Genomic DNA, 42,221 nt, shown 5'->3' on the forward strand with positions numbered 1-42,221 from the left:
AACCCGGGGCATAGTCCAGGGTGCTGGTCTGGCGCGTGATGGCGTCGATGATTTCCTGGCGGCCGTGTCCCGCATTGACACACCATAGCCCCGAAGTGCTGTCCAGTATTCGCCGGCCGTTGATGTCGGTGTAATACATGCCTTTGGCGCTGGCCAGCAGGCGCGGGCGCTGCTTGAACTGCCGGTTGGCCGTAAACGGCATCCAAAGGTTGGAAAGGTCGGGAATGCTGGCGTTGTCGTTCATGCTGGCCCTTTTGATGCAAAAGACATGATCATGGTTTTTTACGGCGATACACCACGAAGTCGAACCTGTAGCCGTTTTCGTCGGGCTGCGCCAGCCTTTCGGCCTCTTCCCATTCGGATTGCGGCAAGGGCGGGAAAAACACGTCGCCTTCGACTTGAGCATGGACTTCAGTGGCGACGATCTCATCGGCCAGGGGAAGCGCCTGTTCGAAAATTTGCGCGCCGCCGATAATGCAGGCCGTGCCGCCGGGAGGGCAGCTTGCCAGCGCAGCGTTTAGCGAGCTGAACACCGTTGCGCCTTGCGCACTAAATTCCGGGTCGCGGCTGATCACCAGGTTGGGCCGGCCGGGCAGGGGGCGGCCCAGGGATTCCCAGGTTTTACGTCCCATGATAATGGGCTGGCCCATGGTGTTGCGCTTGAAGTGGGCCAGGTCGCTGGGCAGGCGCCAGGGCAGCGCGTTGTCGCGGCCTATGACGCGGTTGTCGGAATAGGCTACGACGAACTTGATGCGAACTTGGGTCATGAGCAGCCCTTAAACCGCCACGGGCGCTTTGATGTGCGGATGCGGATCGTAGTCGGTGATTTCGAAGTCTTCGTATTCGTAATCGAAGAGGCTGGCCGGCTTGCGCTTGATATGCAGTTTGGGATAGGGGCGCGGTTCGCGCGACAGCTGCAATTGGACCTGGTCGAAGTGGTTGCTGTAAAGATGGCAGTCGCCGCCCGTCCAGATGAAGTCGCCGACGTCAAGATTGCACTGTTGCGCAACCATGTGCGTCAGTAGGGCGTAGCTGGCAATATTGAACGGCACGCCCAGGAAAATATCGGCGCTGCGCTGGTACAACTGGCAGGACAACTTGCCGTCGGCAACATAGAACTGGAAAAAGGCGTGGCAGGGCGGTAGCGCCATATTGGGAATGTCGCTGACATTCCAGGCCGAAACAATAAGCCGGCGCGAGTCGGGATTGCTGCGAATCTGTTCCAGAACCTGCGAGATCTGGTCGATGTTGTTGCCGCTGGGCGTGGGCCACGAGCGCCATTGCACCCCATATACGGGCCCCAGGTTGCCTTGTTCGTCGGCCCATTCATTCCAGATGCTGACGCCGCGTTCTTGTAGCCACTGTACATTGGAGTCGCCGCGCAAAAACCACAGCAGTTCTATGAAGATGCTTTTGGTGTGCAGCTTTTTGGTGGTGACAAGCGGGAAGCCTTCTGCAAGATTGAAACGCATTTGATGGCCGAATATCGACCTCGTGCCCGTGCCGGTGCGGTCGGTCTTGGTTTGGCCGTGCTCAAAGACGTGGCGCATGAAGTCTTCGTATTGGTGCATAAGTATTACCGGGCGTCGTAGGTTAGGGGGCGGGTGCTTGTGTGTCGACAATCGAAACCGCATGGGTGATTTCGGCTGTCTTGCCAAGCATGGCGGTGGCCGAGCAGTATTTTTCGTGGGAAAGCTGTACTGCGCGTTCGACCGCGGCGGTGGGCAGGCTGGCTCCGGTCACGAGAAATGCAAAATGGATCTTGGTGAATACCTTGGGGTCGGTCTCGGCGCGTTCGGCGGTCAGTTTAACCCGGCAACCGCTTACTTTGTGGCGGCCGCGCTTCAGGATAAGGACGACGTCGTAGGCTGCGCACCCGCCCGCACCGGTCAGCATCATTTCCATGGGGCGGGGGGCCTGGTTGTGGCCGCCGCCGTCGGGTGCCCCGTCCATGGCGGTAATGTGCCCGCTGCCCGTGCGTGCGACGAACAGCATGCCGTCGGGGCCGCCCCAGTCAATAGTGCATTCCATTTGATCAACCTCGTTGCGTAATCGTAAAAGTATTGAAAGGGTAATGATTACCGATCCACATTCAAACTGCAATCTACCGGCGTGCCGGATTTTTTATATTATTGAGCCGGGGGTCGCTGAAGGAATTGCCCGCAGCCGGCTTTGCGAACCGCTGTTTGCCGCCTGGCGCGTTCAGATCCCCGGGGCAAGACGGGACTGTGTCCGTTGTTGCCGGTATTTGAATTTTAACTTGCGGTTTTGCCGGGGGACTCATGCGCGAACACCTTCATACTTCACAGCAACCTGGCTTTGCCAGGCGCCAAGGCCGGTTGGACGCGCTGCTTGGCGAAGTGGGTACGGCGCTTACCGTGCTTAGCGGAGCTGCCCACGCCGGCCGCCCCAACCCCGGCGGCAAGGCCGGCCCAGGGCCGCAGGCCATGCCTGCCGCCGAACAAAAGCACTCCGCCGGTTTGATGCGTGTCAACCATGTCGGCGAAATTTGCGCTCAGGCTTTGTATCGCGGGCAGGCCGTGCTGTGCCGCGACGAAAAGGCCAGGCAGGTCTTCAGGGATGCCGCCGCCGAAGAAGTCGATCATCTGGTTTGGTGCAACCAGCGCCTGCGCGAACTGCAAAGCCGGCCCAGCTATCTGAATCCGCTTTGGTATGGCGGCTCGTTCGCCCTGGGCTTGCTGGCCGGGCTTGGCGGCACTTCCCGAAACCTGGGCTTCATGGCCGAAACCGAGGCCCAGGTCGAACGCCACCTGGAGTCTCATTTGAAGGACTTGCCCGCAGGGGACGAGCGCTCCAGGCGTATTGTCGAGCAAATGCGCGACGACGAGGCGCGCCACAGGGATACCGCCCAGGCCAGCGGGGGACAGGTTTTGCCGCGTCCGGTCAAGTTCGCCATGCGCTGCATGTCCAAAGTCATGACCACGACCGCTTACCGGATCTAATAGGGCCGAAGCGCGAACGAAATCGTGGCGTGGATGAAAAGTCGACTCAGGGTTTATACGGCAGGGTTAACGCCAAAGCGGCATTAAGTATCAAAACGAAACAATCGTGAAGATATTTTTCAAATCGCGGGTTTTTACTAGTGTTTAGCTCTTGCCTTCTTAGGGGAATGCTGCATAAATGCAACAATTTGCCGGTTTGAGCATAAATCCAAAATAATTCTTGCAATGCAGCAAGTGCTTCTATACAATTTAGTTATCGGATGTCGAAACGTGATTGCAGAGGGAAAACCCCCGGTCACGCGGTCTCAAGCTTAACGCTTTAGCAGCCCGGCATGCCAAGGTTGTCTCCTCCACCCTCCTCCTTTGGTGGATTTAACCCGAGATCTTTTGATCTCGGGTTTTTTTTTGCCTTTTTCGCCGACTATGGGCTGCTTTTCCAGGGAGATCCGTATTATCTGGAGTAATATTTTTAGTTGCATCTTTTTCCGAGCATGAAGGTGTGCTGTTACATATACGGCCGATAATGATGTCTGATCAATTGTGGATGGGGGTTATGTGGCTTCGCCAGTGACCTGGGACTCTTTAACCTGGATTTATATTTGCGTCGTGGCGTTTACCGTCGGCGGCCTTATTGTTGCGTCCGAACGTTGGCATGGATCTTTTACGGGCGACTCCGACCTGCACAAGCCCCAGGCTTCGCATTCGCGCGCAACGCCGCGTGTCGGCGGCCTGGCGGTTGTGGCGGGCAGCCTGGCCGGCCTGCTGGTGCTGGGGCCGCGCAACATGACGCTGACCTGGCTGTGGCCGGTGCTGTTCATTGCGGCCATGCCGGTTTTTGTTGCCGGCCTGCTGGAAGACATTACCAAGGACGTGGGCTCGGGCAAGCGCTTGCTGGCGGCTTTCGTTTCCGCGGCCATTGCATGGTGGCTGCTGGGCGGCGTTTCGCGGGTGGGGTTCAGCGGTTTCGATTGGCTGCTTTCATTCTGGCCGGTATCGCTGCTTTTCACTGTGGTTGCGGTGGGCGGGTGCACGCATGCGCTCAATATTGTGGACGGCATGAACGGCCTGGCCGGTATGGTCGCCACGCTTATGGCGGCCTCGATAGCCTTGGTTGCGCTGCAGGTGCAGGACTACCCCATTTTCTTGATTGCTACGGCGCTGGCCGCGGCCACGCTGGGTTTTCTGGTGTGGAATTTTCCGTTCGGCCGTGTGTTCCTGGGTGACGGCGGGGCCTATTTCCTGGGCTTCATGCTGGCCGAACTGGCCGTCTTGCTGGTTATTCGCAATCCCGGCGTTTCGCCTTTCTATGCGTTGGCCGTGCTTTTCTATCCGGTTTTCGAGACGCTGTTTTCCATTTGGCGCCGCCGCTTCAAGCGGGGCACGCCCATCGACCAGCCCGATGCCCTGCATTTGCATCAATTGGTGTTCCGGCGGCTTGTGCGTGTCACGTTCAGCCGCGACAGCCGCCATGCCGTGCCGGCGCTGTGCAATGCCATGGCGTCTCCGTATTTGTGGCTGCTGACATTGGTGGGCTTGGTGCCCGCCACGATCTGGTGGGACAACGCGTGGGCGCTATGCGCCAGCCTGGTGGCGTTTGCCTCGGTTTATATCTGGCTATATTCTAGGCTGGTGTCCTGGCGCCGCCCGTCCTGGCTGTTGTTGCCTTCGCTGGGGCGCCGGCGCGACAAATAGCCCGGCGCGATTCCAGCGGTTTATGCAAGTTTTTTTTTCGTGTTCTGATTCTTATACTAGCGCGCAGCGTAGGAGATTCAAGTTGCAAATTCAAGACGTTAAATTAGCGGTTGTCGGTTTGGGCTATGTTGGCCTGCCTTTGGCTGTCGAGTTCGGAAAAAAGCGCCCGGTACTGGGTTTTGACATCAACGCACGCCGTATCGCCGAACTGAAAGAAGGCAAGGATCACACGCTTGAAGTCGACGCACCGGAAATGGCGCAAGCCAAGCACCTGCGTTTTGCACACGAGGCGGTGCAACTGGCCGAAGCCAACGTATTTATCGTCACCGTACCCACGCCCATCGACGAATACAAGCAACCTGACCTGACGCCATTGGTGCGCGCCAGCGAAACCCTGGGCAAAGTGCTGAAACGCGGCGATATCGTTATTTACGAATCCACGGTTTATCCCGGTGCCACCGAAGAAGTCTGTGTGCCGGTGCTCGAGCGCGTTTCGGGATTGCGCTTCAACGAAGACTTCTATGCCGGCTACAGCCCCGAGCGCATCAACCCGGGCGACAAGTCGCACCGCGTCTCGACCATCAAAAAAGTCACATCGGGGTCCACCCCCGAAGTCGCCGATCTGGTCGATGAGCTGTACCGCGAGATTATCGTTGCGGGCACGCACAAGGCCCAGTCCATCCGCGTCGCAGAAGCCGCCAAGGTCATTGAAAACACCCAGCGCGACGTGAACATTGCGCTGATCAACGAACTGGCGCTTATCTTCAATAGATTGGGCATCGATACGCAGGCTGTGCTTGAAGCGGCCGGCACCAAATGGAACTTCCTGCCGTTTCGTCCGGGCCTGGTGGGCGGGCATTGCATCGGCGTCGACCCCTACTACCTGACGCATAAAGCGCAGTCCATCGGCTACCACCCCGAAATCATTCTGGCCGGACGCAGGCTGAACGACTCCATGGGCGGCTATGTCGTCTCGCAACTGGTCAAGGCCATGACCAAGCAGCGCATCCAGGTACAGGGTTCCAAAGTGCTGGTCATGGGCCTTACATTCAAAGAAAACTGCCCCGACCTGCGCAACACCCGGGTGGTGGACATCGTGCGCGAATTGGCCGAATACAACATCGATGTCGATGTGTACGACCCGTGGGTGCTTGCTGCCGATGCCGAGCACGAATACGGCATTACGCCGGTTCAGACCCTTAAACAGGGCGCATACGACGGCATTATCCTTGCCGTGTCGCATCATCAGTTCGTCGAACTTGGCCCCAAGGGTATCCGCGCGCTGGGCAAACCGGAACATGTGCTCTACGATCTTAAATACGTCCTGACGGCCGACGAGTCGGATTTGCGCCTGTAATACTGCAACGAAAAAGGTTTGATGACATGAGTACTCGCTATCAAAAAGTTCTGGCCGACCTCAATACCTCGCCCAAGCGGTGGCTGGTCACGGGTTGCGCCGGCTTTATCGGCTCGAACCTGCTTGAAACGCTGCTGCAGATGGGGCAGACGGTCGTGGGGCTCGATAATTTCGCAACCGGCCACCAATACAATCTGGACGAGGTCCAGAAAATCGTCGGTCCTGAAAAATGGGCGAAGTTCACCTTGATCGAAGGCGACATCCGCGACCAGGCGGCCTGCGCAAAGGCGGTGAAGGACGTCGACTTCGTCTTGCATCAGGCTGCGCTGGGTTCGGTGCCGCGTTCGCTTAAAGATCCGGTCACGACCAACGACGTCAATATTTCGGGCTTTCTGAATATGCTGGTGGCAGCTCGCGATGCCGGCGTGAAGTCGTTTGTATACGCCGCGTCCAGCTCCACCTACGGCGACCACGAGGCCCTGCCCAAGGTCGAAGACCGTATCGGGCATCCGCTTTCGCCTTATGCCGTAACCAAGTTCGTCAACGAACTGTATGCCGATGTGTTCGCCCGCTCGTACGGCTTCGGCAGCATAGGCTTGCGCTACTTCAATGTGTTCGGCAAGCGCCAGGATCCCAACGGCGCCTATGCGGCGGTCATTCCGAAGTGGGTGTCGGCCATGATCCGCAATGAAGATGTCGTCGTCAATGGCGACGGCGAAACCAGCCGTGACTTCTGCTATGTCGAGAACGCAGTGCAGGCCAACATCCTGGCCGCGCTGGCGCAGCCCGAGGGCGTCAACCAGGTTTACAACGTGGCGTTCAATGCCCGCACTTCGCTGAACGAACTGTTCCAGTACTTGGCCAAGTCGTTGGGCAATAACGGCGTTGTCTACGACAAGCAGCCGGTTTATGCCGATTTCCGTGCCGGCGATGTGCGCCATTCGCAGGCCGACATCAGCAAGGCCAAGAACTTGCTGGGCTACGAGCCCATGCATAACATCGTCCAGGGCCTGGAGGTTGCAATGCCCTGGTATACACAGTTCCTGCGTTGATGCTTTCGACTTGAAAACGTTTTCTCAAAGACTTTCCAGCTTGCACGCCGACCACCGGCGTATCGCTATGGGGGCGGCGCGAGTCGCCTTTTTTTTGTTGCTGGGCAAGGCGGCGGGTGCGCTCAAGGAAATGGCCGTGGCATATCGCTACGGCGTCAGCGACGCGGTCGACGCCTACCAGTTCACCATCACCATGGCAAGCTGGCTGCCGCTTACGATAGTCGGCGCCTTGTCGGTCGTCCTGATTCCCGTGCTGGTGCGCACGCGTTACGACGACCGTGCGGCGCGCGCGCGCTTCCTGGGCGAACTGCAGGGCTGGACTATTGCGGGCGGCACCGTGCTGGCCGTACTGACGTATCTGCTGTGGCCGTTGATATTGGACTGGGTCGGCCTGGGGCTTAGCGCCCAGGCGCGCCAGATGAGCCTGGAATTGAACATAGCCTTTGCTCCGGCGGCACTGCTGACGCTGGTAACAGGCATCAGTGCCGCGCGCTTGCGCGCGCACGAGCGGCATATCAATACCTTGCTGGACAGCGTTCCGGCAGTCGTCATCCTGGTTTGGGTGCTGCTTGCCGGGGTAGTGACCGATGTGGGGCCATTGATGTGGGGAACGCTGGTCGGGTACCTTATCCAGTCGGCCTGGCTTTTGTGGCTGGCGGCAAGGGCCGACGGCATGTGGGGACGGCCGCGCCTGGCCTGGTCGGCGCACCAATGGCCCGATCTGGTCAAGGCGGCCGGTGTGATGCTGCTGGGACAGGTTGCCATGAGCTTTGTCGGGCCTATCGACCAATATACGGCGGCCAACCTGGGCGGCAATGCCAATGCAACCCTGGGCTATGCCAGCCGCCTGCTGTCCCTGGTGCTGGGAATAGGGGCGGCCTCGGTGGGGCGTGCGGCCTTGCCGGTACTGGCCGACATACAAAGCCGGGGCGATCGGGCGCGGGCGCGTTCGATGGCGCTCAAGTGGTCGGTGCTGATGCTGGCCGCGGGAGCGGCCGCTACGCTGGTAGGCTGGATTCTGGCGCCGTGGGGCGTGGCGCTTTTGTTCGAGCGCGGCGCTTTTACCGCCCAGGATACGGTCTCGGTCGCCCACGTCCTGCGCTGGGGTCTGCTGCAATTGCCTTTCTATTTCGGTGTGCTGGTTCTGGTGCAATTGCTGGCCAGCCAGAACCGCTATCGCATCATGGCGATTATCGCCATTGCCAACTTCGGCCTGAAGGCCGTCATGAATTTCGTTCTGGCGCCCAGTATGGGCGCCGCCGGCATTATGCTGGCTACCAGCCTCATGTATGCCTTGTCTTACATTTGTTACGTGGCTGTTGCTGTGAGGTCGGCGCACGCCGGGCATACTTCAAGCTAGTTTTTTGAAACGGGTATTGTTTTGTCTTCTACGCAGTCCGCATCCGCGCCTCATTTATTGATTGTCATCCATTCGTTAAGCGGGGGCGGCGCCGAACGCGTGGCTGTCGACTTGAGCGCCTACTGGGTCGAACGCGGCTATCGCGTCTCGATAGCCACGCAAACCGGCGCCGACGACGATGCCTATGCCTTGCATCCGTCGGTGCAACGCATTGTGCTCGGTACAGCCGCGCCCAGCCAGGGAAGGGCGTCGGCGCTGCTCGCCAACTTGCGCCGGGTCTGGAAGCTGCGGCGCCTTATACGCAGGCAGCGCCCCGCCGTGGTGCTGGGCATGATGACGACCGCCTCGGTGCTGGCTATTGTGGCCGCGCGCGGCCTGGGTTGCCGGGTAATTGCCACAGAACATACGCATCCGCCATCGCAGGAACTGCCGGACATGTGGTTGCGCCTGCGTCGCTGGGCTTACCCCCAGGCCAGCAGGGTGGTGGCGCTTACGTCCGGTACCGCGGCCTGGCTTGAAGAGCACGTGCCGGGCTCGGCGCTGTCTGTAATTCCCAATGCCGTGTGCTGGCCCTTGAAACAAGGCGAACCGGTGCTGCCTCCGCCAGAAAAGAACGGTCGCTTTCGCCTGTTGGCGGTGGGGCGTTTGCACCAGCACAAGGGTTTCGATCTACTTATTGAAGCCTTCCGCGGGATTGCCGAGTACTTTCCGGCCTGGGATCTTGTCATAATGGGCGAAGGCGAGGACCGCGAAAGCCTGCAGGCCCAGATCGACGACGCCGGCTTGTCGGAACGCATAACGCTGGCTGGGCGCGTCGGCAATATTGGCGACTGGTACGAACAGTCCGACCTATACGTGCTTAGCTCGCGTGTCGAGGGGCTGTCCAATTCATTGCTGGAAGCCATGGCCAGCGGCCTGGCTTCGGTTGCCTACGATTGCGAAACCGGACCTCGTGAAATTATCCGCAACGGCATCGACGGCGTGCTGGTCAATCCGCCGGAAGACGTCGAGGCATTGGCGGCGCATCTGTCCGACCTGATGGCGCACGAAGCCAAGCGCGAGGCCTATGCCAAGCGCGCGGTGGACGTGCTGGATCGCTTTTCGACAGCCCGGGTCATGGCCTTGTGGCAGCAGGTGTTCGAAAGACGGTAAGCGGCTGTGCGGCATGTGCCGTGCAAGCATGCGTAATGGGAAAACAAGAAAGGGCGTGAAGCTATGTGTGGAATCGTAGGGGCGTGGGGCCCTTTGCCTGAACGTCAGTCCATCATTCGGCAATCATGCCGCAGCTTGCGGCATCGCGGTCCGGACAGCGATGGCTACTGGGAAGATGAATCGGCCGGGCTTGGGCTGGGGCATGTGCGCCTGGCCATACTTGATTTAAGCCCGGCCGGATATCAGCCCATGGTGTCGGCTTGCGGGCGTTATGTCCTGGTCCTGAATGGCGAAATCTACAACCACCTGGATCTGCGCGAACAATTGTTGGCCCAAGGCAAGGCGCCGGCCTGGCGCGGACACTCGGACACCGAGACCTTGCTGGCGGCGTTTGCCGCGTGGGGACCGCAGGCCGCACTGCAGGCCAGCGTCGGCATGTTCGCCGTTGCTTTGTGGGACCGCCAGGAACGAACCTTGTCATTGGCGCGCGACCGGCTTGGCGAGAAGCCGTTGTACGCGGGCTTTGCCGGCAAGGCGCTGGTGTTTGCGTCCGAACTTAAAGCGCTGACCAGGGTGCCCGGCTTCGACCACGAACTGGATCGGGGGGCGTTGGCTTTGCTGATGCGCCATAACTATATTCCGGCGCCCTATAGCGTTTACCAGTCGATGCGCAAGCTCTTGCCCGGAACTTGGCTGCAGGTGTCGGAAGCCGATCGCGACCAGCTGCGCTTGCCGCAGGCGCAGGTTTATTGGTCTGCATACGAAGAGGCAGCCAGGGGCCATGCCGATCGCCTGTCTTTTGCAACCGATGCGCAAGCCGTCGACGCCCTGGAAGCTGTGCTGTCCACGGCCGTCAAAGGGCAAATGATGTCCGATGTGCCGCTGGGCGCGTTCTTGTCGGGAGGCATTGATTCATCTATCGTGGTGGCGCTGATGCAGGCGCACAACGAGCAGGCCGTCAATACCTTTTCGATAGGCTTTCACGAAAAGGCCTTCAACGAGGCCGAGCACGCCAAGGCGGTTGCCCAGCACTTGGGTACCCGGCATACCGAGCTGTATGTCACGCCGGACGACGCCTTGGCCGTGGTTCCCGGCCTGGCGGACCTGTACGACGAACCCTTTGCCGACGCGTCGCAGATTCCCACCGCGCTGGTCATGCGCATGGCGCGCCAACACGTCACTGTGGCGTTGTCGGGCGACGGTGGCGATGAATTGCTGGGCGGTTATTCGCGTTACTTCAGGGCGCAGGACTGGTGGAGCAAGCGCGAGGCGCTGCCTGCAGGCTTGCGCTTGCCGGTTGCGATGCTGGGCCGGGCCGCCGCGGGCTTGTTGCCGCAAGGCCACCGCAAGGACCAGTTCTCCCGGTTGGCACAAGCCGCGACAGCCGCGAATGCAAGCGAGTTTTATCGCCAGTTCGTTTCGTACTGGAAGGATCCGGCACAGCTAGTCGTGGGTGCGCAGGTTCCGCCCACCGTATTCGACCGCGAATCCAGGCTGCCTTTCTTTGAGAACATGATGCTGCTGGATGCGGTCAGCTATCTGCCCGACGACATCCTGGTCAAGGTTGACCGCGCGGCCATGGCGGTCAGTCTTGAAACTCGCGTCCCGCTCATCGACCACCGGGTATTTGAGTTTGCGCAACGCCTGCCTTTCAATTACAAGGTGCGTAATGGCCAGGGCAAGTGGCTGCTGCGCCAATTGCTGTACAGGCATGTGCCGCAGGAATTGGTGGATCGCCCCAAAAAGGGTTTTGGCGTGCCGTTGGCCGCCTGGCTGCGCGGCCCGCTTAAAGACTGGGCCGCTGCATTGCTGGACGAAAGCCGCTTGCGCAGCGAAGGGGTGTTTCATGCGGGGCCGGTGCTGCAGAAGTGGCGCGAGCATCAGTCCGGCCGGCGCGATTGGAGTCCGCATCTGTGGGGGGTATTGATGACTCAGGCTTGGCTTGACCAAACGCGGTCGGCCCGTTCAGGGCTGGTGCCGGAGGATGCATGAAAATAGTTTTCCTGGTCAGTTCGATGAATGCCGGCGGGGCCGAGCGCGTGGCGGCTACCTTGGCCAACGCCTGGGTGCAGCGCGGCGATTCGGTCACGCTGGTGGCAACGTTTCCGCATAAAGGCGTCTGTTTTTATCCTTTGTCCGAGCATGTGGACTTCGTCTGGCTGGCCGACAGGATGCAGGCCGCGCCCAATCGCGTCCTGGCGGGCGTGAATAAATTGCGCGCCTTGCGCCGCTTGGTCGACGAGGTCCAGCCGGACCTGGTGGTTTCGTTCCTGACCAATGTCAATGTGATGGCCTTGCTTGCCTTATGGGGAACGAAAGTGCCGGTGATTGTGTGCGAACGCACCAATCCGGCCGTCAGCGCCAGTTGCGGGCCTGTCCTGAAGCTGATGCGGCGCCTGACATACCCCAGGGCCAGCGTGGTCACTGTACAGGCCCCGGCCAGTGTCGCGGCATTCAAGAAAATGGTGCCGGGCATAAGGCGCCTGGAAGTCATTCCGAATCCTTTACCGCCGGCGCTGCTTGAAGCGCCCTTGGCGGTGCGCGTGCCGGACAAAAACGGCAGGCGCACCATCATGGCCATGGGACGCCTGGTTCCGGACAAGCAGTTCGATCTTCTGATCCGGGCTTTTACCGCGCTGGCGTCGCAGCATCCCGAATGGGACCTGACGATCTGGGGCGAAGGGCCTTTGCGTTCGATGCTGGAGCAGCAGGTCCACGCGGCCGGCCTGGAAGCACGAATAGCGTTGCCGGGCCGTACCGAGACCCCGTGGTCGGAGTTGGCCGGCGCAAACGCGTTTGCATTGACTTCGGCGGTCGAGGGGTTTCCGAATGTGCTGCTCGAGGCCATGGCCCTGGGCCTGCCTTGCATTGCTTTCGACTGCCCCAGCGGCCCGCGCGATATGACGCGCGACGGGGCGGACGCCTTGCTGATTCCCGCCGGCGACGAAACAGCGCTGTCGGCCGGCCTTGGCCGCTTGCTTGGCGATGCGGATCTGCGCAGCGACCTGGCGCAGCGGGCGGCGAAATCCACGCGCGAACGATATGCCCTGCCGGTGGTGCTGGCAGGCTGGGATGCGCTGATGGTCAAGGCCGGTGCGCATCCCGATGCGTTGGTTCAAACCCGAAGCCCGTTATAGCCCTATGACCTTATGACCGACACACATACCCTGCATATCGTGCACGTGATTTCCGGGCTGGGCCAGGGCGGAGCCGAAACCGTGCTGCATCGATTGATTGCCGCCGATGGGCAACGGCATCGCCATACGGTAATTTCCATGACCGGGGAAGGCGTGTTCGGCGCGCGCCTGCGTGCGGCCGGCGCAGTCGTGAACACGCTGGACATGCCGGCCGGCCGTTTGTCGCTGGGCGGCCTGTGGCGCTTGCACCGGTTGCTGCGCACGCTTGCGCCCGACGTTGTGCAAACCTGGATGTACCACGCCGACCTGATAGGCGGAATCATGGCGCGCCTGGCCGGGATCCGGGCGGTATCGTGGGGCATACGCAATTCAGGCGCCAGCCTGGAAAAAAGCAGCCGGGTGGCGCGCGCGGTGGCCTGGACCTGCGCAAGGCTGTCGGGCGTGGTGCCGGCGGTGGTGGTGGCGTGCGCCGCCGATGCGGCCAAACGCCATCGCGACTGGGGCTACCGCGCCGACCGTATGCAAGTTATTCCCAATGGCTACGATTTATCGCGCTGGAAGCCCGATGCCGGCGCGCGTGCGCGCTTGCGCGAACAGTGGGGCATAGGAGCTGCCGCGCCAGTCATAGGCAGCATAGCGCGCTGGAATCCGCTCAAAGACCACGCCAATCTTATTGAAGCCTTCGCGCGTTGCGCTGCCGTGCGCCCGGACATGCGCTGTGTGCTGGTCGGCCTGGACATGGATGCGGGCAACGCCGAACTTGGCGCACTGCTGGACCGCTGGAACGTGCGGGGCAAGGTTGTCTTGCTGGGCATGCGCGAAGACGTGCCCGATGTAATGAACGCCCTGGATATACACGTGCTTTCCAGCTGCGCAGAAGGATTTCCGAATGTGGTGGCCGAGGCCGTGGCGACCGAGGTTGCCTGCGTGGTGACCGATGTGGGCGACGCGGCGCTGATAGTGGGCGATGACGGCTGGGTCGCCCCGCCGCGGAACGCGCTTGCCCTGGCCGGCGCCATCGAGCAGGCGCTGGAAGAGTTGGGCACGCCCCAGATGCAGCTGCGCCGCCGGCAAGGCCGCGAGCGCGTAGGCCGCTTGTACGGCTTGCAAGCCATGGTGGATGCCTACGATGCGGTGTGGCAGGGCCTGGCGCGCAAGTTCCCGCGGCGCACGGGCGCTGCAAGGCCGGCAGCCGCGCAAGCTGCCCAAACAGCAATACCGCCCGAAGCCGCAGACGCGGCACCGAAGATCCTGTTGTTCACGGTGAACAACCCGGCGTTTTTTTTATCGCATCGCCTGCCCATTGCCTTGGGCGCGGCCAGGTCGGGCTATGAAGTGCATGTGGCAACCATGGACGGTGCCGCTGTTCGTACCATACAGCAGCATGGGTTTGTGCATCATGTCATTCCCATGTCGCGCAGCGGCAAGAATCCTTTGCGCGAGCTGCTCAGCATCTATGCCTTGTGGCGCCTGTATCGCCGCTTGCGCCCCGATATTGTTCATGCGGTAACGATCAAGCCTGTGCTGTACGGCGGCATTGCCGCCCGGCTTGCAGGGGTGCCGGCTTATGTGGCGGCCATTTCAGGCCTGGGCTTTATATTTACACGGCAGCAGTCGCGGTTCGACTTTCTGTTGTGGGCGACGATGACGCTTTATCGCTTTGCGCTGGGGCATTCGAATAGCCGTGTGATCTTTCAAAACGAGAACGACCGGGACTTGTTGGCCCGGGCCGGTGCGCTGAAATCCGGCCAGGCGGTAATGATACGGGGCTCGGGGGTAGACCTTGAACGTTTCAATGTGCAGGCGGAACCGGATGGTGCGCCGGTTGCCGTCATGGCCGCGAGGCTATTGAAGGACAAGGGCGTACGCGAATTTGTGGCGGCGGCCAGAATATCGGTGGGGCATAGCAGCGGCTTGCGCTGGATGCTGGCGGGCAGCCCGGATCCGGGCAATCCGGCCAGCGTCAGCCAAGAGGATGTTGAAATTTGGAAACGGGAAGGCTTTGTCGAATGCCTGGGCGAACAGGCCGACATTGCCGCTTTGTATCGGCGCTCGCATATTGTTGTGTTGCCTTCGTATCGCGAAGGCCTGCCCAAGTCCCTGGTCGAGGCGGCGGCCTGCGGGCGCGCGGTGGTTACCACCGACGTGCCGGGATGCCGCGATGCGATCGAGCCTGGCGTTACCGGTTTGCTGGTGCCGGTGCATGACGCCGCGGCCTTGGCCGCGGCGGTTCAGCGGCTGGCGGACGATGCCGTGCTGCGCCGGGCCATGGGTTCGGCCGGCCGGAACCTGGCCGAGCGCGAGTTCGACATTCGCCTTATTGTGGGCCGGCACCTGGAAATTTACGGGGCTTTGTCTGCTGGCGGCCGCAAAACTTAACGCGGCATCGTTGTCAGGAGCTTTGGCTTGTCGCCTGTAGCTTTTGGAGGGACTTTTTACCGCAGGGCCGCCCATTTAAAACGGCAGGAAGGCCTGCGGCGCCAGCGCTTGCAGGGCCAGGCGAAACTCCGCCTGTATGCGTTCCAGGGCTTGCTGGCTGTCGCCTTCAAAGCGCAGCACAACCACAGGCGTTGTGTTGGATGCGCGCGCCAGGCCAAAGCCGTCGCTATATTCGGCCCGTACGCCGTCGATGGTGATCAGCTGCTGGGCCTGGGGAAACTTGCCTTCGCTTTGCAGGCGCGCAATAAGCGCATGCGGTTCGCCTTCCTGCATTTCAAGCTTGAGCTCGGGCGTGGAGATTCCTTGCGGCAAGGCTTCAAGCACGGCCGAGGGATCGGCGCTGCGCGAGACGATTTCAAGCAGGCGCGCACCGGTGTACAGGCCGTCGTCAAAGCCATACCAGCGCTCGTTGAAGAAGGTATGGCCGCTCATTTCGCCGGCCAGGGGCGCGCCGGTTTCGGCCAGCTTGGCCTTGATCATGGAATGCCCTGTTTGCCACATCAGCGGTTTGCCGCCGGCCTTGGATACGGCGTGGGCGACATGGCGGCTGCACTTCACATCGAAAATAATGGTCGCGCCGGGGACCCGCTGCAATACGTCTTGCGCATAAAGAATAAGCTGGCGGTCCGGCCAGATGATTTCGCCCGACTTGGTGACCACGCCCAGCCGGTCGGCATCGCCATCGAATGCCAGGCCAAGGTCGCAGTCGCTGTTCTTGACGTGGCGAATAAGCTCTTGCAGGTTGTCCGGGTCGGCCGGGTCGGGATGATGATTGGGGAATTGGCCGTCGACCTCGCAAAACAGCTCGGCGACTTCGCAGCCCAGGGCTTTGAACAACTGCGGCGCCACCGCTCCGCCCACGCCATTGCCGCAGTCGATGGCAACTTTAAGGGGCCTGGCCAGCTTGACGTCGGACACAATGCGCTGGATGTAATCATCGACAAGATTCAGTTTCGTGCGCTTGCCGGGGACGATGCCGGCGGGCTCGGCCACGGTGCGCATAATCTCTTTCAAGGCCTGTACGCCTGCGCCGTGCAGGGTTTTGCCGGCCATCATCATCTTGAAGCCGTTGTACTGGGGGGGATTGTGGCTGCCGGTAATGGCAACGCCCGAGCCCGTTTGCCTGGTGTGGGCGGCAAAGTACACCAATGGCGTCGGCACCATGCCGACGTCGATGGTGTCGATGCCGCCGGCCATAATGCCTTCTTGCAGCGCTTGTGCCAGCACCGGGCTGCTTAGGCGCCCGTCGTAGCCCACGACCAGCGCGCCCACGCCTTGCGCGCGTGCGCTGTGCGCTAGGGCCAGGCCGAGCTTGCGGGCGAATTCAGGGTTGAGCTGATCGGGCACAGTGCCGCGTATGTCGTAAGCCTTGAAGACGGCATCGGGTAGCGGGGAGGGCGATGTCACGGTGTTGTATCCTTCAGATGATGGGGCTGGTGTGCCGCTGGCTGGATTATGGCATAGCGGCATCGAGCCAGCGGCCCGGCTTTTCGTGCAGAGCCCGAAAGCCGGACCGTCGAATAGACGGGCGAGGCCGCTAGCCGGGCCCCATAAGATGGTATTTGGCAGACGGCTTTTCGTGCAGAGCCCGAAAGCCGGACTAAAATAAAGAGCCTTCGCGGCCGGGACGGCTGCGGATGGCGGGGAAGCTCGCGGCTTTTGGGCCGGAGCCGTTCATGGCGTTGGAAAGGTATTGCAATGAAGCTTTTGGATGAACTGGTGGGGATGTTGGGGCGGCAGTATGTGCTGACCGGCGAGGACGCGCAGTCTTATCTGGTTGACTGGCGCGGCCGCTATTCCGGCCAGGCCATTGCCGTGGCCAGGCCTGGTTCGGTCCAGGAAGTGGCAGAGCTTATCAAGTGGTGCGTCGCCAACAAGGTGCCGGTCGTCCCGCAGGGTGGCAACACCGGTTTGTGCGGCGGGGCCACGCCCGACGACAGCGGCACGGCGCTGGTCCTGTCGCTGGGGCGGCTGACCCAGGTGCGCAGCATCGACACCGACAACGACACCATGGTGGTCGAGGCCGGCTGCATTTTGCAAACCGTGCAGCAGGCCGCGCGCGATGCCGACCGCTTGTTCCCCTTGAGCCTGGCGGCGGAAGGCAGTTGCACCATAGGCGGCAATCTGGCCACCAACGCCGGCGGCACGCAGGTGCTGCGCTACGGCAACACGCGCGAGCTGGTTCTGGGTGTGGAGGTCGTTACGGCCGAAGGCGAAATCATGCATGGCTTGCGCGGGCTGCGCAAAGACAATACGGGCTACGATCTGCGCGATCTTTTTATCGGCAGCGAAGGTACGCTGGGCATCATTACCGCCGCCACGATCAAGCTGTTTCCGTTACCAGTGGCCCAGTGCACGGCTTTGGTCGGCTTGCGCTCCATCAACGATGCGGTGTCGCTGCTGTCGAACGCCCGCAAGGGGTTCGGGCCGGCGTTGACCGGCTTCGAGCTTATCGCCGGAGCCTGCCTGCATGGGGTGGTTGAATGCTACCCACAGCAACGTATTCCCTTCGAGGGCGAGTCCGCGCAACTGCCGTGGTACGCCTTGCTGGAGCTTTCCGACAGCGAAAGCGCGGAACATGCGCGCGAACGTTTTGAAACCGTCGTGGGCGATGCCATCGAGGCGGGCCTGGTCGTGGACGCGGTCATTGCCGAGAATATTTCGCAGAGCAAGGCCTTGTGGCATTTGCGCGAAAGCATTCCGCTGGCGGAAAAAACATTCGGCAAAAGCATCAAGCACGACGTTTCGATTCCAGTCTCGCGCATGGCCGAGTTCGTCGAAACGACCAATGCGGCCTTGCAAACCTATTTCCCGGGCATACAGCATGTTATTTTCGGGCACCTTGGCGACGGCAACCTGCACTACAACATTGCCAGGGGCAGCCAGTATTCTGAAGAACAGCTTTTGGGCATGCAGGATGCCATCTACGAGCTGGTGCACGAAAGCGTGTACCAGTTCGACGGCTCGATCAGCGCTGAACACGGCGTGGGGCAGCTCAAGCGCGATGCGTTGCCGCGCTACAAAGACCCGGTCGAAATGAAGCTCATGCGGCGGATCAAGCAGGCGCTGGATCCGCACGGCATCATGAATCCCGGCAAAGTGCTGGCAAGCCGAAAATAAAATGCCCGACGTAAAGGCCCGCGTACTGATCGTCGAGAACGACGCGACGATTGCCGCCAACCTTTACGGCTTTCTTGAAATGCGCGGCTTTGTTCCCGACGCGGCATACGAAGGGCACGATGCCCTGGGTTTGCTTGGTACGAACCGCTATGATGCCCTGATCCTCGACATCGGCCTGCCGGGCCTGGACGGCTACGGCGTGCTGCGCGCCTTGCGGCAAGAGGGCCAGGCCGCAATTCCGGTGCTGATGTTGACGGCGCGAGACCAGCTTGATGCCAAGCTGGCCGCGTTTGCCCTGGGTGCCGACGATTATCTGGTCAAGCCGTTTGCGCTGGCCGAAGTCGAGGCGCGGCTGCGGGCGATGCTGCGCCGCTCGGCGGGGGGCGGAAATGCCGTTGTGCTTGAATTCGGCGGCGTGCGTTACGATCCTTCCAGCCAAAGCGTCACGGTGGACGGCCAGGCGGTGGTCCTGGCGCGCAAGTCCTTGCACATTCTCGGCCTGCTTTTACGCGACGCGGGAAGAGTGGTTGGCCATCAAGAGCTAGAACAGGCTCTGTGGCCCGACGGCCCGCCGTCGCCCGACGCCTTGCGGGGCCAGGTGCATTTGCTGCGCAAAAAAATGATCGAGGCCGGCTTTAACGGCATAGAAACCGTGCACGGCCTGGGATGGAAGCTGGTCCCGCCCAGCTAGGCGGGCGGGTCCATATTGGAATAGTCGCATCATGAATATCAAGGGCAGGCGCGCATGGCCATGAGAAAGACCGGAATGTCGCTGACTTCGCGAGTGGCGTGGGCCTTGACAGCCTTGGTGGCGGTGTTCGTCGTGGTGTTTTGCCTGATGGCGTATTTCATTTTCGACCGCATGGAAGACGACCTGGTCGACGCCGTCCTGACGACGCAGGCCGAGCAGATTCAGGATCAGATTGCCAAAGGCGAGGCCATACCCAAGCAAATGAACCGGGCCGAGCTGGGCGCCTCGATTCAAGGCTGGGTCGTGGCAGACGCCGATGATGCGGCGAAGCTGCCCAGTCTATTGCAGCCCTTGGGCCCGGGCATGCACTTGTTGACGCCGCAGGCGCGGACATGGCACGTTTTGGTCGCGCCCACTGCGCAGGGCTTGCTGTATTTGCGCTACGACGCAACGGCGCATGAAGGACGGGTGCGCGACTTCGGGATGATCATCGCGTCGCTGGGGCTTTTGTGCGTGCTGGGGGCGCTTTTGCTGGCGCGCTGGTTCGGGCGGCTAGTGGTCGGGCCCATGGTCGACCTGACCAACCGCCTGTCGGCCTGGGCGCCCGGCGAGCCCGGCTTGACGGTGGCCCGGGACGACGAAATGGGCCAGTTGATAGAAACTTTCAACCGGGTGCAGAATCGGGTCGAGGAGTCCATTGCTTTCGAGCGCGAATTTGCGTCCAACCTAAGCCATGAAATCCGCACCCCATTGACGGCTATCCGCAGCGATAGCGAAATGGCGCTGTTCGACCCCCAGCTTTCGCCCGACGCGGCGTTGCGGTTCAAGCGCATCATTGCCAGCGCCGACGCCGTCAGCAGCGGCCTGGCCAGCGCCAGGGTGCTGGCCCGCCCCGAACTGAGCCAACCCGTCAACCTGTCGTTATGGCAAAGCCTGGACGAGGCATGGCTGGGTTTTCAGCACGAGGCCGAAAAAGAAGGCCTGACGCTGCAAAATGAAATTCCCATGGCCATGCGCCTGGAAGTGGACCGCTACGCGGTGCTGATCGTCATGCGCAACCTGATACGCAACGCGATCGAGCACGCGGCGCCCGCCACACTGACTGTACGGGCTGTCTCGGACGTTTGCTTGCAGTTTTCCGACGACGGCCCCGGCATTCCTCCCGAGGTCCTGCCCTTGGTGTTCGAACGCTATTACAGCTATCGACGTGTCGACACGGCCGAGGACGGCCCCACGGCCAACAACCGGGCCGAAACGCGGCGTGGCCTGGGTCTGGCGATTGCCAAGCGGGTATGCGACGTATATCAATGGAGCCTGCGCGTCCAGTCCAGCGGGGCGGCTGACGCCTCGGGCACCGTATTTACGTTATGTTTTGCCCACGGCGTAGCGGCCCCGGCCAACAAGCCGCAATAAGCCCAATTTTTTGACGCAAGCAGCTTGGTCCGGCGATGCCGAAGGCAGGCTAAGGGGCAACCCATCGAGTTGAAATAATTCGTGACATTCAGTTTCCGGTAAGCAATAATCAACGCAATTTTGACGGGCGGCCCCGTATTGTGCGGGTAGGCTTTATGGCTCATGGTGAGCTTGGCTGTTGATCAAGGAATGAATTCATGATGCTGTTTTCCTTCGGGAAGCGCTCTTCGGTATCGCCCACCGACCTGACGCTCGACGAAATCTGGTGCCACCTTTCCAAAGTGCAGGTGCGCCGCCGTTATACATTGACGGCCCTGGGTATTCTGGCGGTGGTCGTTGCTCCGTTCGTTGCGTCCTTTGCCGCCGCGGCTTCGCCGTGGTATCACGGCGTCAAGTGGTTTGGCCTGGCGCTTATTCTGGCCGCGTTCCTTGGGCGCAGTTGGTGCATGCTGTATCTGGGCGGGCACAAGGGTGCCGAACTGATCCAGCAGGGACCTTATTCGGTCAGCCGCAATCCGCTGTACCTGTTTTCCGTCATGGCTGTCGTAGGCATCGGCGCCCAGACCGGCAGCATTGTGTTTGGGCTGGTTCTGGCGCTGGGCGTGTACGCGGTTTTCAATTACGTCATCGGCGAAGAGGAAGTCTTGCTGCGCAAGGTGTTCGGATCTCAGTTCGACGGCTATTGCGCCCGGGTGCCTCGCTTCTGGCCGCGTGTTTCCGGCTGGAAGTCCGACTCTGAAGTCATGGTCGACGTTTCGGGCCTGGGGCGCACCGTGCGCGACGCGCTGCCCTACTTTCTGGCGATTCCTGTTTTCGCGCTTATCGGCTACGCCCAGGTCAGCGGCTGGCTGCCGGTGCTGTTGCGCCTGCCCTGACCGCGCAGGCCTGGCTTGCCAGGCTGCATCTTATTTGCGCTGGCACTTGGGGCAGAAGTACGTGGCGCGCTGCCCTTGCACAATCTTGCGTATGGGCGTTGTGCACGTACGGCATGCTTGTTTTTCACGGTCATAGACAGCAGCGTGGATTTCAAAATATGCGCCGGCCTGTCCGCTGGCGTTCACATAATCGCGCAGCGTGCTTCCGCCCGATACCAGGGCGTCGTTCAAGGTTTCGGTAATTGCGGCGCAGAGCAGGGCGCTGCGTTTCAACGATAGCTTTCCCGCCGCCATTTCAGGATGGATGCGTGCCCGGAACAAGGCTTCCGAAGCATAGATGTTGCCCACACCCACGACTATCTGGCCTGCAAGCAAAACTTGCTTGATCGCCGCGCTTTTGCCTTGTACGTGGCGATGCAGCCAGGCCGGCGTAAATAAGGGATCGAAGGGTTCAAGTCCCAGCTTCGCCAACAGCGGATGCGCCAGCACCGGGCCTTCGCTGGCCTCGTGCCACAGCACCGCTCCGAAGCGGCGCGGGTCGTGCAGCAAGAAGCGGGCATGCTCGAACACCCACTCTATATGGTCGTGCTTGCGCCGGTCTTCGTCCATTGCGACGCGGCGCAACGAACCCGACATGCCTAAATGGACTATGAGCGTTCCGGTAGCGAAGTTGATCAGCAAGTATTTCCCGCGGCGTTCGCAGCTTTGAACTATTTGGCTGTCTACTTTTTGAGAAATATCCGGCGGAACGGGCCAACGCATGCGCGGTTCGTGCACAATCAGGTGTTTAAGCACTTGTCCTGGCATAATCGTCGCTATTCCGCGACGGGTCGTCTCAACTTCTGGCAATTCTGGCATGGCGGGGTGCTAAGATCCTGTTAGAACTTTGTGTTATTTTGCCAGTTCGCGTAATTTGGGCGCGACGGCAATGGTCCTGATGAATGAAACCTTCAAATCCTCTGTTTTTGGCAGTCTTTTCCGGTCTGTGTCTCCAGTTTCCCGCAGTGATGCACGCTGCGCAAGCTGCGGGTCCGACCCAGCACGTCGAACAGATTCATCTGCGGGCCGGCGAGCCGCCCGCGATCAATCTGTCGGCCGAGCTTTTATACCGGATATTGGCATCCGAATTTGCCGCCCAGCGTGGCCGCTATGATATAGCCAGCCAAGACTACCTGGATCTGGCCAAAGACACGTCAGACCCGCGCCTGGCCAAGAAAGCCTTCCAGTTGTCCATTGTCGACCGTAATATGCGTCGCGCCCAACTGGCGGCGCAAGAGTGGGCGTTTCTTGCGCCCGGCGACCCCGAGGCTGTAGCCAGTTCGTTGGCGCTGGCCGCTTCCAACGGGCAAACGGCCGGTATGGCCTTGGCTCTGCGCGAGCGTATTGCCAAGGCCGGCGACAAAAGCCTGGCCATAGGCCAGGCACTGGGCATAGTCAGCAAGCTCAACGACAAAAAAGTGGCGCTCGAGATCCTGGACCAGGCGCTCGAGAGCAATGTGCGCGATTTGCCCGTGGCGCATCTGGCCTTGTCCGACGCCGCCTGGGCGGCGGGCGACGTCACCCGGGCGCTGGCCGAAGCCAATCACGCCTTGGTGCTTGATCCCAATTCCGAACCGGCTGCGCAGCGCGTGCTGGAATACGGCATGAAGGACGATCCGGCCGTGGCCTTGCGTTCGGCCTATGCGTTTATCGACGCGCATCCCGACGCGCGCAAGCTGCAATTGCTGTTGGCCAGCCACCTGGTCGACCGCAAGGACTTCGATGGCGCGCTGGCATTGGTGCGCCGCATGCGCCAGGCCTCGCCCGAGGACTTCGATTTGCTGTATACCGAGGCCGAAGTCGATTTTCGAGCCGAGCGCTACGAGCAGGCCAAGGTCTTGCTGAACGAATACATCAACGTGCAGACTCAGCGCCGCCAGTCTATTGCCGACAAGGCCAGCAATGCGGCTTCGGACGCTTCCGATGCCCGCCTGCTGCTGGTCAAGATAGCCGAGAAGCAGGAAGACCTGAACGAAGCCATACGGCAGTTGGGGCTTATCGACGACCCGACGCTGGTGTTCCAGGCCCGTGTGCACCAGGCTGTGCTGCAAGGCCGCCTGGGCAATATCCCGCAGGCGCGCAAGATCATCGACGGGCTCAAGACCACGAACCGGCAAGAGCAAACCGTTAAGGCCCTGACCATGGCCTCTATTTACCGCGACGCCGGACGTACCGACCTGGCGGTCGACTTGCTGGTCAAGGCCGACAAAAGCATGCCCAACTCGTCCGAGATCAAGTACGACCTTGGCATGCTGTACGAACGCCAGGGCAAATACGACGATTTCGAAAAAATGATGCGGCGGGTCATCGAGCTCGAGCCCGACAACGCCAACGCCTACAACTCGCTGGGCTACACCCTGGTCGAGCAGAACACGCGGCTGGACGAGGCGCAGGACCTGCTTGAAAAGGCCTTGCAGCTTGAACCGGACAGTCCTTTCATACTGGACAGCGTGGGCTGGTACTTTTACCGCACCAACGATTTGCCGGCGGCGCTTGAATACCTGCAGCGCTCTTACGATCTGATGCCTTTGGGCGACGTGGCTGCGCACCTGGGCGAAGTGCTCTGGAAGCTTAATCGGCACGAGGATGCGCGCAGGGTCTGGCGCACGGGCATGGAAAAAGAACCGGGCAACGAGGCGCTGCTAAAGACGCTCGAGCGTTTCAAGGTTAAAAAGCCATGACGGCACATTGGCTTGCGCGATGGCGCGCCGGCCTGATGGCCGGGCTGGCCTGCCTGTTGCTGGCTGCCTGTGCAACTCCCCAAAAGATAGCCGGCAGCGGCCCGGGCGCGCAGGCTTTCGACCGCATCGGCCGTTTTGCCGTCAGCGTGGAACATCGCGATGGCACGCGCGACGCGGTGCAGGGCGGCTTTGCCTGGCACGACGCGGGGCGCGAGCTGCTGCTGGACCTGGCCAACCCGCTGGGCAGTACATTGGCTCGTGTGCGGGTGTTGCCGGGTGAAGCCATCATGACGCGCAGCAACGGCCAGACCGAAACGGCAAGCAGCCCCGACGGCCTGGTGGACCAGGTCCTGGGCAGTCCCATTCCGGTTGCTGGCCTGCGCGACTGGCTGCGTGGCAAAACCGGTGGAGCGCCGGTAAGCGGCCTGCAAAAGAATGACGCGGGGCAAATTACCCAATTCCAGCAAGCCGGCTGGCAGATTGCATTGTCGCGCTACGACAGCGAAGGCCCGCGCCTGTTGCAGCTAAGCCGCCGCGAAGCCAGCCGCGACATCAGCGTTCGCCTGGTCATCGACGAGTCCTAGCCGAAGGCCGACGTGACACTTTACGACGTACCGGCGCCCGCCAAAATCAATCTTTTTCTGCATGTGGTGGGCAAGCGCCCCGACGGATACCACCTGCTGCAATCGGTATTCCGTTTTATCGGCCTGTACGACACGCTGAATTTCGACTTGCGTGCGGATGGCCGCATCATGTGCGACAGCACCATCGAAGGCCTGGACCCGGCGGACGACCTGGTCGTGCGTGCTGCCAAGGCGCTGCAGCAGGCCGCGGGTTGCCGCTACGGGGTGCAAATCAACTACGTCAAGCGCATTCCTTCCGGCGGCGGCCTGGGCGGGGGCTCCAGCGATGCGGCCAGCACGCTGATTGCGCTCAACCGTCTTTGGGGCACGGGGCTAAGCCGCGCCGAACTTATGCGCCTGGCCTTGCCTTTGGGGGCGGATGTGCCGGTGTTTGTGTTCGGGCAACCCGCCTTCGCCGAAGGGATCGGCGAAATCCTGAGTCCGGTCGATGTGCCCGAACGGGCTTATCTTGTTGTAGAACCGAGTCAAAAAGTACCGACAGGAGGAATATTTTCTTCCCCCGATTTGACAAGAGATTCTCCTTCATTCAAAATGTCGGTCTTTACTGATTGGCAAACAATCGAAGCAGGTAAAAAAGCAGGGCTTACAGATAAAGCTGTGTTTTCCAGAAGCGGAACAGGCACAGCGCAGTATGCAAGCACAGCGCTTTTTGGCCGCAACGATCTAGAGCCGGTTGTTTTTGAAAAGTATCCCGCAGTTCGCCAAGCCGCTGATTGCTTGCTTGAAGCTGGGATACAGCCAAGAATGACAGGGTCCGGAGCTTGTCTATTTGTTGAATTTGTAAGCATTGAACAAGCCGTTCGGTGCCAGAATGAAATAATAGGTAAAATACACCGCGAAAGCGGTGGCAGTGGCAAAGAGGTAATCGATAATGTCTGGGCTTGCCCGGGGCTTACCGACCATCCGCTAAGGCACTGGTTGCAAAATTAATTGGGGAATCGCCAAGCTGGTTAAGGCACTGGATTTTGATTCCAGCATGCGAAGGTTCGAATCCTTCTTCCCCAGCCAACTTTCTAAGCCTATCCCAGGCTTTGCAGTTAAACGAGCTGTTGAGTCGGCCCCAAATGGGTGTGCTGGTCAACAGCTTTGTCGTTTAGCGCTTCGGAATCTATACTTCCCATCATGACCAACGACAGATTCATGATTTTTACCGGTACCGCCAACCCTCGTCTGGCGGTCGATGTTGTCAATCACCTGGATATGTCGTTAGGCAAAATGACCGTTGGTCGCTTTTCCGATGGCGAAGTCATGGTTGAAATCAACGAAAACGTCCGCGGTAAAGATGTTTTCGTTTTGCAGCCCACGTGTGCGCCAACCAACGACAACCTCATGGAAGTCATGGTCATGGTCGACGCCTTGCGCCGCGCTTCGGCGGGCCGCATTACCGCCGCCATGCCGTATTTCGGCTATGCGCGCCAAGACCGCCGCCCGCGTTCGGCGCGCGTGGCCATTTCGGCCAAGGTCGTGGCCAATATGCTGCAAGTGGCCGGTGTCGACCGCGTCATGACCATGGACCTGCATGCCGACCAGATTCAAGGGTTTTTCGACATTCCCGTCGACAACGTCTATGCAAGCCCCGTATTGCTGGGCGACATCTGGCGCCGCAACTACCAGAACGTAGTCGTGGTCTCGCCCGATATCGGCGGTGTGGTGCGTGCGCGCGCGTTGGCCAAGCAGCTGGAAGCCGACCTGGCCATTATCGACAAGCGCCGTCCCCGCGCCAATGTGTCCGAAGTCATGAACATTATCGGCGAAATCGACGGCCGCACCTGCATCATCATGGACGATATGGTCGATACGGCCGGCACTTTGTGCAAGGCCGCCCAGGCCCTGAAAGAACGCGGCGCGTTGGGCGTGTACGCTTATTGCACGCACGCGGTCCTCTCGGGCGGCGCAGCGCAGCGCATTACCGAGTCCGAGCTTGATGAACTGGTCGTGACCGACACCATTCCATTGTCGGACGAGGCCCGCGCTTGCGGCAAGATCCGCCAGTTGTCGTGTGCGTCGCTGTTGGGCGAAACCATACTGCGCATATCCAACGCCGAATCGGTCAGTTCGCTGTTCGTCGACTAAAGATTTTCCGTTGCCTGCTGGTCGCGGCAGGCAGCGACCCACCGCAGCGCATTGGCGCTGCGTATTTTCAACAGGGCTTCAATGCCCCTTGTTTTGGAGTATTTCCATGAAATTCAACGCCACTTTGCGTAGCGTCCAGGGTACGAGTGCGAGCCGCCGCCTGCGCAACGCCGGCCGTGTCCCCGCCATTGTTTATGGCGGCAAAGCACAGCCTTTGAACATCGAACTCGACCACAACGAAATCTACCATGCCCTGCGCAAGGAAGAGTTCCACGCGTCGATTCTCAGCATGGAGCTGGACGGCAAGGCCGAACAGGTTCTGCTGCGTTCGGTTCAATGGCACCCATACAAACAGCTGGTACTGCACGTCGACTTCCAGCGCGTAGACGCTTCGAAGGCCATCACCACCAAGGTGCCGCTGCACTTCCTGAACGGCGAAAATTCGCCTGCGGTAAAAGTAGGCAAGTCCGTCATCAGCCATCTGCTGACCGAGCTTGAAGTCAGCTGCCTGCCTGCCGACCTGCCTGTTTCGATCGAAGTCGATCTGCAAAACCTGGAAGCCGGTGCAACCGTCCACCTGGCCGACATCACGTTGCCCAAGGGCGTTACCTTCGTGCCTCGTGGCGGCGAAGCCAGCCCCGCTTTGGCTACCGCTCCGATCAAGGCCGGCGGCGCCGACAGCGAAGACGAAGCCGCACCGGCAGCTCCGGCCGCTCCAGAAGCGCCCGCTGCCGAATAATCGACATGCTCTACCTGCCTGACCCTGCGGCCAGCCGGCCGCGGAATCAGGCTAAAACCCCTGCGGGCAATAATCGCCTTCAGGGGTTTTGTTTTAATTCCAGGGGCGAGTCTTGCGCCGCGCTACCGTCCGCGTTCTATCCTCGCGTTAACGCTTGATCTGGAAGTGAAATAAGATACGTACGCGTTTGGCGGCCCCGGGCATTTTGGCTGCCCGCCACCATGGCCAACTATTTTCTTGCAATTGCTAATCTATGAAGCCTCCTGTTCGTCTGATTATCGGGCTGGGCAATCCTGGTCCCGAATACGAAACCACGCGCCACAATGCAGGGTTCTGGCTTGCCGACCATCTGGCCGATGACTTCAAGGCCGGCTTTGCGCTGGAGAAGGGCTTTTCAGCCTGGGTAGCGAAGGGAAAGTTCCAGGGCGAGACCATAATCCTGGCCAAGCCGACTACTTTCATGAATCGTTCCGGCCAGGCGGCGGGCGCGCTGATGCGCTTTTACAAGCTGCAGCCGGACCAGGTCCTGGTGCTGCACGACGAACTGGATCTGCTTCCGGGACAAGCCAAGATAAAGCAGGGCGGCGGCCATGCGGGGCATAACGGCCTGCGCGACATACAGTCTGTGTTTTCAAGCCCCGATTTTTGGCGCTTGCGCATCGGCATCGGCCACCCGCGGACCCTGGGCCTGGCCCAGCAGGTGGTGGGCTTTGTGCTGAACCCGCCGCGGCGCGACGAACTGAAAGCCATCGAAGCAGTCATCGAGCGCTGCCGCGTCACCGTGCCGCTTATGCTGCAAGGCGAATACAGCAAAGCCATGAGCCAACTGCACGAGGGCAACGGTGCCTGACGCCGCGCCCGCGATCACCAGCTTTCGCGGCGAGTTCCGCGATTTCATCGGCTTCGTGCGGCGTCCGCATTTCACGCCAAGGCTGCCGGGCCGGCATGCCGGCTGCAATAGCTGGCAAGCCGATTGGCTGCCGGCGTTGTCGTTGCGCCGAATGCTGCGATGGGCGTTGTTCTTGTGGCTGGTGAATATTGTTTTTCTTGGGCCGATAGCCTTGGCGGCGGCCGGGATTGGCGGCGCCGAGCATCGCCTGGACTTTACAAATATTCCATGGCTGCAAGCCCTGATCTGGGCGCCCATTGTGGAAGAGCTGGTGTTTCGCTACGGCTTGCGCCGGCCGGCCCAGGCGTTTTGGGTCGTGCCTGCCGGCGCGATTGCATTGTTCAGCGGGCCGACCTGGGCGGCGGTCGTCCTGGTGGCCGTGATTGTGTTGCTGTGCTGGTGGATGGGCACGCTGCCCGCGGGCCGGTTTGCGGGAGCCCTGCCGTGGCGGATGCGCCAGGCGTATCAGGCGCGGTTTTTCTGGGCTTTTCACGGTTCATGCCTGCTGTTTGCAGGCATGCACTTGCATAATTTCGCGCTCAACTCCACGCCGTACTGGCTGATGCCCTTGCTGGTGCTGCCGCAATGGCTGACAGGCATGGTGCTTGGCTGGCTGCGGGTGCGGCGCGGCATAGGGGCTTCCATGCTGCTGCATGGCCTCTTTAATGGCGGCCCCTTGCTGATCGTGTGGCTGGTCTTGCGGTTTGTCCCGGATCCGACGAGCTTGGGGATGTAGAAGGCTGGGCCGCGCAACGGCCCGCCGCTAATCGGCCCGGGCGCGGCCTATTGCGCCAACACGTTAAAATAGCTTTCTTTTATACAGTTTTAGTTGAAAATACAGGATATTCATGGCTCTGCAATGTGGCATTGTTGGTTTACCCAACGTAGGAAAATCTACTCTTTTTAATGCCCTGACCAAGGCGGGCATTGCGGCAGAAAACTACCCCTTCTGCACTATCGAGCCCAACGTCGGCGTCGTCGAAGTGCCCGATGCGCGTCTTACGGCACTGGCCGGCATCGTCAAGCCCGAGCGCATCCTGCCCGCCGTGGTCGAATTCGTCGACATCGCAGGCCTGGTTGCCGGCGCTTCCAAGGGCGAAGGCCTGGGCAACCAGTTCCTGGCCAATATCCGCGAAACCGACGCCATCGTACATGTGGTGCGCTGCTTCGAAGACGAAAACGTTATTCACGTGGCCGGGCGCATCGATCCCATTTCGGATATTGAAGTCATCAATACAGAGCTGGCCTTGGCCGACCTGGCCTCGGCCGAAAAGGCCTTGCAGCGCAACCAGAAAACCGCGCGCGCGGGCGACAAAGAAGGCATCAAGCTTGTGGCCGTGCTGGAAAAAATCATTCCCGTCCTGAACGAAGCCCGCCCCATACGTTCCATGGGCCTGGACGAAGACGATCTGGCCCTTATCAAGCAATTCTGCTTCATCACGGCCAAGCGCTGCATGTATGTCGCCAACGTCAAAGAAGACGGCTTCACCGGCAATCCGCATCTGGAAGCCGTGCAAAAATACGCCGAAACAGAAAACGCCCCGGTCGTAGCCGTATGCGCTGCCGTCGAAGCTGAAATCGCCGAACTGGACGACGAAGACAAGAACGTGTTCCTGGCCGACATGGGCATGGACGAACCGGGCCTGAACCGCGTGATCCGTGCAGCATACAGCCTGCTTGGCCTGCAAACCTACTTCACCGCCGGCGTCAAGGAAGTGCGCGCCTGGACGATCCACATCGGCGACACCGCACCCAAGGCGGCCGGCGTCATCCACACCGACTTCGAACGCGGCTTCATCCGCGCCCAAACCATCGCATACGACGAGTTCATCGCCTGCAAGGGCGAACAGGGCGCGAAAGAGTCGGGCAAGATGCGGGCCGAAGGCAAGGAATATGTGGTCAAGGACGGGGATGTGTTGAATTTCTTGTTCAACGTCTGACGGATTTCGCTGGATCTCGGTGGCGCTCAGTAGCGCTTGGTGGATGGGGGAGGGCTTTTACAGCCAAGGGCCTTTCCGACAATCTCGGTCGCTGAACGAGCGGGTTGTTCAGTGAGGGCGCGCGCCTAGTCGGGCTGATAAAGCTTGTCGGTAGCAATATTTGGCGGCGGAAGTACCGCTTGGCGATGTGAGTACGGTAACAGCTAGCTAAAAGAGAGTGAATTATCCTCTTTGGTAGTGAGCGACGATGTTTTTCGCAGCCGACAGACATTCTTAATCAACGACAATTATCACACGCTGATACAATCGTGGGACCAAAATTTCCTTGGACTCAGGCTCATGAAACGCTGCACTGTCGGTGTCCGACGAAGTCGCATGGAACGGACCGCCTCCTATGAATAAGCAGGTGCTCAGCGAACGCGACATTTGCACGAAGTTCATCACGCCAGCGTTGGAAAAGGCTGGATGGGATGTTCTAACTCAGGTACGCGAAGAGTTCCTGCTGACCAAGGGGCGCATCATCGTGCGCGGCAAACTGCACATGCGTGGCCAACACAAGCGCGCGGATTATGTGCTGTTTCAAAAGCCCAACCTGCTCATTGCCGTCATCGAAGCCAAGGACAACAAGCATGCCATCGGCTCGGGCATGCAACAGGCCCTCGGCTATGCCGAAATGCTGCAAGTGCCTTTCGTATTCAGCAGCAATGGAGATGGCTTCCTGTTCCACAACAAGATCGCCAAGGACGGCGTTATCGAGCGCGAACTGAGCCTGGATGAGTTCCCCGGTGCCGATACGTTGTGGCAATGGTGGGCAGAGCATCAGGGCCTGAGCACGCAGCAGCAGGCCCTGGTAGCCCAGGACTACTACAGCGACGGCAGCAACAAGACGCCTCGCTACTACCAGTTGCTCGCCATTAACAAGAGCATCGAGGCGATTGCCAAAGAGCAGAAACGCATTCTGCTGGTGATGGCCACGGGCACAGGCAAGACCTATACCGCTTTCCAGATCATCTGGCGGTTGTGGAGGTCGCGTGCCAAGAAACGCATCCTGTTCCTGGCGGACCGCAACATCCTGATCGATCAGACCATTACCAACGACTTCAAGCCGTTCGGCGCGGCGATGACCAAGATCCAGAAGCGGCAGGCCAACAAGTCGTACGAGATCTATCTGTCGCTTTACCAGGCCGTCACCGGTAACGAAGAAGAACGGAACATCTACAAACAGTTCAGCCCGGAATTCTTCGATCTGATCGTGATCGACGAATGCCACCGAGGCAGCGCCGCCGAAGATTCGGCCTGGCGCGAGATCCTGACGTATTTCCATTCCGCCACACAGATCGGCCTGACCGCTACGCCCAAGGAAACCAAGGAAGTATCCAACATCGACTACTTCGGCGAGCCCATTTACACCTACTCGCTACGCCAGGGCATCGACGATGGCTTTCTCGCACCCTACAAGGTAGTGCGCATCGACCTGGACAAAGACGTGACCGGCTGGCGTCCCGACAAGGGCATGCTCGACAAGCTCGGCAACGAGATCGAAGACCGCATCTACAATCAGCGTGATTTTGACAAGACGCTGGTACTGGAACAACGCACGCACGTGGTGGCGCGCAAGATCAGTGAATACCTGAAAGCCAGCAACCGCTTCGACAAGACCATCGTCTTCTGCGACAACATAAACCATGCCGAACGCATGCGCCAAGCGCTGGTCAACGAAAACGCCGACCTGGTGGCGCAGAACCATCGCTATGTCGTACGCATCACCGGCGACAATGAAGAAGGCAAGATGGAGTTGGACAACTTCATCTTCCCGGAGAGCAAATACCCCGTCATCGCGACTACTTCCAAGCTGATGACCACGGGCGTCGATGCCCAGACCTGCAAGCTCATCGTGCTGGATCAGCGCATCCAGTCCATGACCGAATTCAAGCAGATCATCGGTCGCGGAACGCGCATCAACGAGGATTTCGATAAGTATTGGTTCACTATCCTCGATTTCAAGAAAGCGACCGAACTGTTCGCCGATCCGGCTTTCGACGGCGATCCCGTGCAAATTTATGAGCCAGGCCCCGGCGAGCCACCGCTCCCTCCAGATGAAGAGGATGGGGAGGCGTTGCTTGACGATGAATTCATCTATCCCACGCAGGACGACAACCCCATGCCTCCCGGCGGCGTAGCCGAACCCCTGCCAGGCGAGGAGGGCAGCAACGTGCGCCGTTACGTTGTCGCCAACGTTGAGGTCAAGGTGGTGGCCGAGCGGGTGCAGTACTTCGACGCCAACGGCAAGCTGATCACCGAGTCCCTGAAAGACTACACCCGCAACACCTTGGCCAAGGAATTCGCGTCGCTCGACGATTTTCTGCGCCATTGGAGCAAGGCCGAGAAGAAGCAGGCCATCATCGACGAGCTGGCCCATCAAGGCATCTTTTTCGAGGCGTTGGCCGACGAGGTGGACAAGCAATCCGGCAAGGATTTCGACCCCTTCGATCTGTTATGCCACGTGGCCTGGGATCAACCCCCACTCACGCGCAAGGAGCGGGCCGAACAGGTCAAGAAGCGCCATTACTTCGCCAAGTACGGCGAGCAGGCGCAAAAGGTGCTCGAAGCCCTGCTCGACAAGTATGCCGACGAAGGTGTGGCCGCCATCGAGGAAACGCAAATCCTCGCCATCGCCCCCTTCAATGGCATGGGCACACCGATCGAACTGGTGCGTGCCTTTGGCGGCAAGACCCAATACCAACAGGCCGTCGGCGAGCTCGAGCGTGAGCTCTACCGCGCCTGATCAGAACTAGACTCAGGAAGTATTCATGTCACTTGCAACTCTTATCAAAGCCATTCAGGACATCATGCGCAAGGATGTCGGCGTTGATGGCGACGCCCAGCGCATCAGCCAGATTTGCTGGCTATTGTTCCTGAAGATCTTCGACGATAAGGAACAGGAGTGGGAACTGACCCAGTCCAGCTACCGTTCGCCGCTGCAAAGCCGCTTTCGCTGGAGCAACTGGGCCAAGGATCCGGAAGGCATGACCGGTGAAGAGTTGATCGACTTCGTCAACAACGACCTCTTCCCCTCCTTGAAACAGCTTGCCACCAAGGCGGGCGTGTCCGCACAAGGTCGGGTGATTGGTTCAGTGTTTGAGGATGCCTACAACTACATGAAGTCAGGTACCCTGCTGCGCCAGGTGATCAACACCATTGAAGAGGATGTTGATTTCAATAAGTCCAGCGACCGGCACCTGTTCAACGACATCTACGAGAAAATTCTTGCCGATCTGCAGTCGGCAGGTAATGCAGGGGAGTACTACACACCGCGTGCCGTCACCCAGTTCATGGTCGATATCCTCGATCCGAAGCTCGGCGAGAGCATTTTTGATCCGGCCTGCGGCACGGGAGGCTTCCTGACCTGCGCCATCGAATATCTCAAGAAGCAGGTCAACACGCCGGATGACAATCGGCTGCTGCAAGAGAATATCTATGGCGTGGAGAAGAAGCCCCTGCCGCACATGCTGGCCATGACTAACATGATGCTGCATGGCATCGACGTGCCGACTCGCATCCGCCATGACAACACGCTCTCTCGTCCCTTCAAGGACTACGGTCCACGCGACCGGGTGGACATCATCATCACCAACCCGCCGTTCGGCGGCATGGAAGAAGATGGTATCGAGAAAAACTTCCTCGCCAAGCACCAGACCCGCGAGACTGCTGACCTGTTCATGGCGTTGATCACGCATCTGCTCAAGCACGACACCGGGCGCGCCGCCGTGGTGCTGCCGGACGGCTTCCTCTTCGGCGAGGGGGTGAAAACCACGCTCAAGCGTGAGCTGCTGGAAGAGTTCAACCTGCATACCATCGTGCGCCTGCCCAAAGGCGTGTTCGCCCCTTATACCAGCATCGCCACCAACATCCTGTTCTTCGAAAAGGGCGGCTCTACACAAGACGTATGGTTCTTCGAGCATCCTTACCCGGAAGGTTACAAGAGCTATTCCCGTTCCAAGCCGCTCACCATCGAGGAATTTGACCTCGAAAAAGATTGGTGGGGCGGTCACGCACGCAAAGGGCGGAGGACGACCGAGAACGCCTGGAAGGTCTCGGCCAAGGATCTTGCTGCTCGTAACTACAACTTGGATTGCAAGAACCCGCATGAGATCACTGTCGAGCATGGTGATCCGGATGAATTGATGGCCGAATACCTGGACATCACCCGTCAGTTGCAAGTTGCCCAGCAAGCACTGAAAACCGAGCTGCTGGCCGCGCTCAAGGCTACCGATGGGGGAACAGCATGAGCACGCATTTGCCAGCCGACTATCCAGCGTTATTTGCTGATATCAAGCGGCGCATTCGCCATGCCCAGACGCGAGCCGTGCTGGCAGTCAACGCCGAACTGCTTCGCCTGTACTGGGATATCGGCACGCTAATCGACCAGCGCCAGAAGCAGGAAGGCTGGGGGGCCGCTGTCATCCCCCGACTGGCGAAAGACCTGCACAATGAGTTGCCGGAAGAAAAGGGGTTTTCAGAGCGTAACATCAAGCGCATGTTGGCCTTCTACCGGGAGTACCCCCATCTGGGTGCCCGCACAGCGGGCACGGAAGTGCCACAGCCCGTGGCACAAGTGGCCGGCGGGAAGAAAAGGCCACAGGCCGTGGCACAAACCGCGGACATGGCCTCGATATTTCCGCCCGAGCTTCTGCTTTCCGTGCCCTGGGGCCACCACGCCGAGCTGATTGCCAAGGTCAAGGATGCGAGCACGCGCCAGTGGTATATGCGCGCCACCCTTGAAAATGGCTGGAGCCGCAACATTCTGGTGATGCAGATCGAAACCGCCGCACACCGTCGCCAGGGCAACGCCGCCAGCAACTTCGCGCTGCGCCTGCCCTCGCCGGATTCCGATCTGGTGCAACAAACCCTCAAAGACCCCTACCTGTTCGACTTTCTGACCCTGGAAGCGAGCTTCCATGAGCGCGAGCTGGAAACCGGGCTGATTGCTCACCTGGAGAAATTCCTGTTGGAGCTTGGCCAGGGGTTCGCCTTCGTCGGGCGCCAGTATCACCTCGACCTTGGCGGCGATGACTTCTACATCGACCTACTGTTTTACCACCTCAAACTGCGCTGCTATGTGGTCATCGACCTCAAGCGTGGTGATTTCAAGCCCGAATACGCCGGCAAGATGAATTTCTACTGCAACGTTGTTGACGACCAACTGCGCCACGAGAGCGACAAACCCACCATCGGCCTGATCCTTTGCCAACAGCCCAACCGCGTACTGGCCGAGTACGCACTGCGTGGCGTGGACAAGCCCATCGGCGTGTCCAGTTTCGAGATTACCCGCGCCCTGCCGAAGACCCTGAAAAGCGCTTTGCCCAGCATCGAACAGATCGAGCGCGAACTGGGATGCGAGCATGAATAAGCACACCACCGAACTGCTGGAACAGCACTTCGATACCGCCTTTGCCGAACCCGATGGCATCAGGAAACTGCGCAAACTGATCCTGACCCTGGCCATGCAGGGCAAGCTGGTGCAGCAAGATCCGAGCGAGAAGCCTGCTAGCGAACTGCTGAAGGAGATTGAAGCCGAGAAACAGCGGCTGGTGAAGGACGGCAAGATCAAGAAACCCAAGTCCTTGCCGCCGATAAGGGAAGAAGAAAAGCTTTATTCGCTGCCGCAGGGATGGGAGTGGGCACGCCTGCAATCCTTTTCTGACTACAACGGTAGGCCCAATATTGATCCGAGCGAAATCGCCGAGGATACTTGGCTGCTTGACTTGGAGGACATTGAAAAGGAAACCTCCCGGCTTATCGGTCGAGCAAGGTATTTCCAGCGTGAATCGAAATCGACAAAATCAACATTTAAGGAGGGAGATGTTCTTTATGGAAAGCTCCGTCCATATTTGGACAAAGTGTTGGTTGCAGACTCGGCTGGTGTCTGCACTACTGAGATAGTTCCGATTGTTCCATCCAAAGCAGTCATCCCTGAGTTTCTACGGTGGTTGTTAAAGCGCCCAGGTTTCCTTTCCCACGTAAACACGCTGATGTATGGCGTGAAAATGCCTCGCTTGGGAACAGAGGATGCCATCCATAGCGTTCATCCGATTCCACCAGTAAATGAGCAGTACCGTATCGTCGCCAAAATCGACGAGCTGATGGCGCGCTGCGACGAGCTTGAAAAACTGCACACTGCCCAACAGGAACAGCGCCTGACCGTCCATGCCGCCGCCATCAAGCAACTGTTGAACATCGCCGAACCCGACCAACACCAGCGCGCCCAGGCCTTCCTAGCCGAACACTTTGGCGAGCTCTACACCGTTAAGGAAAACGTCGCCGAGTTGCGCAAGGCCATCCTGCAACTGGCGGTGATGGGCAAACTCGTCCCGCAAAAACCGAATGACCAGCCCGCCAGCGAGCTGCTGAAAGAGATCGAAGCCGAAAGACAGCGGCTGGTGAAGAAAGGCAAGATCAAGATACCGAAGTCATTGCCACCGGTGACGGAAGAAGAAAAGCCGTATGCATTGCCACAGGGGTGGGAGTGGGCAAGGTTAGGAAACCTTGCATTATCCAGTGACTCAGGATGGAGTCCACAATGCCTCCCGGGAATGCGCAAAGGCCAAGAATGGGGGGTGCTCAAAGTCAGTGCCGTCTCTTGGGGAAAGTTTAACCCGGACGAGAACAAGGCACTTCCTGCGTCGCAAAATCCAAGGCTGGATTGCGAAGTCAAGAGTGGGGATTTTCTCATCTCGCGTGCAAATACAGACGAGCTCGTCGCACGCAGCGTAGTAGTCAATGACGCCCCCCCACACCTTATGATGAGCGAAAAAATAGTCAGATTCACGCTTAGCTGTAGCGTGGATAAGGTGTTTGTAAACATCGTAAATGGAGTTCCATATTCGCGTGCTTATTACATGGGGAACGCATCTGGAACCAGCAGTTCCATGAAGAATGTGAGCCGGGAAACGATGAGTTTGCTGCCGGTCTCACTCCCGCCATTGCAAGAGCAGCGTCGCATCGTCGCGAAAATCGATGAGTTGATGGGTTTGTGTAACTTTCTTGAGCAGAAAATCGATGCCGCAACCGGCAAACAGGCCGAATTGCTGAACGCGCTAATGCTCGCCCAATCACAAAACAACACAACGGAAAAACGCCGGCAAGCATCGCTTTCAACAGCCCAAGTCATTGACTTGGCTACCTACCGAGCCAACATAGGCTGCTATGCGTTCAGCAAACTCGCCAACGCCCAATACTTTGGTCGAACTGCCGCCGCCAAGGTGATGTACCTAGCACAAGCCTACGTGGGCCTGGAGCTGGATCAGAAACCCGAGCGTGAAGCTGCCGGGCCACTGGATACCTGGATTTATGATTTCGAGCGGCAAGGTCAAGGAAAGCGCTGGTTCGAGGTCAATGAAAAGACCTTGGCCAACGGCAGGAAAAAGACGGAGTACCGCTGCTTGTCGGCGTTGTCGGAGCCTGCGGCGAGAGCCGAGGCATTGATGTCGTGCGAACAGAAAGCCGAATTCGACCGCTTGATCTACGCACTGGCCGACAAGACTACCGAACAGGTTGAGATCATCGCCACGCTTTTCGCCGTCTGGAACGATTTCCTGATTGACGGCATCCAGCCCGCCGACGAACAGATCATCACCGACATGCGCGAACACTGGCACGGGCGCAAAGCGCGCTTTGCGCCATCCGATCTCAAGCCGTGGCTTGTCTGGCTACGCAAGGAAAACTTCGTCCCTCGCGGACTGGGACCAAGAACCGTCCAGCAGCAACGACTTGGTGTCTGATTCCATAGGAGGCATTCCACCATGCGCGTCACTGCAACCCATCTCGTACAGTGGTCAGACAGGCGCGAAGCGCAGGGAATGCTGCCTGTCCTTGTGAGACGATTGATCTCGGCTACGGCCCGGATCACAGCGATTGCTATGCCTGGTGGCGATTCCGTCAGTGCTCCCGGCTGGGATGGTGTCATCGAGGTGACTCAAGGAAACCCTTGGGTTCCAACCAGCATCAGCTACTGGGAATTGGGTACTTCAAAAGAACCCGCATCCAAAGCCAGCAGTGATTTTGAGAAGCGCCTTGGACAGATCTCTGCGGAACAGGCAGCGCAAGCCACCTTTGTTTTTGTGACTCCCCGTCGCTGGCCTGGGAAAAGCGCATGGCGGGAGAATGCTGCAAGCCGCAATGTCTGGGCAGACGTGCAGGTCTGGGATGCTGATGATCTGGAAGCTTGGCTGGAAACCTCCGCTTCGACAAGCTTGTGGTTGGGCATGCAACTCGGTATTGCAGGCCATGGCATAGAGGCCGTAGAAAACTACTGGGCTCACTGGAGCAATCAGCCCAACCCTGCCATCACAATGTCAGCGCTGTTTAGCGGTCGAGAAGAATCAAGGCTCACGCTACAGAACAGTATTGAACAGCATGAGCCTTTGGTCTCTGTTATGGCAGACAGCCAGGCAGAAGCCGTTGCCTTTGTATGCGCGCAATTGATCGAAGACGGCCATTCTTCACGCGCCGCCTGCGTGACTTCGGAAGAAGGCTGGCAGTTTGTGGATGCCAACCCCGGCATTGAGTTGGTGGTCATCGCTGATAACCGGCTTGGCAGCTATCGAGCTCCACGCGAAGGAATGACTCTGGCTGTACCCATGGCTTTCGGAGATCGAGCCTTCAATCTTATGGGCATTGGAGGACAGGCGATAGATCGAAAAATGGTGGAGCTTCGACGCCCAAGGCCAGATGAATTTGAGAAATCACTGCTTGAGCTTGGAATAGCAGCCTCTGATGCGGCCCGATGTACGCGAACTTTGGGAAGGTCATGGACGGTTTTTCGTCGATGGCATGCGCAAAATCCAGTCATCAAGAAACCGAAATGGGTCGATGATGCTGATGTCACAAGCTTGCTAATCTTGACGTTGGTGGGGGCCTGGAATAGTGCGTCTGAAGGAGACAGGGCTTGCGTTGCGAAGATTGCCAACAGGCCCTACGAAGACATTGAAAGCGAGCTGTTGAGGCTGGCTACGCTGGATGACGCGCCTGTCCTCAAAATAGGTTCTCTCTGGAAAGCCAAGGCTCCGTTAGAGTTGTTACATCTGATGGCGCCGAAGCTGACAGACGCCATTCTGACAAGATTCTTTCAGATTGCCAGTGCAGTATTTGAACAACCCGATCCGGTGCTGGAACTGGAAGAAGACAAACGTTGGATGGCTTCCATTTATGGCAAGGTTCGTGAGCAATCTGGTGTTGTGTTGGACGCCATGACAGAATCGATCGCCAAGCTAGGTCATTTTTCTGACGGCTTCAATCATATCGCCATCGGCAATCATGTACGGCGTTTTGTTACTCAACTCTTGGAAGAAGCCAATGGAGAACGCTGGCTTTCCGTTTCGTCCTTTCTTCAGTCGTTTGCCGAGGCGGCTCCCGATGAGTTCTTGAACGCAGTTCAAAACAGTTTGCGAAAGCCTGGTAAGCCGGTTACCCAGTTAATCATAGAAACACAATCGTCCGGGATATCTGGACGTTGCTGGCATGCCGACCTGCTTTGGGCTTTGGAGTTATTGGCATGGTATCCCGGCCGACTCGGGCGGGTTGCAAATGTCCTTGCCGAACTGGCCGATGTGGAAGTGAAGGGTAACTGGGGTAACACGCCATTCAATACCCTGGTTTCCCTCTTTCGACACTGGTACCCGCAAACAGCCGCGTCAGTCGCACTGAGGCTCCGTGCGATTAGAAATATAGTCGATCGGTATCCTGAAACAGCATGGAATCTTTTGTTGGCCTTGATTCCTAGGCAGCATGATGTAGCTTCACCCAATGCAAAGCCTCGCTGGCGCGATGACGATGCTGATGCAGGCGATGTCGTCGCCGCTGTTGAGATCCTGCAATTTGTACCGCCAATCGCTGATTTGCTGATAGAGAAAGCTCAGGGAAACGCCCAGCGCATTGCCAATCTGGTCCCAAAGGTCGATAAACTGGATACGAGCTTCCGGGACAAAGTCATCGAACTGGTAGGAAACGCGAAAACCTTGCCCGATGAAGATCGAGCAATCGTCCGCAATGCCGTTAGGCAATTTCTGAACTGGCAAAACTCTTTTAATCAGGATGGCGGCAAGCACGATAGATATTCAGCTGATGCGTTGAGGCCATTGTTTGACACTCTGACCGCCGATGATCTGGTTATCCGCCATGCCTGGATTTTCTCCAACGGATGGGTAGAGCTGCCTGATGGGAGCGGGGAAGACTACAAAGAAGCGGACAAAGCCAGGGCAGCATTGCGCGCCTCAGCCGTCCGGGAAATATATAAAGTTCAAGGTTGGTCGGGCATTGCCAGATTGGCTAAGTGTTGTGACGACCCAAGGCTAGTTGGCTGGGAGCTTGTCACGGAGCCGTTTGAACGTGGCGATATGGAGCAATGGCTGTGTCAATGGTATATGGAACTACAGGGTCCCTCATTATATGATTCGCTGACCCAAGGCGTGCTGCATGCACTACCTCATGCAGAGTTCTTTGATTCTCTGAAAACATGCTTGCAGCAACTCGAACATAAGCGCGTGCCTTTGGAGAAGAAGGCTGGCTTCATGGTCAACGCCCCGCAAGGTATGGTCTTATGGCAGCTCGTCGAAGAGCAATCACAAGCGGTTCGCGATCATTTCTGGTTGGCTGTCTGGCTGTCGTATATTCAGTCAGACAGAGATCATCTACTTTTCTGCATGGAAAAGCTGTTGGCAGCTGGCCGCTCACGAACAGCCCTGGAGGCGATGGGAGATCGCGCAACCGAACTACCTGGTGCGCTGCTGATCCGAATGCTAAAAGGCATTGCCGCTGGTCAGGAGAAAAATACGGGCCTTCCGCAAACGTGGCGTATCTCCCGTGTGTTCAAGGCGCTTGCTAATGCCGGAGGCGATCACTCGGAAATGGCGAGCCTGGAATTTGCTTACTATCCAATGCTTGAATATGACAAGTATGGTGTACCTCATTTGATGGCAGAGATACTGGGCAGGCCGGAATCTTTCATGGAGCTCATTTCTCTTGTCTTCACTCCTCATAATACGGAACGTGAGCCGTTGCCAGAACACTTGCATGCAGCGGCGCAAACGGCCGTTTCTCTGATCCACGGTGGACGCGGTGTTCCGGGGAAAACGCCAGGAGGAGAAATTGATAGAGAGCTATTCGTCTCATGGATCAACAGAGTCCGGGAGTTGGCAAAAGAAAGAGATCTCGAAGCTGTCACTGATCTGACGGTGGGCGCCTGGCTCTCCGATTGGCCCTTGAACAAACATTTGGATTTTTGGCCAAACCCAATCATTGCTGAGTTTTTGGATGAGGATAATTGCGAAGATGTCAGACGGGGCTTTCATACGGGGGTTCATAATTCTCGAGGTGTCACCACCCGTATGCCATATGACGGTGGCACGCAAGAACGAAAAGCCGCTGAAGAATTCAGGCGCTTCGCCCGTCACTGGGAAGGCTCGAAACCCAATCTTGCCACAATGATCGAAAGTCTTGCAAAATCATACGAGCACGAAGCTCTACAGCATGACGACGACGGGTTATGGACTCAAGAGTCATGAAAATTCATCATTCGGGTGGGCACTATATGAACACATTGTCGTCTTGTAGTGACCGTAATTTGCCCGCATTGTTTTCATCATGTTGAGCACCCTGTGTACGTAATATGTACGCCTTGGTGTGATATTGGTACCACGATCTTTACAGCGGGTTACCACGGTGCCAACGGTATCCGCTAATGGACGCAGCCGCAGACTATCCTGTCCCCACGGTCTTTCATACATTCTTTGTGCTGCTGAGCCAGAGCACAAAGAATGTGGCCGCTGCGCTGGATTTCGATAGAAATTGGGGGCTGCGCCTTGGGGACAATCGTAACGGCCCGCCCTGTACCGTCTAGAAGTCTCGGTTAAATCTCATCAAGATACGTGTCCATGTATTTTTTGAGATGTACACGTATTTTCATGAG

General features: G+C 59.0%; 32 protein-coding genes, 1 tRNA gene and 1 pseudogene (1 of these 34 running past the window's edge). 28 read left to right on the forward strand and 6 right to left on the reverse strand.

Going from position 1 to position 42,221, the window contains the following annotated elements:
• The 4 genes in view from aptA to DFR37_RS15050 are tightly spaced (at most 28 nt apart) and all read right to left on the reverse strand, a layout consistent with a single transcriptional unit that may run on beyond the window.
• On the reverse strand, positions 1-244 hold the start of the coding sequence (gene aptA, locus DFR37_RS15035; protein WP_113934101.1) for an omega-aminotransferase AptA. 1,082 nt of this gene lie to the left of the window's left edge; 244 of the gene's 1,326 nt are visible here — the first part of the coding sequence; it begins with the start codon at positions 242-244; the stop codon falls past the left edge of the window.
• 28 nt (positions 245-272) lie between these two features.
• Positions 273-767, reverse strand: a complete 495-nt coding sequence (locus tag DFR37_RS15040; RefSeq protein ID WP_113934102.1) for a dihydrofolate reductase — start codon at positions 765-767, stop codon at positions 273-275.
• Between the two features lie 9 nt (positions 768-776).
• Positions 777-1,571: a thymidylate synthase gene (locus tag DFR37_RS15045; RefSeq protein ID WP_113934103.1), complete on the reverse strand. Its 795-nt coding sequence runs from the start codon at positions 1,569-1,571 to the stop codon at positions 777-779.
• A gap of 22 nt (positions 1,572-1,593) precedes the next feature.
• Positions 1,594-2,031: an OsmC family protein gene (locus DFR37_RS15050; protein ID WP_113934104.1), complete on the reverse strand. Its 438-nt coding sequence runs from the start codon at positions 2,029-2,031 to the stop codon at positions 1,594-1,596.
• A 251-nt stretch (positions 2,032-2,282) separates the two neighbouring features.
• Here DFR37_RS15050 and coq7 point away from each other — a divergent pair, with 251 nt between their 5' ends.
• From coq7 to DFR37_RS23495, 10 genes and pseudogenes are all read left to right on the forward strand, one after another.
• Positions 2,283-2,963 carry a 2-polyprenyl-3-methyl-6-methoxy-1,4-benzoquinone monooxygenase gene (gene coq7, locus DFR37_RS15055; RefSeq protein ID WP_113934105.1) on the forward strand — a complete coding sequence of 227 codons (681 nt, stop codon included), beginning with the start codon at positions 2,283-2,285 and terminating at the stop codon, positions 2,961-2,963.
• Between the two features lie 567 nt (positions 2,964-3,530).
• Entirely contained in the window at positions 3,531-4,655 is a 1,125-nt protein-coding gene (locus DFR37_RS15060; RefSeq protein WP_113934136.1) for an MraY family glycosyltransferase, read from the forward strand.
• 82 nt (positions 4,656-4,737) lie between these two features.
• The gene (gene tviB / locus DFR37_RS15065) at positions 4,738-6,012 is read left to right on the forward strand and encodes a Vi polysaccharide biosynthesis UDP-N-acetylglucosamine C-6 dehydrogenase TviB (RefSeq protein WP_113934106.1); all 1,275 of its coding nucleotides are present in this window, start codon (positions 4,738-4,740) and stop codon (positions 6,010-6,012) included.
• Positions 6,013-6,038: 26 nt separating this feature from the next.
• Positions 6,039-7,064, forward strand: a complete 1,026-nt coding sequence (locus DFR37_RS15070; protein WP_113934107.1) for an SDR family oxidoreductase — start codon at positions 6,039-6,041, stop codon at positions 7,062-7,064.
• Between the two features lie 67 nt (positions 7,065-7,131).
• A complete protein-coding gene (gene murJ / locus DFR37_RS15075; RefSeq protein WP_379881510.1) occupies positions 7,132-8,424 on the forward strand; it encodes a murein biosynthesis integral membrane protein MurJ in 1,293 nt (430 codons plus the stop codon).
• A 21-nt stretch (positions 8,425-8,445) separates the two neighbouring features.
• Complete coding sequence (locus DFR37_RS15080) at positions 8,446-9,576, forward strand: glycosyltransferase family 4 protein (RefSeq protein ID WP_242341878.1); 1,131 nt, start codon at positions 8,446-8,448, stop codon at positions 9,574-9,576.
• A 63-nt stretch (positions 9,577-9,639) separates the two neighbouring features.
• Complete coding sequence (gene asnB, locus DFR37_RS15085; RefSeq protein ID WP_113934110.1) at positions 9,640-11,568, forward strand: asparagine synthase (glutamine-hydrolyzing); 1,929 nt, start codon at positions 9,640-9,642, stop codon at positions 11,566-11,568.
• Positions 11,565-12,713, forward strand: coding sequence for a glycosyltransferase family 4 protein (locus tag DFR37_RS15090; RefSeq protein WP_113934111.1), 1,149 nt, complete (start codon positions 11,565-11,567; stop codon positions 12,711-12,713). The genes asnB and DFR37_RS15090 overlap by 4 nt, the downstream gene beginning before the upstream one ends.
• Before the next feature lie 12 nt (positions 12,714-12,725).
• Positions 12,726-13,742, forward strand: a pseudogene (locus tag DFR37_RS23490) (glycosyltransferase); the annotation flags it as partial.
• Between the two features lie 186 nt (positions 13,743-13,928).
• Entirely contained in the window at positions 13,929-15,092 is a 1,164-nt protein-coding gene (locus DFR37_RS23495; RefSeq protein WP_346724947.1) for a glycosyltransferase family 4 protein, read from the forward strand.
• A 75-nt stretch (positions 15,093-15,167) separates the two neighbouring features.
• Here DFR37_RS23495 and DFR37_RS15100 read toward each other — a convergent pair whose 3' ends face one another.
• Complete coding sequence (locus DFR37_RS15100; RefSeq protein ID WP_276330281.1) at positions 15,168-16,559, reverse strand: phosphomannomutase/phosphoglucomutase; 1,392 nt, start codon at positions 16,557-16,559, stop codon at positions 15,168-15,170.
• Between the two features lie 291 nt (positions 16,560-16,850).
• Between DFR37_RS15100 and DFR37_RS15105 the strand changes: the two genes are divergently transcribed.
• From DFR37_RS15105 to DFR37_RS15120, 4 genes are all read left to right on the forward strand, one after another.
• A complete protein-coding gene (locus DFR37_RS15105) occupies positions 16,851-18,272 on the forward strand; it encodes an FAD-binding oxidoreductase (RefSeq protein WP_113934114.1) in 1,422 nt (473 codons plus the stop codon).
• A 1-nt stretch (position 18,273) separates the two neighbouring features.
• Positions 18,274-18,963 (forward strand): response regulator transcription factor, encoded by a 690-nt coding sequence (locus DFR37_RS15110; protein ID WP_113934115.1) that lies wholly within the window; start codon positions 18,274-18,276, stop codon positions 18,961-18,963.
• Between the two features lie 60 nt (positions 18,964-19,023).
• A complete protein-coding gene (locus DFR37_RS15115; RefSeq protein WP_113934116.1) occupies positions 19,024-20,376 on the forward strand; it encodes a sensor histidine kinase in 1,353 nt (450 codons plus the stop codon).
• 197 nt (positions 20,377-20,573) lie between these two features.
• Entirely contained in the window at positions 20,574-21,251 is a 678-nt protein-coding gene (locus DFR37_RS15120; protein WP_113934117.1) for a methyltransferase family protein, read from the forward strand.
• A gap of 30 nt (positions 21,252-21,281) precedes the next feature.
• Here the strand turns inward: DFR37_RS15120 and mutM are convergent, their stop codons facing one another.
• The gene (mutM, locus tag DFR37_RS15125; protein WP_113934118.1) at positions 21,282-22,109 is read right to left on the reverse strand and encodes a bifunctional DNA-formamidopyrimidine glycosylase/DNA-(apurinic or apyrimidinic site) lyase; all 828 of its coding nucleotides are present in this window, start codon (positions 22,107-22,109) and stop codon (positions 21,282-21,284) included.
• Positions 22,110-22,192: 83 nt separating this feature from the next.
• Here mutM and DFR37_RS15130 point away from each other — a divergent pair, with 83 nt between their 5' ends.
• From DFR37_RS15130 to DFR37_RS15195, 14 genes are all read left to right on the forward strand, one after another.
• Positions 22,193-23,971, forward strand: coding sequence for a tetratricopeptide repeat protein (locus DFR37_RS15130; RefSeq protein WP_242341879.1), 1,779 nt, complete (start codon positions 22,193-22,195; stop codon positions 23,969-23,971).
• On the forward strand, positions 23,968-24,555 hold the full coding sequence (locus tag DFR37_RS15135; protein WP_113934119.1) for an outer membrane lipoprotein LolB: 588 nt from the start codon (positions 23,968-23,970) through the stop codon (positions 24,553-24,555). The genes DFR37_RS15130 and DFR37_RS15135 overlap by 4 nt, the downstream gene beginning before the upstream one ends.
• A gap of 12 nt (positions 24,556-24,567) precedes the next feature.
• The gene (ispE, locus tag DFR37_RS15140; protein WP_113934120.1) at positions 24,568-25,545 is read left to right on the forward strand and encodes a 4-(cytidine 5'-diphospho)-2-C-methyl-D-erythritol kinase; all 978 of its coding nucleotides are present in this window, start codon (positions 24,568-24,570) and stop codon (positions 25,543-25,545) included.
• Between the two features lies 1 nt (position 25,546).
• Positions 25,547-25,623: transfer RNA gene (locus tag DFR37_RS15145), tRNA-Gln, on the forward strand.
• 114 nt (positions 25,624-25,737) lie between these two features.
• Positions 25,738-26,688: a ribose-phosphate pyrophosphokinase gene (locus DFR37_RS15150; RefSeq protein ID WP_170139934.1), complete on the forward strand. Its 951-nt coding sequence runs from the start codon at positions 25,738-25,740 to the stop codon at positions 26,686-26,688.
• A 106-nt stretch (positions 26,689-26,794) separates the two neighbouring features.
• Complete coding sequence (locus DFR37_RS15155) at positions 26,795-27,427, forward strand: 50S ribosomal protein L25/general stress protein Ctc (protein ID WP_113934121.1); 633 nt, start codon at positions 26,795-26,797, stop codon at positions 27,425-27,427.
• A gap of 253 nt (positions 27,428-27,680) precedes the next feature.
• Positions 27,681-28,277: an aminoacyl-tRNA hydrolase gene (pth, locus tag DFR37_RS15160; RefSeq protein WP_113934122.1), complete on the forward strand. Its 597-nt coding sequence runs from the start codon at positions 27,681-27,683 to the stop codon at positions 28,275-28,277.
• Positions 28,270-29,052 (forward strand): CPBP family glutamic-type intramembrane protease, encoded by a 783-nt coding sequence (locus tag DFR37_RS15165; protein ID WP_113934123.1) that lies wholly within the window; start codon positions 28,270-28,272, stop codon positions 29,050-29,052. The genes pth and DFR37_RS15165 overlap by 8 nt, the downstream gene beginning before the upstream one ends.
• 112 nt (positions 29,053-29,164) lie before the next feature.
• Positions 29,165-30,256: a redox-regulated ATPase YchF gene (ychF, locus tag DFR37_RS15170; RefSeq protein WP_113934124.1), complete on the forward strand. Its 1,092-nt coding sequence runs from the start codon at positions 29,165-29,167 to the stop codon at positions 30,254-30,256.
• A gap of 394 nt (positions 30,257-30,650) precedes the next feature.
• A complete protein-coding gene (gene hsdR, locus DFR37_RS15175; RefSeq protein ID WP_113934125.1) occupies positions 30,651-33,041 on the forward strand; it encodes an EcoAI/FtnUII family type I restriction enzme subunit R in 2,391 nt (796 codons plus the stop codon).
• Between the two features lie 25 nt (positions 33,042-33,066).
• Positions 33,067-34,545 (forward strand): type I restriction-modification system subunit M, encoded by a 1,479-nt coding sequence (locus DFR37_RS15180; protein ID WP_113934126.1) that lies wholly within the window; start codon positions 33,067-33,069, stop codon positions 34,543-34,545.
• Positions 34,542-35,666: a PDDEXK nuclease domain-containing protein gene (locus DFR37_RS15185; RefSeq protein WP_113934127.1), complete on the forward strand. Its 1,125-nt coding sequence runs from the start codon at positions 34,542-34,544 to the stop codon at positions 35,664-35,666. The genes DFR37_RS15180 and DFR37_RS15185 overlap by 4 nt, the downstream gene beginning before the upstream one ends.
• Positions 35,659-38,037 (forward strand): restriction endonuclease subunit S, encoded by a 2,379-nt coding sequence (locus tag DFR37_RS15190; protein WP_113934128.1) that lies wholly within the window; start codon positions 35,659-35,661, stop codon positions 38,035-38,037. The genes DFR37_RS15185 and DFR37_RS15190 overlap by 8 nt, the downstream gene beginning before the upstream one ends.
• Positions 38,038-38,058: 21 nt before the next feature.
• Positions 38,059-41,817, forward strand: coding sequence for a hypothetical protein (locus DFR37_RS15195; RefSeq protein WP_113934129.1), 3,759 nt, complete (start codon positions 38,059-38,061; stop codon positions 41,815-41,817).
• Positions 41,818-42,221 lie beyond the last annotated feature (404 nt).

The sequence above is a fragment of the Eoetvoesiella caeni genome (assembly GCF_003315175.1).
GTDB classification, from domain to species: domain Bacteria; phylum Pseudomonadota; class Gammaproteobacteria; order Burkholderiales; family Burkholderiaceae_B; genus Eoetvoesia; species Eoetvoesia caeni.

Coding starts and splice junctions, on each gene's coding strand:
- DFR37_RS15195 (WP_113934129.1), top strand. CDS start 38,059: ATGCGCGTCACTGCAACCCATCTCGTACAGTGGTCAGACAGGCGCGAA.
- DFR37_RS15155 (WP_113934121.1), top strand. CDS start 26,795: ATGAAATTCAACGCCACTTTGCGTAGCGTCCAGGGTACGAGTGCGAGC.
- DFR37_RS15120 (WP_113934117.1), top strand. CDS start 20,574: ATGATGCTGTTTTCCTTCGGGAAGCGCTCTTCGGTATCGCCCACCGAC.
- DFR37_RS15190 (WP_113934128.1), top strand. CDS start 35,659: ATGAATAAGCACACCACCGAACTGCTGGAACAGCACTTCGATACCGCC.
- coq7 (WP_113934105.1), top strand. CDS start 2,283: ATGCGCGAACACCTTCATACTTCACAGCAACCTGGCTTTGCCAGGCGC.
- DFR37_RS15045 (WP_113934103.1), bottom strand. CDS start 1,571: ATGCACCAATACGAAGACTTCATGCGCCACGTCTTTGAGCACGGCCAA.
- DFR37_RS15040 (WP_113934102.1), bottom strand. CDS start 767: ATGACCCAAGTTCGCATCAAGTTCGTCGTAGCCTATTCCGACAACCGC.
- DFR37_RS15110 (WP_113934115.1), top strand. CDS start 18,274: ATGCCCGACGTAAAGGCCCGCGTACTGATCGTCGAGAACGACGCGACG.
- DFR37_RS15070 (WP_113934107.1), top strand. CDS start 6,039: ATGAGTACTCGCTATCAAAAAGTTCTGGCCGACCTCAATACCTCGCCC.
- mutM (WP_113934118.1), bottom strand. CDS start 22,109: ATGCCAGAATTGCCAGAAGTTGAGACGACCCGTCGCGGAATAGCGACG.
- murJ (WP_379881510.1), top strand. CDS start 7,132: ATGGGGGCGGCGCGAGTCGCCTTTTTTTTGTTGCTGGGCAAGGCGGCG.
- ychF (WP_113934124.1), top strand. CDS start 29,165: ATGGCTCTGCAATGTGGCATTGTTGGTTTACCCAACGTAGGAAAATCT.
- DFR37_RS15150 (WP_170139934.1), top strand. CDS start 25,738: ATGACCAACGACAGATTCATGATTTTTACCGGTACCGCCAACCCTCGT.
- DFR37_RS15180 (WP_113934126.1), top strand. CDS start 33,067: ATGTCACTTGCAACTCTTATCAAAGCCATTCAGGACATCATGCGCAAG.
- DFR37_RS15135 (WP_113934119.1), top strand. CDS start 23,968: ATGACGGCACATTGGCTTGCGCGATGGCGCGCCGGCCTGATGGCCGGG.
- DFR37_RS15050 (WP_113934104.1), bottom strand. CDS start 2,031: ATGGAATGCACTATTGACTGGGGCGGCCCCGACGGCATGCTGTTCGTC.
- DFR37_RS15115 (WP_113934116.1), top strand. CDS start 19,024: ATGAGAAAGACCGGAATGTCGCTGACTTCGCGAGTGGCGTGGGCCTTG.
- DFR37_RS15090 (WP_113934111.1), top strand. CDS start 11,565: ATGAAAATAGTTTTCCTGGTCAGTTCGATGAATGCCGGCGGGGCCGAG.
- pth (WP_113934122.1), top strand. CDS start 27,681: ATGAAGCCTCCTGTTCGTCTGATTATCGGGCTGGGCAATCCTGGTCCC.
- DFR37_RS15130 (WP_242341879.1), top strand. CDS start 22,193: ATGAAACCTTCAAATCCTCTGTTTTTGGCAGTCTTTTCCGGTCTGTGT.
- asnB (WP_113934110.1), top strand. CDS start 9,640: ATGTGTGGAATCGTAGGGGCGTGGGGCCCTTTGCCTGAACGTCAGTCC.
- hsdR (WP_113934125.1), top strand. CDS start 30,651: ATGAATAAGCAGGTGCTCAGCGAACGCGACATTTGCACGAAGTTCATC.
- DFR37_RS15185 (WP_113934127.1), top strand. CDS start 34,542: ATGAGCACGCATTTGCCAGCCGACTATCCAGCGTTATTTGCTGATATC.
- DFR37_RS15105 (WP_113934114.1), top strand. CDS start 16,851: ATGAAGCTTTTGGATGAACTGGTGGGGATGTTGGGGCGGCAGTATGTG.